Source organism: Frankia sp. KB5 (genome assembly GCF_002099325.1).
In the GTDB taxonomy this organism is placed as follows: domain Bacteria; phylum Actinomycetota; class Actinomycetes; order Frankiales; family Frankiaceae; genus Frankia; species Frankia casuarinae.
This window is the reverse complement of the sequence record NZ_MRUJ01000057.1, coordinates 1-48,569: the sequence shown is the minus strand read 5'-3', so window position 1 is coordinate 48,569 and position 48,569 is coordinate 1. Positions and strand designations below refer to the sequence as shown.

General features: G+C 70.6%; 36 protein-coding genes, 1 tRNA gene and 3 pseudogenes. 26 read left to right on the top strand and 14 right to left on the bottom strand.

The window, feature by feature from the left end; translation table 11 throughout:
- Window positions 1-94: 94 nt before the first annotated feature.
- Entirely contained in the window at window positions 95-1,294 is a 1,200-nt protein-coding gene (locus tag KBI5_RS06625) for a transcriptional regulator (protein ID WP_241882703.1), read from the bottom strand.
- A 762-nt stretch (window positions 1,295-2,056) separates the two neighbouring features.
- On the opposite strand from KBI5_RS06625, the gene KBI5_RS27670 reads away from it, so the two are divergent.
- The 10 genes and pseudogenes from KBI5_RS27670 to KBI5_RS06575 all read left to right on the top strand — a co-directional run bounded on the left by KBI5_RS27670 (window position 2,057) and on the right by KBI5_RS06575 (window position 11,081).
- Window positions 2,057-2,266, top strand: coding sequence for a DUF397 domain-containing protein (locus tag KBI5_RS27670; protein WP_085014584.1), 210 nt, complete (start codon window positions 2,057-2,059; stop codon window positions 2,264-2,266).
- Between the two features lie 175 nt (window positions 2,267-2,441).
- Window positions 2,442-3,449 carry a hypothetical protein gene (locus KBI5_RS06615; protein WP_085014583.1) on the top strand — a complete coding sequence of 336 codons (1,008 nt, stop codon included), beginning with the start codon at window positions 2,442-2,444 and terminating at the stop codon, window positions 3,447-3,449.
- On the top strand, window positions 3,446-4,396 hold the full coding sequence (locus KBI5_RS06610; RefSeq protein ID WP_085014581.1) for a glycosyltransferase family 2 protein: 951 nt from the start codon (window positions 3,446-3,448) through the stop codon (window positions 4,394-4,396). Before KBI5_RS06615 ends, KBI5_RS06610 begins: the two co-directional genes overlap by 4 nt.
- On the top strand, window positions 4,377-5,228 hold the full coding sequence (locus tag KBI5_RS06605; RefSeq protein WP_085014580.1) for a phosphotransferase: 852 nt from the start codon (window positions 4,377-4,379) through the stop codon (window positions 5,226-5,228). Before KBI5_RS06610 ends, KBI5_RS06605 begins: the two co-directional genes overlap by 20 nt.
- 7 nt (window positions 5,229-5,235) lie before the next feature.
- Entirely contained in the window at window positions 5,236-6,375 is a 1,140-nt protein-coding gene (locus KBI5_RS06600; protein WP_198537536.1) for a glycosyltransferase family 4 protein, read from the top strand.
- Between the two features lie 4 nt (window positions 6,376-6,379).
- Window positions 6,380-7,513, top strand: a complete 1,134-nt coding sequence (locus tag KBI5_RS06595; RefSeq protein WP_133056965.1) for a glycosyltransferase — start codon at window positions 6,380-6,382, stop codon at window positions 7,511-7,513.
- Window positions 7,510-8,163 carry a histidine phosphatase family protein gene (locus KBI5_RS06590; RefSeq protein ID WP_241882702.1) on the top strand — a complete coding sequence of 218 codons (654 nt, stop codon included), beginning with the start codon at window positions 7,510-7,512 and terminating at the stop codon, window positions 8,161-8,163. The genes KBI5_RS06595 and KBI5_RS06590 overlap by 4 nt, the downstream gene beginning before the upstream one ends.
- Window positions 8,164-8,374: 211 nt before the next feature.
- Window positions 8,375-8,803 carry a hypothetical protein gene (locus KBI5_RS06585; protein WP_241882701.1) on the top strand — a complete coding sequence of 143 codons (429 nt, stop codon included), beginning with the start codon at window positions 8,375-8,377 and terminating at the stop codon, window positions 8,801-8,803.
- Window positions 8,804-8,805: 2 nt separating this feature from the next.
- Window positions 8,806-9,377: pseudogene (locus tag KBI5_RS06580) on the top strand (GNAT family N-acetyltransferase).
- An 849-nt stretch (window positions 9,378-10,226) separates the two neighbouring features.
- Window positions 10,227-11,081: a replication-relaxation family protein gene (locus KBI5_RS06575; RefSeq protein WP_157902436.1), complete on the top strand. Its 855-nt coding sequence runs from the start codon at window positions 10,227-10,229 to the stop codon at window positions 11,079-11,081.
- A gap of 66 nt (window positions 11,082-11,147) precedes the next feature.
- Here KBI5_RS06575 and KBI5_RS06570 read toward each other — a convergent pair whose 3' ends face one another.
- The 5 genes from KBI5_RS06570 to KBI5_RS06545 form a co-directional block, all read right to left on the bottom strand.
- Complete coding sequence (locus KBI5_RS06570) at window positions 11,148-11,375, bottom strand: hypothetical protein (RefSeq protein WP_085014575.1); 228 nt, start codon at window positions 11,373-11,375, stop codon at window positions 11,148-11,150.
- Between the two features lie 104 nt (window positions 11,376-11,479).
- Window positions 11,480-12,058 (bottom strand): MarR family transcriptional regulator, encoded by a 579-nt coding sequence (locus KBI5_RS06565; RefSeq protein ID WP_085014574.1) that lies wholly within the window; start codon window positions 12,056-12,058, stop codon window positions 11,480-11,482.
- Window positions 12,059-12,715: 657 nt separating this feature from the next.
- Entirely contained in the window at window positions 12,716-12,913 is a 198-nt protein-coding gene (locus KBI5_RS27665; protein ID WP_241882700.1) for a hypothetical protein, read from the bottom strand.
- Window positions 12,914-12,950: 37 nt separating this feature from the next.
- Window positions 12,951-14,129, bottom strand: coding sequence for a hypothetical protein (locus KBI5_RS27660; RefSeq protein WP_241882699.1), 1,179 nt, complete (start codon window positions 14,127-14,129; stop codon window positions 12,951-12,953).
- 121 nt (window positions 14,130-14,250) lie between these two features.
- A tRNA-Arg gene (locus tag KBI5_RS06545) sits at window positions 14,251-14,323 on the bottom strand.
- A gap of 352 nt (window positions 14,324-14,675) precedes the next feature.
- Between KBI5_RS06545 and KBI5_RS06540 the strand changes: the two genes are divergently transcribed.
- Together KBI5_RS06540 and KBI5_RS06535 are read left to right on the top strand one after the other, a co-directional pair.
- Window positions 14,676-15,353, top strand: a complete 678-nt coding sequence (locus tag KBI5_RS06540; RefSeq protein ID WP_011435591.1) for a single-stranded DNA-binding protein — start codon at window positions 14,676-14,678, stop codon at window positions 15,351-15,353.
- 11 nt (window positions 15,354-15,364) lie between these two features.
- Entirely contained in the window at window positions 15,365-17,860 is a 2,496-nt protein-coding gene (locus KBI5_RS06535) for a glycosyltransferase family 39 protein (protein ID WP_347272471.1), read from the top strand.
- Here the strand turns inward: KBI5_RS06535 and KBI5_RS06530 are convergent.
- On the bottom strand, window positions 17,838-19,277 hold the full coding sequence (locus KBI5_RS06530; RefSeq protein WP_085014572.1) for a DUF1254 domain-containing protein: 1,440 nt from the start codon (window positions 19,275-19,277) through the stop codon (window positions 17,838-17,840). The two genes, KBI5_RS06535 and KBI5_RS06530, sit on opposite strands and share 23 nt — an antisense overlap.
- A 258-nt stretch (window positions 19,278-19,535) precedes the next feature.
- Here KBI5_RS06530 and ettA point away from each other — a divergent pair, with 258 nt between their 5' ends.
- Complete coding sequence (gene ettA, locus KBI5_RS06525; RefSeq protein WP_085014571.1) at window positions 19,536-21,218, top strand: energy-dependent translational throttle protein EttA; 1,683 nt, start codon at window positions 19,536-19,538, stop codon at window positions 21,216-21,218.
- 41 nt (window positions 21,219-21,259) lie between these two features.
- Here the strand turns inward: ettA and KBI5_RS06520 are convergent, their stop codons facing one another.
- Together KBI5_RS06520 and KBI5_RS06515 are read right to left on the bottom strand one after the other, a co-directional pair.
- Window positions 21,260-21,682, bottom strand: a complete 423-nt coding sequence (locus KBI5_RS06520) for a globin (RefSeq protein ID WP_011435595.1) — start codon at window positions 21,680-21,682, stop codon at window positions 21,260-21,262.
- A 33-nt stretch (window positions 21,683-21,715) separates the two neighbouring features.
- Window positions 21,716-23,620 (bottom strand): glycoside hydrolase family 13 protein, encoded by a 1,905-nt coding sequence (locus KBI5_RS06515; RefSeq protein WP_116289853.1) that lies wholly within the window; start codon window positions 23,618-23,620, stop codon window positions 21,716-21,718.
- Between the two features lie 397 nt (window positions 23,621-24,017).
- Between KBI5_RS06515 and KBI5_RS06510 the strand changes: the two genes are divergently transcribed.
- Window positions 24,018-26,141, top strand: coding sequence for a SpoIIE family protein phosphatase (locus KBI5_RS06510; protein WP_085014570.1), 2,124 nt, complete (start codon window positions 24,018-24,020; stop codon window positions 26,139-26,141).
- 62 nt (window positions 26,142-26,203) lie between these two features.
- On the opposite strand, the gene KBI5_RS06505 is transcribed toward KBI5_RS06510, so the two are convergent.
- Window positions 26,204-27,736, bottom strand: a complete 1,533-nt coding sequence (locus tag KBI5_RS06505) for an SDR family oxidoreductase (protein WP_085014569.1) — start codon at window positions 27,734-27,736, stop codon at window positions 26,204-26,206.
- Window positions 27,737-27,865: 129 nt separating this feature from the next.
- Complete coding sequence (locus KBI5_RS06500; RefSeq protein WP_011435599.1) at window positions 27,866-28,381, bottom strand: HNH endonuclease; 516 nt, start codon at window positions 28,379-28,381, stop codon at window positions 27,866-27,868.
- A 481-nt stretch (window positions 28,382-28,862) separates the two neighbouring features.
- Here KBI5_RS06500 and KBI5_RS06495 point away from each other — a divergent pair, with 481 nt between their 5' ends.
- The 6 genes from KBI5_RS06495 (at window position 28,863) to KBI5_RS06470 (ending at window position 35,922) form a co-directional block, all read left to right on the top strand.
- The gene (locus KBI5_RS06495; protein WP_241882705.1) at window positions 28,863-30,128 is read left to right on the top strand and encodes a mechanosensitive ion channel family protein; all 1,266 of its coding nucleotides are present in this window, start codon (window positions 28,863-28,865) and stop codon (window positions 30,126-30,128) included.
- Between the two features lie 136 nt (window positions 30,129-30,264).
- Window positions 30,265-30,984, top strand: coding sequence for a response regulator transcription factor (locus KBI5_RS06490; protein WP_085014567.1), 720 nt, complete (start codon window positions 30,265-30,267; stop codon window positions 30,982-30,984).
- Window positions 30,981-32,663: a HAMP domain-containing sensor histidine kinase gene (locus KBI5_RS06485; protein WP_023840452.1), complete on the top strand. Its 1,683-nt coding sequence runs from the start codon at window positions 30,981-30,983 to the stop codon at window positions 32,661-32,663. Before KBI5_RS06490 ends, KBI5_RS06485 begins: the two co-directional genes overlap by 4 nt.
- The gene (gene malQ / locus KBI5_RS06480; RefSeq protein ID WP_241882698.1) at window positions 32,660-35,047 is read left to right on the top strand and encodes a 4-alpha-glucanotransferase; all 2,388 of its coding nucleotides are present in this window, start codon (window positions 32,660-32,662) and stop codon (window positions 35,045-35,047) included. The genes KBI5_RS06485 and malQ overlap by 4 nt, the downstream gene beginning before the upstream one ends.
- Before the next feature lie 10 nt (window positions 35,048-35,057).
- The gene (locus KBI5_RS06475) at window positions 35,058-35,498 is read left to right on the top strand and encodes a hypothetical protein (RefSeq protein WP_241882697.1); all 441 of its coding nucleotides are present in this window, start codon (window positions 35,058-35,060) and stop codon (window positions 35,496-35,498) included.
- The gene (locus KBI5_RS06470; protein ID WP_011435605.1) at window positions 35,485-35,922 is read left to right on the top strand and encodes a DUF5130 family protein; all 438 of its coding nucleotides are present in this window, start codon (window positions 35,485-35,487) and stop codon (window positions 35,920-35,922) included. The genes KBI5_RS06475 and KBI5_RS06470 overlap by 14 nt, the downstream gene beginning before the upstream one ends.
- A gap of 77 nt (window positions 35,923-35,999) precedes the next feature.
- Here KBI5_RS06470 and pepN read toward each other — a convergent pair whose 3' ends face one another.
- Window positions 36,000-38,549 carry an aminopeptidase N gene (pepN, locus tag KBI5_RS06465; RefSeq protein ID WP_085014590.1) on the bottom strand — a complete coding sequence of 850 codons (2,550 nt, stop codon included), beginning with the start codon at window positions 38,547-38,549 and terminating at the stop codon, window positions 36,000-36,002.
- A 412-nt stretch (window positions 38,550-38,961) separates the two neighbouring features.
- On the opposite strand from pepN, the gene KBI5_RS06460 reads away from it, so the two are divergent.
- From KBI5_RS06460 to KBI5_RS06450, 3 genes and pseudogenes are all read left to right on the top strand, one after another.
- Window positions 38,962-40,095 (top strand): AI-2E family transporter, encoded by a 1,134-nt coding sequence (locus KBI5_RS06460; protein WP_241882696.1) that lies wholly within the window; start codon window positions 38,962-38,964, stop codon window positions 40,093-40,095.
- A 161-nt stretch (window positions 40,096-40,256) separates the two neighbouring features.
- A pseudogene (locus KBI5_RS28635) lies at window positions 40,257-40,340 on the top strand (disulfide bond formation protein DsbA); the annotation flags it as partial.
- Between the two features lie 19 nt (window positions 40,341-40,359).
- Complete coding sequence (locus tag KBI5_RS06450) at window positions 40,360-40,848, top strand: ribose-5-phosphate isomerase (RefSeq protein ID WP_011435608.1); 489 nt, start codon at window positions 40,360-40,362, stop codon at window positions 40,846-40,848.
- Here KBI5_RS06450 and KBI5_RS06445 read toward each other — a convergent pair.
- Window positions 40,791-41,276, bottom strand: coding sequence for a hypothetical protein (locus KBI5_RS06445; RefSeq protein WP_023840457.1), 486 nt, complete (start codon window positions 41,274-41,276; stop codon window positions 40,791-40,793). The two genes, KBI5_RS06450 and KBI5_RS06445, sit on opposite strands and share 58 nt — an antisense overlap.
- A 726-nt stretch (window positions 41,277-42,002) precedes the next feature.
- Here KBI5_RS06445 and KBI5_RS06440 point away from each other — a divergent pair.
- The 3 genes from KBI5_RS06440 (at window position 42,003) to KBI5_RS06430 (ending at window position 47,810) form a co-directional block, all read left to right on the top strand.
- Window positions 42,003-42,956, top strand: coding sequence for a dolichyl-phosphate beta-glucosyltransferase (locus KBI5_RS06440; protein WP_241882704.1), 954 nt, complete (start codon window positions 42,003-42,005; stop codon window positions 42,954-42,956).
- A gap of 185 nt (window positions 42,957-43,141) precedes the next feature.
- Complete coding sequence (locus KBI5_RS06435; RefSeq protein WP_085014562.1) at window positions 43,142-47,110, top strand: DUF3367 domain-containing protein; 3,969 nt, start codon at window positions 43,142-43,144, stop codon at window positions 47,108-47,110.
- A gap of 100 nt (window positions 47,111-47,210) precedes the next feature.
- Window positions 47,211-47,810 (top strand): RyR domain-containing protein, encoded by a 600-nt coding sequence (locus KBI5_RS06430; protein WP_232234888.1) that lies wholly within the window; start codon window positions 47,211-47,213, stop codon window positions 47,808-47,810.
- A gap of 123 nt (window positions 47,811-47,933) precedes the next feature.
- Here the strand turns inward: KBI5_RS06430 and KBI5_RS06425 are convergent.
- A pseudogene (locus KBI5_RS06425) lies at window positions 47,934-48,569 on the bottom strand (glycosyltransferase family 1 protein); the annotation flags it as partial.

Here is a 48,569-nt window from a genome sequence, read left to right as displayed (position 1 = left end):
TCGGCGTTCATCGCCGCATACGGTTCGATGTCCTCATCGCGCCATCCGCGGAGGATGAGCCGATCTGTGGTGACCATCGGAATTTCCGGGGCCTTCACTGCGTGATCACCAGACGTGGATGCTCGGCAAGCTGCGCCCGGAAATCCCGGACAGCGGGCAGCTGCGCGTAGCGGTCCAGCCGCCGATCCACATCGACGATCTTGGCCATGACGGAGAAGGTGGGGGTCACATCAACTGTGCTCAGGACCTGCTGCGTGAGAACGGCAGCCGCCTCGGGCTCGGGGTCGGGCCGGAGCAGCAGCGCCCAGGAGAGGTTGAGCGTGGCGTTTCCCCGGTCCTCGAACCCGCCGCCTGTCCGCTCGTAAGCCTCGACCGATGCGCGAGCCAGGGGCTCGGCCGCATCACCGTGCCCCAGGAGGGCGAGTGTTCGGGCAGTCGTCTGATCTGCGTTCGCGGGTCCGAACGGTGAGGCTCCCGGCATCGGTGGGCTGACGATGACGTGCTTGGTCATCAGGGCGAGTGCTGCTCGTGCTGATGCCTCGTCGCCGAGCGCGACTCGGGCTCGTACCTCGTTGGAGGCGAGGCGTGCGGCGACGTAGGGGTCGGCGCCGGAAGCGGCGAAGCCGCGGTGGGCGAGATCCGCCGCCGCCTTGTACTGGTGTGCGTAGAACGCAAGAGTGGAGAGCATCTCGAAGACTGAACCGGTCAGGACTGGATCGTCGATCTCCTGGGCATGCTCCGCCGCGAGGCGGATGAACCGCCGTGAGGCCGTGCTGTCCCCGGTATTGAACGCCAGTCGGCCTAGGTAGTAGGCGGAGTACCCAGCCACCCTGGTCAGCTGCGCCTGCGCTCGTGGTCGGGCGCCGGCCTCGAGTAGTGTCTCGGCGTTCTTCCACGTCTCCGAGATTTCAGGTGCGAGCTGGGCGTGCGGGGTCGTCGTGAACCGCGTGGCGTACCGGGCAAGCGCGTCGTCAAGTTCCTCGAGTGTCAGAGGGTCGACCTTGACGCCGGAGTGCCGGCGGTAGGCGTCGGCTGCCAGGAAGCCCGCTGCCGTGAACTCGAAGAAGGTCCGCCTGTTCGTTTCGTCCTCCTCCTGGTCAGACCTCATGTCTGGTAGGGAACGGTCGATGCTTTCGCGGGTCTTCTCGAGCTTCGCCGCTTTCCACAGGCGGGCCACCTCCCCGCCTGCGGCGAGAGCGGACTCGAGCTCCGCGATCACCGTGGCGGACGGTAGCGAGTTCCCATTCGCCGCGTCGCCGATCACCTGGCGGGGGACGCCCGTGCGTCTGGACAACTTGCTGTTATCAGTTCCCCGATCTGCGATGAGCTCGGTGAGGCGAGTCGCGAACGCCTCCCGCGCTCGTCTACGAGGATCCACGGCGCTGTCCTCCTGTCAAGCATTGACCTGTCATGGCCTTCTTCTTCATGCACGCAGAAGAAGCTTCAGTCTGTCCCGGCGCTGCTGCGGAGTGTGTCATGTCCCCTACGTGGCGGGAACACGCCGGTCACTTTCCCGGACCAGCAGAGGAGCGCACCGTGACCCTTCGCGCGGAAACGCTTGGCGGGTCCGTCGGCCGGATGCCTGCTGCTGGCCCTCAGCGTCATCCCGACCCGTCATCGCCCAGCGCTGTGCGGTGTCCTGTCGTCGGGCGGGACCAGGGGGCCGGGGTGGGGAGGGAGCCGGTCATCTCGGCCGTTGACGGTCCTTCCTCCCCGCCCCTCCCGGTCCGGGTTCCGCACACGAGCTGGCCGGCTAAGGCTGGGGGCGGGCGAGGTCGGGTCGTGCGTCCGGCCGGCGTCGCGGAGCCGGTCGACGCGCGGGCCTGGTCGATCGTCGTGCTCGACGCCGACGGTGACCCGGTTGAGACCGTCACCGGCTTCTCGTCGCTGGATGCGGCGGACGCCTACGCCGAACTCAGCCCGGACATCACCCGCTGGACGTCCGTCCCATCCCGCCCGGGGCCGCCCTCCCACCCCCTGGCGGCCCCCACGCTGCCTGCCTCGGTGCCGACAGGAGTCCGCCGGGGCAGGCAGCCCAGACCAGAAAGGACTGGCCGTGCCTTACCCGCACCTCGCTCTGGACACCGTGTCGACGTGGCGGCAGCCGTCCGTGCCCCATCCGACGGCGGTGGACGCGGTCGAAGTCGCCCGCGTCCCGCATCTGGTGCTTATCCGCTCGTCGCTGGGCCGTCCGATCGGGTTTACTCCGGGCGCGTGGAGTCGGTTCCGTGAGGCCGTGAAGGCCGGTGAGTTTGATGACCTCTGACAGCCCCGTCCGCAGCCGATATGGGGCTGTGGGGTCCTTCCGAGCATGCGTCTGGCCTTCGTCCGGGTGGTGGCTGTCGATACGAGGAGAGGTCTAATGCCACTGAGTTGGTCCCCCGCTTCGGTGCGGCCRGGGGTGTCGCCGTGCTTGCCTCGACCAAGATGAAGGTGGAAGCGTGAGCTGGGAGCGCCGGTGTGTCGCCGACCTTGGCCCTGTGCGGGTCGCGGTGGTTACCGACCACGACGGTTTGGTCGGCTACCTGCGAGACTTCTACCCGCTCGAGGAGGACATCGACCGGAACGGCGTCGTGGGGTGGACCGTCCATGCGAGGCTGACTGAACCGGAACCAGGGATGGCTTTGACGCCGTGGCGGGTCGGTTTCCGAGCCGATCGGGATAGCCGGCGGGCGGTGATCTGTTCGACCAACCCGCGCGATCTTGCGATCACGGTCCGGAAAGCGATCCGGGAAGTGCTGGTCGACTACTGCGAGGCTCGCCAGTACACGATGCTGCACGCCTCGGCCGTGGCCGACGACCAGCGGGTCGTCATCGTGGTCGGGCACAAGGGCAGCGGGAAGACCACCCTGGCGCTGGGCGCCGCGCTGAACGGCGGCTACCGGTATCTGTCCAACGACCATCTCATCCTCTACCGGACCCGGGACGGGCTGGTGGTGACGTCGTTGCCGACACCGATCCCGGTCAAGATCGGCACGTACTTCGATCACGCCGAGCGGCTTGGGCGGCCCTGGGAGAACGAGGGCGTCGACCTTGAGGAGTTCCGGCGGATGCCACGGCAGCAGCGCTACGGCCACGATGTTCGGTTGCTGTACACCTATCGCAGCCTCGGCCAGGTCAACCCGTTACACACACGACTCGATGGCCGTCAGGTCGTGGTGGTGCTGGCCAGCTACGCCCCCGAGGGCCAGCCGGTGAACGCTCCGGCGGCGGTGGCGGATCCGGTGGGGGTCCTGTGGCCGCACATCCGGTTCGACTGGGTCTTCGATCCCGCACTCAACACCCACCACCTGCCCCGCACCGAACGCGACCAGGACGCCTACGGCCGTGACGCGGCCGACCGGCTCGCCGAGCTCGCAGCTGGATCACTGGTGGTGCAGTGGAGTCATCACGGTGATCTCACACCCCTGTTGGCTGCCGTCGCTGACCAGCCGGGGGAGCAACGATGAGCCGGACGGGCCCGCTGGTGAGCGTGATCGTGCCGACCCTGAACCGGCCGGTCGAGCTCGGCCAGGCGCTCGCCAGCATCACCGCCCAGCAGGGCATCGACCTCGGCGAGCTGGAGGCCATCGTCATCAACGACGGCGGAATGTCCATCGATACGGTGATCACCGACGCCCGGGACCGTGGCCTGCCGGTGGTGTCGGTGACCCATCCACATCGGCTTGGGCTGCCCAGCGCCCGCAACACGGGACTTGACCACGCCCGCGGCCGGTACGTGGCATTCCTCGACGACGACGATGTGTTCCTGCCCCGGCACCTGCCCACCGCGCTGGCCGGCCTGGAAGCGGGCGCGGATGGGGTGACCACGATCTGCCTGGTAACTGATCATCGGATCGACCCGGGTTTGCCCGTGGGTGATGCGGTGGTGTGGGACGTCGGGTTCGATCCGCTGCTGTTGGAGGCGTGCAACCTGTTCCCCGTGCACACCGCCGTGCTGCGCCGGCCTGCCACGGCCCGGCTGGACCCGAGGCTGCCGGCGATCGAGGACTGGGACTTCTGGCTGCGTCTGACCCGGGAGCACGGCTACCGCTTCGTCCGTCTGCCGGAGCCGACCGTTATCTACCATCGGGTGCCGCAGACCGCCAGCATGATCAGTGCGGTCGCCGAGGGCGCGGCAGCGATGGCGGAGTTCAGCGCGCTGGTACGCCAGATCTGGTCGCGCTGGCCCGCGAGTACGGCCCGCTCGGCGCGGTTTCGCCTGTACAGCAGCATCATGTACTGGCAGGTTCTCGGAATTCTGGCTACCGGGCAGCCCCCAAATCCGCATTACTACCTGCACTCGATCGACGCGATCGAACGCGCCTGGCGCGACCCGGACATCGAAGCCGATCTGATCGACCGGCTGACCCAGACCGTGAGAGGAAAAGACGCCGATGACCAGCACGTCGCATGACCTGGCGACCGCCGATCTCGGTGGCGCCGTGCTCGGCGAGGCGCTGCGCGCGAGCGACAAGTCCCTGCTCGCGCTCGGCGACCGGCACGGCCTGCCAGTAGTGATCAAGGTGCTGCGTGCCGACGAGGAGTTCTGGCAGGCCAAGTTCACCCACGAAATCCGGCTCTACCAGGCATTCACCGAGAACCCACCGCCGGTACGAGTACCCAAGTTGGTGCACACCGATGGGCACAGCGTCCTGATCATCGAGCACATTTCTGGCCACCCGGTGGACACCGAGCGCTACCCTGAGCAGCCGCTGTCCGCGGTAACGCTGGACGCGGTGTTGGACACCGTCACCGCGTTCGCCCAGTGGACTCCGCCGCCCGGCATGCTGGCGCCGGTGTTCGACTACCCTGACCGCGTCGAGCGCTACCACCATGCTGGGTTCTTCGACGCAGACGACCGGGCCGCCCTGCACACCCTTCTCGATGCAGCTCCTGCGCCGGGGCAGGTAGGGCACGGTGATCCGCTGCCGGCCAACCTCCTGCTCACCGAGTCCGGCGGGTGTGTGCTGCTGGACTTCGAGTTCACCGGCCTGTTCCTGCCCGGCTTCGACCTGGCGATGCTGCACACCCTGCTCGCCGACACCCCCGGCGCGCAGGGCGCCGTCGATGCGCTGGTGGACGAAGCCGGGATCGAAGTGCCCTTCCTGATCAACCAGGCGATGGTGCTCTCCCGCGAACTGCGCATGCACACCGAACTCGACGCAGGCGAGTTCCGCGACAAGCGCTTGGCGCTGCTGCGCCCGCAGTGGGATGCCTTCCGTGCGCGGCTGCACGCCCGCCGATGATCCACTGATGCATATCGCGCTGGTACATCGTGACCTGCACGCCGTCACCCGCGGCGGGATCGGCACCCTCTACCGGGCGCTCGCCCCCAAGCTGCRCGACGCCGGCCACGACGTCTCCCTGATCACCCAGCACACCCCGCACCCCTTGGCTTTGAGGGGAATCCGGGTGTTCACACTGCCCCGCACCGACGACCTGGGCGCCCACCGGCACGCCGTGGAAAAAACGCTGCATGCTCTGAACCCGGACATCGTGGAGTCCTCTTCCTGGGAAGCCGAAACCCTGCACTACGTGCGTCGCCTCGCGGCGGAGCGGGCACCGGTCGTGGTCCGCGGGGACCTCTCCGCCGCCACCATGCGCGCGTTTCCCCACCTGATCGCCGCCGAACACGAGCTGGTCCACGCCGCCGACACGGTGCTCGCGGTCAGCGAATTCGCCGCCACCGACCTCGCCAGCGCCTACCGCATCCCGCAACCCACCGTCGTCGCCAACGGGGTCGACCGCGACCGCTTCCACCCAGGCCCCGTTCCATCCCTGAGCGGAGGCCGGCAGATCACGCTGGCCGCGGATGCGACCGCGGCGACCAGCCGTCCCTTAGCCAGCGCGGGGAATCGGCTGCCGCCGCCGTGGGGTGACCCGGGCGATGGACGGCACCGGTTGGTGTGGGTGGGTAAGACGACCCCGATGAAAGGGTGGGACCGCCTCGAACACCTCGCAGCCGAACTCGCCGACCTCGCACACATCACAGTGCTCCTCGGCCACGCCCCGGTTCTCTCACCGATCACGCTCTCCGGCGTCGAGGACACGGTGACGATCGTGCAAGACCTGCCCGAGCCGGATCTACCCGGGTTTTACCGGGCTGCGGACTACCTGCTGTCCACCTCACGGTGGGAAGGATTCGGCCTGGCCATCGCCGAAGCGTTGGCCTGCGGCACCCCGACCCTGCTGCCCGCCAGCCTGGGCACCGCTCCCGAACTCCTCACCGCTGGCGGCGGCCATACCTACCRCAGCACCGCCGACCYCCGCGCCATCCTCAGCAGCGGYCCCGCGCCGACAGGTGCACTACCCGCCCGGTTCGACTGGGGCACCGCGGCGACGGCCACACTGGACGTGTACCGCACACTGCACGAGTACACGGCGGTGATCTAGAGCCGTGCGTGTGCYGATCCTCGGCCCGAATCATGGGGGTGGCAGCCTGCCGCCCTACCTCGATGCCCTCGCCTTCGGCCTGCGCCACCACGGCATCACCGTCGACCGGCACGGCTCCACCCAGATCCCCTACGACTCCGACCGGCAACGCTTCTGGCCGCTGGACCGGGTGCTCACCGTCGCCCGCACCCTTGCTGACGAGGTTGACCTGGATGCCTATGACGTGGTGTCGCTGCATTTCGGCAACCTCGAATACGACCAGCTCGTCCCTGCGTTCTGGACCGGCCGTCCTCGGCCGCCGGCGGTCTACCACGTGCACACTCTGGCCCCGACACTGTTCAGCGATCACCTACCCGATCCGCACTGGCATGGCCTGGTGCGGGACGGACTTCGCAGCCTCGATGGATAYGTCTGCTTCGGGCAGTACGCACGCCACCGGCTCGCCCGGATGGTGGCCGGCGGCGTGCCGGCCGGGGTGGCGTGGCTGCCCACCACCATTCCGCCCGGCACCGAGGCCACCGCCCGAGCGGAGCTCGCCGCAGCCCTGGACGTCCGCTCCGATCTGCCGGTGATCAGCCTCTACGGGTACGCGGCGCCATGGAAAGACGCTGCCCTGCTGCACGCTGCGCTCCACCGGATGCGGACACCGGTACGGATCGTGCTCGCCGGAGACTTCTGGGACGACCCCGAACAGGCAGGCATCGATCTGAGCGGGTATGCCACCAGCCCGCGACGGGTCGGCGTCGGTGAACTTGTCGTGGTGCCCGGCTACCTCGGCCCCGCCGATCGCGCCGCGCTCGTGGACGCCAGCACGGCCGGGGTCTTCCCCTACCGGCCACACCCCAGTTTCCAAGGCAGCGGCGCCATCGCCGACTACCTCGCCCACGCCACCCCCGTGGTGGCCACCGACGTGGCGAACATGGCCGAACTCGCCGGAGAAGCCGGGCACATCGCGCCCACCGGCCACCCGGAGGACCTGGCCACCGCCCTGGACAACATCGCCGACGGCGCGTCCACAGCGAACCTCACCCGCAACGCCACGGCCCGCGCCGAGCAGTTCACCGCCGAAGCCCACGCCGCCCGCTGCCTGGCGATCTACCAGCACGTTCTCGACCAGGACAGGCGGACGACAGTATGAGCCTGACCCGGTTGATCCTGGCCCGGCACGGCCAGGCCCACTGCAACGTCCAAGGGATCGTCGGCGGCCCACGCGGCTGCACCGGCCTCACCGACCACGGCCGCCGCCAAGCCCAGCAACTGGCACGCCGGCTCTACACCGACCACATGCAAACACCGATCGCCGCCGCCTACACCACCCCGCTACGGCGAGCATGGGAAACCGCCGACGTCATCGCCGAGCACTTGGACCTGTCTGTCACCGCTGTCGACGACCTCCGCGAACCCGACTACGGCGACGCTGACGGCAAACTCTGGACCGATGTTGTCAGCGAGTTCGGGCGCATCCCCGCCCAGCACCCTGACCATCCGATCGCGCCCGGTGCCGAGACCTGGACCGCCTATCTCCAGCGGGCCACCGCGAGCCTGCGGAACATCCTCGCGCGACACACCGACGAAGCCGTGTTGATCGTCGGCCACGGTGAAACCGTCACCGCCGCCGCGCACCATTTCCTCAACCTCACCGCCGGATTCCGAGCCAGTATCGCGTTCGCCGTGCACTACGCCAGCATCACCCGCTGGGAACAACAACCTCTCGCCTGGACCCAACCCGGCACCGGATGGCGCTGGACCCTGCTCACCCACAACGACACTGCGCACTTGACCTCGTAACCACGGAACTCACCGAATAGGACTGTTTTCAAGATCGGTTCTGACCGCGCTGGCGTTCTATGGCCGCCGCTACCAGGAAGCAGCCGTCTCGGCGCGCAGGACCGCCGTCGTGGCGGACCACCCGTATACCCGGGCCCGGATCGCCAGCTACGAGGCGCGKGCCCTYGGCGCGCTCGGYGAYGTCGAGGGCASCCGGGCGGCGTTGAACYGGATGCGCRCGTCGGTCACGGACCTGCCGCTGCAGCCCGGGATCAGCCCGTTCGGCCCGGCCGCYGCCGAGATGATGTACGCCGGGGTSYTGACCCGGATCGGYGGTGGCGTCGARGCSGARCCGATMGCCCGWGCCGCGCTCGCCGCCTACGAAGGMGGCCAGGCGGKCGGGTTCGAGGACTACGGMCACGCGCTGCTCGCGCTCGCGGCCAGCCTCACCGCCCGGGAGGAGCCTGAGATCGACGAAGCCGCGGCCGTGACGGGGAAGGTCGTCGACATGCTGGACACCCGGCCCACTGCCTCGGTCTGCGACCGGGTCGCCGAGATCGCCACAGCGTTCACCGGCCACCCCACCGTCGAACCGGTACGGGACTTCTGGGACCGCTGGCAGGCACGCCCTCGCCTCGAACTCACCGTGGGCCAGGCGTGACCATGACCCTCCACTACGGAACCCCGACGGTCGTCACCATTCCGACCGTGCTCACCGAACGGCTGGTGCTGCGCGGCTGGAAGGCTGCCGACCTGGACCCGTACGCGGCGATGAACGCCGACCCGGAGACCATGCGCTACCTGGACGGCACGTTCGACCGGGCGGGCACCGAGCGGCTGGTCACCCATCTGATCGGCATGTGGGCGATCCGCGGGCACGGCATGTGGGCGGTCGAGGACCGGGGCAGTGGGGGGTTCCTCGGCCGGGCTGGCACCTACTTCGCGCAGGGCTGGCCGGGGGTGGAGGTCGCGGTGTCGATCCGCCGGGACCGGTGGGGCAGGGGCTGGGCACCGAAGCGATCACGGCGGCGCTCGACTTCGGGTTCGCCCACCTCGACGTCAACGAGCTGATCACCGCCACGCATCAGGAGAACGCGGGCATGAACATGATCGCCTGCAAGCTCGGGATGACCTTCCGTGAGATCGCTGACGTCGGCCCGTGGAAGGCGAACAACGTCCACGCGATCAGCCGGGCCGCCTGGACCGCCAACCGATCCGGCGAGACCGAAAGCTGACTTTCCCGCAGGACAGCTCGCCGCCGCCAAGGCGGTCGCGCCTGGCACGGACAGCGTCGTGGTGCCGGCCAAGGGCGCGATGCGCGGCGATGTTCATTTCCGTGAGTGAAACTGCGCCTTCATCCTGATTAGTGGTCGAAGTCCGATAGGTCGGCTATGTCCATCGGAGGGGGTTGCGGGCCTGCGACCTGCGGGAACGGTGCCGCTGAGTGTCGCTTCCCTGGCTTTGAGGGTCTGTGCCGGGGCGAATTGATGGGGCGTGGGTGGGCTTGTCCCGGGTGGCGGAATGGAGCTACGGTCGTGTCCGCCCCCTTGACCGCCGGACACCGACCCGCTACCGGGCGGCCGGTGCGGTGGGAGACGGGGCGGTGGTAGCAGCGAGGCGCTGGGACTCGTTTCCTCGGCGGTCCACCGGACTGGTGATGGAGCGAGAAACCCGGCGGGTGTCGCTGCGTGTCGGGTGGCCTGCGAGCCGCGCCCGGGAGCTGTTTCCCGGGAGCGGGGGACGCGGGTCCGCAGCCGGGTGCCACATGCGTGGCGTCGTGCCGGAAAGGAGGGACGACAGAGATGGCGTCCATTCTCCGTCCGCGGACCTTCCTGAAGGTCACCTTCTAGCCAATTACTCAGGTCGGCCAGTGCACCGCGGCAGCCCTCATGACGGGTCCGGGTGGCGGTCCGACTGGGTGACCGTGTCTGGGACCGGATGGCCGGCGCGTGCGTTGACGCAGGTGAGCGTGGCTGGGTGGGTTCGCGGCTGGATCCAGACTCGACCGTCCTGGAGCAGGTATTCCCACGACTTCGACGCGCGGGCGGGGCCGGCCGGTAGGGCCGCTGGCGCTCCTGCAGGGTTTGACCGACAGAGATCTCTACCTACTGGATGTGCTGGCGGCGCATCGTGTCCTGACCGCGGAGCAGGTGGCCGCGTTGCTGTATCCCTCGGTGGATCGGGCGCAGCGTCGGCTGCTGGCGTTGACGCGCCGAGGGGCGTTGGAGCGGTTCCGTGCACGGGTGTATCCCGGGTCGCAGGCGTGGCGGTACACGCTGAGTTATCCAGCGGTGCAGCTCCTCGCAGCGGCGCGGGCGGAGCAGCCGGTGTCCCRGTCGGCGCACACCGCCACCCTGCTCCGCTTGGCGCGCAGCAGCACCCTCGATCACCTCCTGGGTGTGAACGGACTGTTCACCAGCCTCGCCCAAGATGCGGCTGCCCGTCCGGTTACCCGGTTGGCGAGCTGGTACTCGGAATCCGCCGTTACCAAGGTGATCAGGTGGGATCATCGGGTCACGGCAGCGATCCGTCCGGATGGRTACGGCCGGTGGATCGAGGGCTCGCGGGAGACGACGTTCTTCGTCGAGTATGACCGGGGCACCGAGTCGCTGGAACGACTGGGCCGCAAGATCACCGACTACGCGACCTACTACCCCGGCATGACCGTGCTGTTCCACCTGCACTCCACGCTCCGTGAGACGCACTTCCACCACAAGCTCATCGGGGCTGGCCGGGAGGGGATCGCGACCACGACGGCCGAGCTCCTCGCCGCATCGGGAGAAGGAGCGAGCGGTCCGGTCTGGCTGACCGGCGCGACTGGCACTCGGCGGCGCCTACGACTGAGCGAACTGCCAGGCAGTGGATTCGCTCTGCCGGATGACGAGTGGAATGGCGGTACCGCTCCGATCCCGGCGCCGCACCTCCCGGAGGTCGCGTGAGTCTCACCTTTAAGGAGAGACGGCGGCCGGCTCTCCCGCTGGCCGCCGATGTGCTCTCACCGTGTCTCAATCGCGGCTCCCGAGGGGGGTGTGCTGGTCGACGGCGCGGTGCAGCGCCGCCGCCAGCACCCGGCCTTCCGTCGGAGTCAGATAGCAGGCGCTGACATCGCCGAGGGTGTTGTGCAGGCGCAGCAGAATCACCGGCCCGGTCGCGGTGCCGTCCTCGGGGCGGACCAGGAGTTCCGTCCCATCGAGATGGCCGGTCAGGACGCTGCTGCCCGCTCCGTAGTCCACCAGCCTCGGCGCGCGCTCCTGCCCCTGCGGCCGGTTCCCGACCGGGTCCGGATTTCGGCCGTCACCTGGTGGGAACGGGCCGGCGGGCCGCCGGTGGTCTCGCCTCATCGGAGGCGGACGCGGCGGGGACGGCCGGTCCCGTCCTGCTCGGCAACGCCGGTCGCGATCAGCAGATCGAACACGTTCGTCACCGCCCCCGCGGAACGGCCGATCACGCGAGCGATTTCCCCGGCAGACCAGGCCCGGGTCCGATCCCGGCCCAGACAGGCCACCACCAGCTCCCGCAGCCCACCCGGCGCCAGCCGGCTACCGGTCGAGGTCACCCGGCCCTGTGTCTTCCACACCGGCGCGCCGTCGTCCTCGGCACTGCTGCCCGGGGACGGCACATCCGTCCCCGCGCTGGACGGCACGGGCGGCGGCGGTGCCGCGCCGGCCGAACCCGGCTGGCCGGTGTGGCTCCACTGGTCCGGGTCCCGGCCGGCACCATGCCGCCGGCCGGGAACGCGCACGGCACGACCGCCGGCCTCCAGCACGGTCAACGCACGACTCACCGTCGTGCGCGCCAGCCCCGTCTTCTCCACCAGCTCCGCCACCGTCACCGACCCCTCCACGGCGGCAAGCGCTCCTGCCACCAGGCGCGAGGTACCAGACCCGTACCCGTCGTCGTTCAGGGAAACCGACACCAGAAACCCTCCGCATACTTCCGAACGGCGGCCCGACATGTGTCGGGCCGTCAGCAGGAGAACTCCAAACCGCCGCCCTTGCAAGCAAAAATCAAAAGAAAAATCCCGCTGCCCATTCCGGGCGTCGGAGGTCGAGAAGAGTTTTGCTGGAGATCTCTGGTGTCGGAGTGTGAGATCGAGCAGGAAGAGTCCGTGGTTCCTAGGCAGAGGAGAACAGGGCTATCGCGTCAACCGATGACCCGACCCCGCCAGACCCGAACACAACCCGGCCCGCAGCCGGACACCGCCCGGCCGCAGGCCGGCCGAAGAAACCTGTCAGGCGGAGAACCCCAGCCCTCCCGGCGATCGACATAGTTGTCGCAGCGCCGCACTTCATCCCGCTGACCGCCGAGGAACACGCCGCTGCTGTCGGCGCCCTCACGGATCTCCTTCGCGCCCATCGAAGCAGGCAACAGGAAACCCCGCGAGATGATGTCGAATGACGGCCATCCCGTCGTTGAATGCGAGCGATAATAAACAACGATGACCCGGTGGCTGCCATTATTGGCATGTCGCCGACCTGTCGATCGTTCACCTTCTGAGGGGACCTGACGTGACGTCCAGCCATCGAAAAGGCCGCATCTACCAGCCCGACCGCACGACCAAACGGGTGGCGATCTACCTGCGCATCTCCACCGACGAGAAGAACCAGCCGTTCTCCCTGGAAGCGCAGGAGACCAAGCTCCTGGCGTTCATCACCAGCCAGGACGGCTGGGAGCTGACCAGCAAGTACATCGACCAGGCGTCCGGCGCCACCACCGACCGCCCCCAGCTCCAACGCGCCCTCACCGCGGCACGCGCCGGGAAGTTCGACATCCTGCTCGTCTACCGCCTCGACCGCCTCACCCGCTCCCTACGCGGCCTCACCGAACTCCTCGAAAACCTCGACAAGGCCGGAGTCTCGTTCCGCTCCGCCACCGAACCCTTCGACACCGGCAACGCCACCGGACGCATGATCATCCAGATTCTCGGCGTCATCGCCGAATTCGAACGAGCCCTCATCATCGATCGGGTCATCAACGGCATGGAAGTCAAAGCCAGCCTCGGGCAATGGCAAGGCGGCTCCCGCCCCTACGGCTACCAGATCGACCCCAATACCGATCACCTGACGGTGGACCCCGTCGAAGCCCCCATCGTCCGCCGCATCTTCACCGAGTACGTCAACGACCGCCTCGGCAGCCAAGCCATCGCCCGCAAACTCACCGGCAACGGCCTGCGCACCAAAACCGGCCTTCCCTGGTCTCCCGCCGCGATCCTCACCATCCTGCGCAACCGCGTCTACCTCGGTTACATCAGCTTCCGTGATGTCGAGCACGCCGCACCACACCCCGTCATCATCGACCCGGACCTCTTCGAGCAAGCCCAGAAGATCCTGGCGGAACGCGCCGAATCCACCGCCACCAAACGCGCCTCCTCCGGCTCCGACTACCTGCTCACCGGAAAGATCCGCTGCGCCCACTGCGGCCGGCACTACATCGGCACCGCCGCCCGCGGAAACCTCTACCGATACCGTTACTACAGCTGCTGGACCCGCAACCGCTACGGCACCAGCATCTGCCCGGCCGAACGCCTGCCCGCTGAACAGGTCGACGCGGCCATTCTCAACGCCATGATCGAAACCTACGCCGGCAGCGGACTGGTCACCGAAGCCGCCGCCGCGCTCGCCGGCCGCATCGCCGACACCCGCGCTGCCCACCGCGACGAACTCGCCACCATCGACAGCGAGATCAGCAAGGCCGAGACCGCGATCGACCGCTACTTCAACGCCTTCGAAGCCGGCACCATGACCGACGCCCTCGCCGGTAGCCGTATCGAAAAACTCACCATCAAGATCAAGGAGCTGCAGGGTCGCCGGGCCGAACTCGTCGACCACCTCGCCGACGACGCCACCCAGCCCGTCCCGCCCACCGCCGCGGACCTGACCCGCCTGCACACCCAGATCGCCGACGCCATCCGCGACGGCGCGCCCGCTGCGCTGCGCCGTCTGACGGATGCCCTCGTCGCCGAGATTACCGTGACCAGCCGCAGCCACATCCAGCCCACGTTCCGCATCCCCACCCAGCCAGCCGCACCCACAGGCGGCAGCGACAGCGGGCAGGACGGAACGCAACTGTCCAGCGACGGTACGGAGGTTCGCGCAATACACGGATCGGTGCGCCCGGCAGGGATCGAACCTGCGACCTGGTGCTTAGAAGGCACTCGCTCTATCCACTGAGCTACGGGCGCGCTTGCAGGGGATGGGCCCACCGGGGAGCTACAACAGGGTAGCAAGGTTCGACCAGGCATCGAACACGCGGGGACGCGCCGTCTCCTGGGAAGGTCAAGCTCCTGGGAAGGCCGAGGTACGACGCTGAGGCGTCCGTGGCAGGTGGGCAGACGGGATGCGTCGCGGACCGGCGTGGGGTCCGAGCGTCGGCGTGCCGGTGCGCGTGGGTCCGTGGATGCGTGGCCTGTGGGCGAACCCTCGTTATCCACAGGCGACCAACCGAGGGTTTCCGAAGTCGCCGTGACGGCTCACTGTGGGAGAGGCCGTTCGCGGCCAGCCCGGCGGATCCGTCCCTGACCCGAGGAGCACGCCATGCTCGAGACGACCATCACGCTTGTCGGCAACCTGGTCGACGATCCGGATCATCGGATGACGGCCAACGGTGCGTCGATATGCACCTTCCGCCTCGCATCGACGCCCCGCCGGTTCGATCGTTCCGAGAGCCGCTGGGTCGACGGAACCACGCTGTTCCTGCGGGTCTCCTGCTGGCGCCAGCTCGCGGACAACGTCGCTGCCAGCCTCGTCCGGGGTGATCGCGCGCTCGTCTACGGCAGGCTGCGGCAGCGGTCGTTCGAGACGGGCGAAGGGGAACGGCGGGTTACCTACGAGATCGACGCGGATGCGGTCGGAACCGAGCTCACCTGGCATGCGGCTCGCTCGGAGCGACTTGCCCGTCGCCCGGGCTCCGCGGTGGTGGCGGCGGCCGCGACGGATGTTCCCAGTGATCCGTCCGCTCTGGTGGGATCCGCTCTGGTGGGATCCGAGCACGGCGCTCTGGCCGGCTTCCCGGTCGCCGGTGCGGATGCGGATGCGGATGCGGCCGGAGCGGCATCCGCCGCGACGGCCATGGCGTCGATGGCCGAGGGACCGCCGGAGGGTTCCGGGCGGCTCCAGGGCGCGGGTGCGGCGCCCGGCGAACCGCGCCCGTCCGCGGTGACGGTCGGCGATTCCCCCTGGCAGTCGTTTCCCTCCTCCCATGACCTGTCCTGACCGTCCAGCCGATGGTGGGGACCTGGAGGGCGAGTCGGACCGACCTGCGTCCGCTGCGGCCGAGGGCGCTGGGTACCGTGCCGTGGATGAGCAGCCGGCACGAGATGGGGCAGACGGGGCCTGTCTCCGTCGAACCCGGGACAGAGCCGCAGGCGCCCTTCGACGTCATCGATGCGCAGGTTGTCGTGAGTCCCGGCTTGGAGAGCGGCCTTGCGCACGGGACACCCGGATCGGTGGTCGTCGCCGCGCCCAGGGGTGACGCCGTGCCCAGGGGTAACACTGGGCTCGGGGGTAACACTGGGCTCGGGGGTGACGCCGAGCCCCGGAACGACACGCCGCGGTCCCGGCCGGACGGAGAACAACCGCCGGCCGGGCCGCCGGCCTCCGACGCCGCTCGCGGTCGGCGGACTCCCGTCCAGCGGCTGCGCGTTCGTCTCGCGAGCATCTCGGGGCCCGCTCGGTACGTGATGGTGCTCGCCGTTCTGAGCGCGGCGGTCGCCGTCGTCCTCCGGCACACCGTGTTCCCGTTCCTGTCGGTCAACAACGACGAGGGCATCTACCTCCTGCATGCCAGGACCCTCGCCGAGGGCCGCCTGTTCCCGCCCGCCCCGGACCCGGCACGGTCCTACCTGCCGTGGCTGGGAACCGTTGTCGGCGATCACTACGTGTTGAAGTACACGCCCTTCGTACCCGCGATCTTCGCAATCGGCATCGTGCTGACGGGAAGCATCGATCCGGCGCTTGCAATGATCGTCATGGCGGCGGTCGTCRTCACCTACCTGCTGGGCGTCGAGCTGTTCGGTAGCCGGCGGACCGCGGCGTTGGCGGCGACCCTGCTCGCCCTCTCCCCGCTGGTGATCCTGCAGAGCGCGATGGTGCTGAGCTACTTGCCGACCCTGGTGCTGCTGCAGGTGACCGTTCTGGGGGTGTTGCGGGGACGGCGCCGCCGACGGGCGGCACCGGTGGTCGTCGCGGGCCTCGCCCTCGGCGTGGCGGCGGCGGTGCGGCCGTATGACGTCGTCCTGCTCCTGGCTCCGCTCGCGATCTGGCTGCTCCTGACCTCCACGGGCGGGCGCTGCTGGCTGGGCCGGTGGCTGCTTTGCGGGCTCGCCGCGCCCGTGGCGCTTGTCCTGCTCAGCAACGCCGCTGCCACCGGTGACCCGTTGCGGCTGCCGTTCACGCTCCTTGAACCCGACGACAAGCTCGGCTTCGGGGTGCGCAAGCTGTATCCCGGCGACGGCAGGCACGACTTCGGCTTGCTCGAAGGGCTGCGGTCGGTCGGCGACCACCTGTGGCTGTTCGGCGGCTGGGCCTGCGGGGGAGTGGTGCTGGCCGGCTGCGCGATCGTCGTGGCGGCTCGGCGGCAGCTGTCCGCACCCGCCGCGCTCCTGGGTGCGGGTGGGCTGCTCTTCCTGGGCGGATACGTCGGCTTCTGGGGCGCGTGGAACGCGGCCGAGTTGTGGGGCGGCATCCGCTACGTCGGCCCTTTCTACCTGGTCCCGGTGCTCATCCCGCTCGTCCACCTCGGCGCGGAGGGCCTGGTCAGGGCCGGCGAAGCCGTCTTCGCCCGCGGGCGAAGACTCGGGCTCATCGCCGTCGCGGGGACCGGCGCCGCCATCCTGGCGCTCACGGCCGTCGTCCTGGTCGGGGCGGTGCGCGCCAACCTCACGCTCACCGGGCACGACCGTGACCTCAGCGCGATGCTGGACCGGCTGCCGGGCGATCCGCTCGTGTTCGTCGCGGCGAACCCGCCGTTTCTCGGGCATCCCACTCCGGTGACCGCGAACGGGCCGAAGCTCGAAGATCCTGTGCTGTTCGCCGTGTCGCGGGGGGTCGACGATCTCATCGTGGCCGCTGACCACGCGGACCGCCCGGCCTATCTGCTCCGCCTGGCATCGGCCTACGACCGCTCACCCGCCTCGCCCTCCACCGCGCGGGTCGAACGGCTGGCGGTCAGGAGCGGCAGGCGGGTGGCGGTGACCCTGAGAGTGGATGCCGCGCCCGCGGGCGCCCGTTCCGCCCGCGTCGTGCTCACCGAGGGTGTCCGCCGCCTGTCGATTCCGGTCCATCCGCGGATCCCCACCTCGATGATCCTCACCGTCGACGCGGACGGCCTCGATACCACCGATGTCATCAGTATCACCAGTATTGCCAACATCGCTGGCGGCATGGACAGCACCGGAATCGTGACTGACCGCAACGACTCCGGTCGGTCCCGGGTGCATTCCGGATCCCTCGGCCGTCCGTCGGCAAGCACCGTGCGGGACGGTCGGGGCACCTCCATCACCGTGGCCTACTACGCGACGAGCCCTTCCGGACGGGAACATTTCCTCGATCAGCAGGTGTTGCCCGTGCGGCTGGCCGCACGGGACGGTTCCCGGCCGGACGGTTCCCGGCCGGCTGCCGGCCCGCCGGTCACCGTGCTCGGATCCCTCGGGGAGGTCGATGAGGTCGGCGAGGGACGTCGGCCGCCGCTGCGCATCATCATCGATGATCGTCGAGGCTGACCTGCCCGCCCGGGTGACCTGCCTGCCCCGGCGYCCCGACGCCCCGGTGAACGGTCGTCCTGATGATCGGCTGGCCCGGTGATCGGTCGATGCGGCGGATGGGAGGGAGCACGTACGTTCCGTCGAGGACGTCGGCCCCCGGCTCGTAGATCCGTAGGACGGGCCGGAAATCGCCGACCGCCGCGGGCAGCCAGTTGTCAAGCGGCCCGCCGTCCTCCGGGGRATCACTCTGGAGCAGGATGCGCACCGAGCCGTCCGGACCGCGGCGCAGATCGCGGTCGCCGCTCCGCAGGGAATACCGGTGCAGGGGATTCTCGACGAGGTAGTACTCGGGCGCGTCGTACATCGTCAGCGACCAGAACGCGGCCTGCGGCGGCGRCACCAGCTCCAGCAGGTACCGGTGGGCCCCGCTCAGCTGGCGGCCGTCCGTGTCGATGGCACGGCTCGCCTGGATCTCCTCATAGCCGTGTGTCGCACCCCGCGGCAGTCGGGCGGCCATCGCCCGGGCGAGACGGGCCTGTGCCCGATCGCTTATCCGCCAGGCCGGATCGTCGATCGTGCCCGGTCCGAGTCGGTCCAGGTTGAAGTCGAGGGCATGCGGGGTGCTCACCCAGCCGTTCGTCAGCGCCCGGCCGGCGTGCGCCACCCGTTCGAGCTTGTCGCGGCCGGCGCGCAGCCCGGTGCGCAGGGACCAGGCGAGGCCCGGGTTGGGGTCGACGTACGGCGAAGGATCGTCGAGGATCCCGAGTGAGGTGAAGTGGCGGGCGTACTCGGCCTCGGCCCGCGACGGAGGATAGGCGCGCAGCCAGATGCGTAGCTCCTCCCAGAACCGGAGGTCGTCACAGACCCTCTTCGAGTGTTCCGGCGGTCCCTCCGCGCGGCGGGCCTCGGAATCCAGYGGGCTCAGGTCCAGTTCCTCCTGCAGCCGGGACACCGCCGCGATGTCCGCCGGGCCGTCGAAGCCGAACCGGTTGATCAGCGTCAGCAGCCGGGTCGGTGCCTCGATGCGGGCCAGCGACGCGGGCGCGCTGCCCGTCCAGCCCGGCGGGACGAGCAGATAGCGCCCACCTCGTCCGCCGGTGGTTCGCCGTCCCACGTAGGCGAAGTTGTTCCGCCAGGCGTCCATGAAGATCATAACGCTGTAACGATCCGGCGTGTCGGGGATCCGCAGGACCAGCGGACCCGGCGTGAGGTCGACCTCGGCCACCGAGCACAGGGCGTCGTTGTCGACGCTGACGAAGCAGGACAGTGGCGCGGGCGGTTCCGTCTCGTGAGCGAAGGCGTTGTACCCGGCGGGCCGGATTGGCCCGATTCCCTCAGCCGCCGTCCGTACGCTCAGCCGGACGTTGCTGACCAGGGGATATCCGAAGATGAACGCCTCGGCCGCCAGCCCGAGCCGATGGTCACTCGCGAGCATGCCGTCCTCCCCGTGCTCGTCATCTCCGTTTCAGTGGTCGCCTCCACGCCCCCACGTTTCAGTGGTCGCCCCCCACGCAGTGGTCGCCCCCCACAGTGGCCGCCTCCACAGTCCGTGCCCTTCTTTGTGGTGTGGTACCCACCGGATGCCGTCCGGGGGCCGGACGGCATCCGATGATCCGCCGGTCCCCGACGTCGGCCGACGGGCCACCGATCACCGCTGTGAGGAACGCGGGCGCGATGCCCTAGGGTTGATGGCATGGCGCAGTACGTCTTCCAGATGCGCAAAGCGCGCAAGGCCCATGGCGACAAGGTCATCCTCGATGATGTGACCCTGTCGTTCCTCCCCGGAGCCAAGATCGGGGTAGTCGGCCCGAACGGCGCGGGGAAGTCGTCCCTGCTCAAGATCATGGCCGGCCTCGATCAGCCGAGTAACGGCGAGGCGACCCTGAGCCCCGGCTACACGGTCGGCATGCTCGCCCAGGAACCCCCGCTGGACGAGACCAAGGACGTCCGCGGCAACGTCGAGGACGGCGTGCGCGAGATCCGCCGGGTGCTCGCCCGCTACGAGGAGATCAACGAGAAGATGTCCGCGCCCGACGCGGACTTCGACTCCCTCCTCGCCGAGCAGGCCGAGCTTATCGACAAGATCGAGGCCGCGAACGCCTGGGAGCTCGACAGCCAGCTCGACCAGGCCATGGACGCGCTGCGGCTGCCGCCCGGCGATGCCGACGTCACCCTGCTCTCCGGCGGTGAGCGCCGCCGGGTCGCGCTGTGCAAGCTCCTGCTTGAGGCTCCCGACCTACTCCTGCTCGACGAGCCGACCAACCACCTCGACGCCGAGAGCGTCGCCTGGCTGGAGCAGCACCTCGCCCGCTATGCGGGCGCCGTGCTGGCCGTCACCCACGACCGGTACTTCCTGGACAACGTCGCCGGCTGGATCCTCGAGCTCGACCGGGGCCGTGCCTTGCCCTACGAGGGCAACTACACCACCTACCTGGAGAACAAGGCGGCCCGGCTGAAGGTCGAAGGCCAGAAGGACGCCAAGCGGCGCCGGGTGCTCGCCCAGGAACTCGAGTGGGTCCGGTCCAACCCGAAGGCCCGCCAGACCAAGAGCAAGTCGCGTCTCGCCCGCTACGAGGAGCTGGCCGCCGAGGCGGACCGGGCGCGCCCGCGCGACTTCGAGGACATCCAGATCCCGCCCGGCCCCCGGCTCGGCAACCAGGTCATCGAGGCCAAGGGGCTCACCAAGGGCTTCGATGACCGGCTTCTCATCGACAACCTGTCGTTCACCCTGCCGCGCGGCGRCATCATCGGCGTGATCGGCCCCAACGGCATCGGTAAGACGACCCTGTTCAAGATGTTGACCGGCCAGGAGGCGCCGGACGCCGGAGAGCTCGTCATCGGCGACACCGTCGACATCGCCTATGTCGACCAGACCCGCTCGGGCCTGGACCCGAAGAAGAACGTCTGGCAGGTCGTCTCCGACGGCCTCGACCACATCGTCGTCGGCAAGGTCGACTTCCCGAGCCGGGCGTACGTGTCGTCATTCGGGTTCAAGGGGCCGGACCAGCAGAAGCCCGTCGGTGTGCTGTCCGGTGGGGAGCGTAACCGGCTGAACCTCGCGCTCACCCTCAAGCGTGGCGGCAACGTCCTGCTTCTCGACGAGCCCACCAACGACCTCGACGTGGAGACGCTGCGCTCCCTGGAGGACGCGCTGCTGGAGTTCGCCGGCTGCGCCGTGGTCATCTCCCACGACCGCTGGTTCCTCGACCGGGTCGCCACCCACATCCTGGCCTGGGAAGGAACCGACGAGGACCCGGCGCGCTGGTTCTGGTTCGAGGGGAACTTCGCCGACTACGAGACCAACAAGATCGACCGTCTCGGGCAGGAGGCGGCCCGCCCGCACCGCGTCACCCACCGCAAGCTCACCCGGGACTGAGGGCGCACCCGGGCCGGCCGGTGCCCGCGGGCACCGAGCGGTCAGTCGGGTCGGTTCTGCAGCGAATTCGCCGCCATCGACAGATAGTCCCAGAGCTGCCTGTCGAGATCGGGCGGCAGGTCCAGGGAGTCGACCGCGGCCCGCATGATCTTCAGCCAGGCGTCCCGCTGCGTCGGGCCGATCGCGAACGGGGCGTGCCGCCTCCGTAGCCGAGGATGCCCGCGCTGCTCCTGGTAGTCGGTCGGGCCACCCCAGTACTGGATGAGGAACATGCGCAGGCGCTCCTCAGCGCCGGTCAGATCCTCTTCCGGGTAGAGCGGGCGCAGTACCGGATCGTTCGCCACACCCTGGTAGAACCGGGCGACCAGCTTCCGGAACGTCGGTTCGCCGCCGGCGGCGTCGTAGAAGGAGCTGATCGGGAGAGTGCGCGGAGGAGACTGGTTCACCCGTCCATTCTGCGGCACGACGGTGCGGTCCGATCCGGGCGACGGGTGTTCTCAGCCGTCGCGGGGTGCGATCCACGCCGTCGTGTCGGGGGGCAGCGTCAGGGTCGCGCCGTCGTACCCCACCGGTCCGCTGGCGAGCACCAGCCGTCCGGGCAGCGGAATCGCCGCCTCCCCCTCGGTCGTCGTCACGCATGTCATACTGGCCGACCCCACCGAGGTGGGCGGGGTCGGGGGCACCGACGAGCCTGCCGGCGCGGGGCGGTCGAAGGCCAGGCATCCGGCCGGGGAGTCGTTCCGCCAGCGCAGGTCGTCGCCACGCAGGTGGGGGAGGGCGCGGCGCAGGGCGAGCGCGCTGCGCACAAGCAGCCAGGTCGACATCGGGTCGGCCGCCTGCGCGAGGACCGCGAGGTCCGCCCAGTCGGCGGGTTGCGGCAACCACGGGTCGGCGCCGGCCGAGGTGAATCCGTAGGGGGGCGCGTCCCCCGACCACGGCAGGGGGATCCGGGCGCCGTCCCGGCCCGGCGACGTCCCCCCGGACCGCGTCCAGATCGGGTCGCGACGGGCGGCAGGCGGCACCTCGGCCTGCGGCAGCGCCAGCTCGTCGCCCTGGTACAGCACCGCGGTGCCGGGCAGCGCGAGCAGCGTGAGCAGAGCGGCGCGCGCGCGGCGGGTCCCCGTGGGACCGCCGCCGTAACGGGTCGCCGGCCGCACCACGTCGTGGTTGGCGAGCACCCAGGTGCCCGGCGCGCCGACCGCCGTCAGCGCGGCGCGTTCGGCGTCGATGGCGGCCCGCCAGGCCGCCGCCGACCAGGGGATGCTCAGCAGGGAGAACGAGAACGTCAGGTGCAGCTCGTCCGGTCGCACGTAGCGGGCGAGCCGGGCCGGGTCGCGCACCCAGGTCTCCCCGATCAGGACCCTGGGACGCCCGTCGCGGGCGGTGTACTCGTCGGTGATCGCGCGCCACTCGCGGTAGATCTCGTGCACCCCGTCCTGGTCCCAGACCCGGGGCTCGTGCTCCTCGCGGAACCCGCTGTCCGGAGCCAACCGGGCGCCGGGCGGGTTGTCCCGTAGCTCGGTGTCCTTCACCAGCCCGTGGGTCACGTCGATCCGGAACCCGTCGACCCCTCGATCGAGCCAGAACCGCAGCGTCGCGGCATGGTCCGCGCGGACGGCGGGATGATCCCAGTTCCAGTCGGGCTGCTCGGCGTCGAACAGGTGCAGGTACCACTGGCCGTCCGCCACCCGCGTCCAGGCCGATCCACCGAACACCGATTCCCAGTTGTTCGGAGGCTGCTCGCCGCCGGGGCCTCGGCCGTCGCGGAAGATGTAGAGCCCCCGCTCGGGACTGCCCGGCGCGGACGCGAGCGCCGCCTGGAACGCCGGATGCGCCGAGCTCGAGTGGTTCGGCACGAGATCGATCAGCACGGCGAGCCCGGTCTCGGCGGCGTCGGCGAGCACGGCGTCGAGGTCCGCGAGGTCACCGAAGAGCGGATCCACGCCGCGATGGTCGGCGACGTCGTACCCGTGATCGGCCATGGGGGRCGAGTAGAAGGGCGTGATCCAGATCGCGTCGACGCCGAGTTCCGCCAGCACGGGCAGATGCCGCCGTAGCCCCTCCAGATCGCCGATCCCGTCGCCATCGGAATCGGYGAAACTGCGAAGGTACACCTCGTACAGGACGGCCCGGCGCCACCACGTCCCGTCCTGGCCGGGCGACCGCCCCCGGCCGTCGGCGCCATTCGGGCGATCCAGTTCCCCGGCGTCGCCGGCTCCCGCGCTGTTGTCCTTGCTGGCCTCGGCGCCCTCGTTCCCCTCGGTGTTCTCATTGCCCTCGCCCGCGTCGCTTCGGTGGCCGCGCTGGACACTAGATCGAGGGCAGAAATAAGATATTTTATCTCTCTTGGTAGATGAGGGTGCCTTTGTGGAGTGGCCCTCAACAGAATGATGTGTCCTCATCTGGCTCCTTCTGGCTTTTCTGGTCCTTTTAGGACAGATGCTCCCTGTTGTGCGCCTATCCAGGGACCGCTCCGCCGCGTCGGGACGGCGCGGCGGAGYGCGTGTTCCTCGGTCGGGCGATGCCTGTCCAGCATCAAACTCGGTCGGTGGGGGCGAAGGTAGGGCGATGGGGTGCTGGTTGCGGCTCGGGTCGACGTTCCCCCGATGCGTGATATCCGATATCCGAACTAGACTTCCGCAGATGGACCGGGTGACTGGCTGTTACGGAGCGGTACCGGGAATCGGATTCGGTCGGGGATGTGATGGTGTGCCCGTGACGTCGGAACCATCCACCGGGAGTTCGCCCCAAGCGCCCGGTATATCAGGGTTCGTCAGTGAGTCGCGGAGGTCCGATCAGGTGCGGCGGTCGGCGTCCGCAGGTCTGCGGGCCGCGCGGGAGGCCGTCCGCGCGCTGTGTCACGGTGCTCGGGGGGACCATGACGACGGATCGGGCGGCTCCGATCCGTCCTTCCTGGCCGATGCCGGTCTCGTCCTCGGCACCTCCCTCGACCCCGATCGGGTCGTCGATCTGATCGCCGGACTCGCCGTGCCCCGCCTCGGCACGGGCGCCCTGGTGTGGCTGCGCGAGGGTGACCAGGTCAGGCTCGGTGCCTCGGTCTTCCACGACCCGAAAGTCGGCAAGATTATGCGGGCGATTGTCGCCACGCGGCCGCCCCAGCTCGCGGACGAATTCCCGCCGGGCATCGTCATGCGTGAGGGCCAGACGTACTGTCTGCCGGACTTCGACGAGCTGCGCCCGGTGCCGCTGTTCCCGTACGAGCTCGCCTACCAGCAGTTCCGCCGGATCCAGAGCGGTCCAACCGTCACCGTCCCGTTGCCGGCGCACGGCCGGATCCTCGGCGCGATCACCGTCGGGCGCAGCACCGGCTTCTACTCCGGAGCGGAGGTGAACCTGCTGGAGGACTTCGCCCGGCGGGGGGCCGTCGCGCTGGAGAACGCACAACGCTTCCGCGAGGCACAGGAGTCCGCGCTGACCCTGCAACGGTCGCTCCTGCCGGCGCATCCCCCCGCACTCGACGGGGTCGAGATCGCGATGGAGTACCGGCCGGGGACGGCAGGCACGGAGGTGGGAGGCGATCTCTACGATGTCATACCGCTCGCCGGGGGACGGGTCGGGGTGGCCATCGGTGACGTGATGGGCCGCGGCCTGCATGCCGCGGCGGTGATGGGCCAGCTGCGGGCGGCGCTGCGCGCCTACGCCCTGGAGGATTGGAGCCCCGTCGAGGTGCTGACCCGGCTCGACCGGGTCGTCGGCCTGCTGCCCGGTCTCCAGCTCGCGACCTGTATGTACGCCGTCTATGACCGGAACACCGGCCGGGCGACGATCGCGAGTGCCGGCCATCTCGCGCCGTTGGTGATCCTTCCCGACGAGGACCCCGACTATCTGGTGCTCGACCCCGGGCTCCCGCTGGGAGTCTGCGAGGGGGCGATGTTCAGCGAGACGACCGTCGCGCTTCCACCCGGATCGGCGTTGGTGATGTTCACCGACGGCCTGGTGGAGTCGCGACGCCGACCGCTCGTGGACGGCCTGGACAATCTTCGACGCGGTCTTACCACACAGCGGGCCCGGGCTGCCGCGGTAGGCCTCGAGGCGGTCGAAGTCGCAGCGGGTGCCGACGTGGCGGCCGGAGGCGAGGGCGAGGGCATGAGCGCGGAACGGACCGAGAAGGCGGAACGGACCGAGAAGGCGGGGACGGATCGGCGGGCCCCCGGCCCGTCGCTCGGCCCACCCCCCGGKGTGCCGGAACGCCGCTCCTGGGCGGACCGGCGGCGCCGGGCGCGCAGGGTGAACTTCGCGGCGCGTAGCTGGTTCGGTCCGGACACCGTCAACGGCCCCGGCGAGGGCCCCGTCGAGGAGACCGCCCGCACGCTGCTCGAACGGTGCCTGATCGCCGCCGATCTCCCGGCCCGGACCGACGACGACACCGCCATGGTGGTGCTCACCACGCAGGCCGTGAACCCGCCATTGCTCGAACTCGCGTTGCCCGCGGTGGCCGCGTCGGCAGGCGAGGCCCGGACAGCGATGCGTTCGGTCCTCGCCGAATGCGGGATCACCTCCGTCGAGGACGCGACGCTGCTGGTCAGCGAGGTGGTGACGAACGCGGTGCTGCACGCCCGCAGTGATCTGGTACTGCGGGCGTCGATGGAACCCGGTCGGCTGCGGATCAGTGTCGAGGACCGGGAAGGCGCGCGTCTGCCCCGGCCCGGCGCGGCCGCGGAGAACAAACCCGAGCCCGAGTCGGGGTGGGGCCTGCTGCTGGTCGAGGCGCTGGCGCTGGCCTGGGGCGTGGAGATGACCCCCGGGGGCAAGCGTGTCTGGTTCGACATCGAGATACCCGACCAGGAGCCGGGTGCTGCCGGCCCGACGAGACCGATCGTTGGACCCGATCCGTCTCCCTCGGCGGGCCCGTCCCGGAAGCCTCCTCTCGACCCGCCGATCCAGGGCCGGTGCTGGGGATAGCATCCGGGGCCGGGCCACCTGACGGGCCGGGCCACCTGACGAGCCGGGCCAAGGCCGCGTGATCAGGCGGTGGCGACGGCGCGGGCGGCCCATTCGTCCTCGGCCTTGCGCACGATGTTGCGCAGCATTCCACCGAAGACGGCCGCGTGGAACGGGCTGACCGACCACCAGTAGAGCTGCCCGGGAAGTCCGCGGGGCAGGAAACTCGCGCGCTGCGAGTAGGTCGTGGTGCCCTCGGAGTCCACCATCGAGCGTAGTTCCAGCCATGCCTCGCCAGGCAGCTTCATCTCGGCACGCAGCCGGAGCAGGTGGCCCGGTTCGATCTCCTCGACCCGCCAGAAGTCCAGCGCCTCCCCGACGTGCACCCGCTGCGGATCACGCCGACCCCGGCGCAGACCGACGCCACCGAGGGCGGTGTCCAGCCAGCCGCGGGCGGACCAGGCCAGGGGCCACGAGTACCAGCCGTTGTCGCCCCCGATGCCCTCGATGACGTGCCACAGACAGRCCGGCGGCGCCGCCACGGCCATGCTGCGCTCGTCGACGTAGAGGGATCCCCCGGCCCACTGCGGGTCGGTCGGCAGGGGCTCGTTCGGGGGGTGCGTGGCACCGGCGCCGTCCCCGTCGTCCGATGCGCCTCCCGAACCCGGCCACACCGCCGTCGACCATCGGGTCTTCACCGAACGCGCCCGCACCCGGGCCAGCGCGAGGGCCACCGCGGCGTCGAAGGGCAGCAGTCCCTCGGCAGGATCGGGGATCCAGCGGGCGACCTGGTGGTCGTGGACCACCACCTCGTTGCGCAAGGAACGGATGAGCGGCCTCGCGATGCCGCCCGGCACCGGGGTGACGAGCCCGACCCACAGCGAGGACAGTTCGGGGGACAGGATCGGAACCGGGACGATGATCCGGCGCCGCAGCCCCTCGATGGCGGCGAAGCGCTGCATCATCTCCGCATAGGTCAGGATGTCCGGGCCGCCCACGTCGAAGGTGCCCTCGACCTCGTCGGGGACGTCCAGAGCGCCGATCAGATAGTGCAGCACGTCCCGGACGGCGATTGGCTGGATCCTGGTCCGCACCCAGCGCGGCGTCAGCATCACCGGCAGGCGCTCCGTCAGGTAGCGCAGCATCTCGAACGAGGCGCTGCCGCTGCCGATGACGACCGCCGCACGCAGCACGATCGTCGGAACCCCCGAGCCGAGCAGGATCCTCCCGACCTCCTGGCGGGAGCTCAGATGGGCGGACGTGCCACCCGTCGTCGCCGGGCCCAGCCCGCCGAGGTAGACGATCCTGCGGACATCGGCCGCCCGGGCCGCGGCGGCGAAGGCGTTCGCCGCCCGCCGGTCGACCGCGGAGAAGTCACCACCACTGTCGATCGAGTGGATGAGGTAGTAGGCGACCTCGATCCCGTCGAGTGCGGACCGCAACGACTCCGGATCCCGGGCGTCGGCGCGGACGACCTCCGCCCGGACGGCCCACGGGATGTCCCGCAGCCGGACGGGATCCCGGGTCATGACCCGGACGTGGTGGCCACGGTCGAGCAGGCGGGGAGCCAGCCGGCCGCCGATGTACCCGGTCGCCCCGGTGACGAGGATGCGCACGCTGGTTACCTGCCCCGGTAGGCCCCGCCGTACCCTGGCACCCGGCCGATCCGCCGTCGCCGTGCCGGGGAACGCCTCGAACAGGCGGGGAACGCCCCGGGCGGGCAGGGACGCCCCGGGCGGGCGCCGTCAGGCCGAGGCGGCCTCGGTCACGTCGGTACTCAGGTAGGCCGACCAGCGTGGATCCATCCGACGGGAGCCCAGAATGCGCCAAGCGGCTCCGCTCGGCGCCCGTGGCGCCGTGCGGAGCCGCCAGCCGAGATCAGCGACGGCCCGGTCGGCTTTCAGATGGTTGCAGCGGCCACAGGCCGCCACGACGTTCTCCCACGCATGCGGGCCCCCACGGGAGCGTGGAATGACATGATCCAGTGATGTTGCCGGAGCATTGCAGTACACGCAGCGATGATGGTCGCGGGCCAGCACACCCTTACGGGTTAGCGGGACCTGCGAGCGGTACGGCACCCGGACGAAACGCGCTAACCGGACCACGATCGGGACATCGATGGATGCCGTCGCGGACCGAAGAACCTGCCCGGCCGATTCGACCATGACGGCCTTGTCGGTCAGGACCAGCACCAGCGCGCGCCTTTGCGACACCACGCACAGAGGCTCGTACGTGGCATTGAGAACCAGCGCCTCTGCCACGCGCCGACCTCCTGCCCACCGAGGGCCCTTTGCGGGCCGTTCTGCCCAGCGTCTCCGGTGACAATGGATAGTCAACCTTCTTCCGCGGCAGAACGCGAGCCTGTTTGCATGGTCATCGCCTTTCGTGCCGTGGCGCTGCACATATCTCGTGGCCTTTGTCACATGTGGGCGACCATTCTGTGACCATATCAATACGGAAAGTGCTTTTTTGAGTGTAGTGGGAGACCTGGCCGGGTTGGGTTGGAGAGTGGTTGGGCCGGAGCGTGGCCGTCCGTCGACCGGATCGGGGCCCCCACCGCCGGGCCACCGGCATGGGTGAGACTGACCTGCGGCCGCCGCCCCGGCCGCCGCGAGCGCGGGAGGGCCGGTGACCTCGGCCGGCTCGGGGAACTCCGAATGATCGCAATCTACCGGAAGGACGATCGACGCCGTGACGCCCGCCCCGTCCCTGCTGGCTCAGCCTCTCATCCCGTCGCTGGGAATGCTGCTGTCCGCCTCGCCGTCACCCACCGGATCGCCGGGCCCGACGTCCGGGCTGACGACGCCCACCCCGCTGCCCTCGCCGAGCCCGTCGGTGACCTCCGACCCGCTGGTGTCCCTGGAGGGCGTCGCGACCGCGCTGCGGGACGCCTGCGGGACCGATCCGGGGCTGCTGTGTCGCACCGTCTACAACACGACCCACAGTAACTATCTCGCCTCCGGGGCTGAGGTGTTCCTCGGTACCCCGATCCGCATCGCGCTCATTTTAGTGATCGCGTTCGTGGTGCGGGCGCTGCTGCACCGCTTCATCCGGCGCACCACCGACATCGGACACGCCACCGAACGGACTGGTTCCGGCAGTTGGGGCGGGTTGTTCCGGAGTTCCCGGGCCGGCTCTCTGCTGGGCGCGTTCGGCGACCCGGCAGTGCTGATGGAAAGGCGCCGTCAGCGTGCGGCGACGGTCGGTTCGCTGCTGYGCAGCGTGACGTCCATCTTCATCTTCGGCCTGGCATTCCTCAGCATCCTGGGTGAGCTGGGCATCAATCTCGCCCCCATCGTCGCCAGCGCCGGTGTGCTGGGAGTCGCGGTCGGTTTCGGTGCGCAGAACCTCGTCCGGGACTTCCTGTCGGGGATGTTCATGCTGCTGGAGGACCAGTACGGGGTGGGAGACGTGATCGATCTCGGTCCGGTCTCCGGCGCCGTGGAGGCGGTCAGTCTCCGGACGACCAGACTGCGCGACGTCGAGGGCACCGTCTGGTACGTCCGGAACGGCGAGATCACCAGGGTCGGTAACAAGAGCCAGCAATGGGCACGGACCGTGCTCGACGTTCCGCTCGACTACGACACCGAGGTCGCCACCGCCAAACGGGTGCTGGCCCGGACGGCGAACGAGCTCTGGGCGGACGCGAAGTGGAGCAGCCTCATCCTCGCCGAGCCCGAGGTCTGGGGCATGGAGACCATGACCTCGGACGGTTACACCCTGCGTGTCGCCATCAAGACCCAGCCGCTCAAGCAGTGGGAGGTCGCGCGTGAGCTGCGTGAGCGGGTCCGGACCTCGCTTGGCGCGGCTGGCATCGAGCTCGGTTCCGTGCAACGCAGTGAGGTGACCATGGTCGACGACGACGAGGAGACCRCCGGGAGCCGTGAGGAGGACGACGCGGATCCGGATGCCGGGGTCGGCGGGGGTGACGCGGACGCTCAGGGGACGGATCTGCCGCGGGCACGGATCGACCCGCCCGCCCCCGGCCCGTCGCACCTGAGGGGTTGATCTGGTCGRCCTGGGCGTGCCGGTCGGTCTGTCCGGGCTTGYGGTGGCTGAAACCGTCCTGAGGATCGCGGTACGTCTTCCTGAGACCGGCCCCGCGCAGCACCATCACCGCGTCGGGTGAAGGCAGACTGGGGGCGTGCGGGTACTGGTGGTGGACGACGACGCGGCTGTCCGGGAGTCCCTGGAACGCTCACTGCGGTTCGAGGGGTACGAGGTGGCCACGGCGGTGGACGGGGCGGACGCGCTCGATGTCATCGGCCGCGAGCGGCCGGACATCGTCGTGCTGGACGTGATGATGCCCCGGGTGGACGGGCTGGAGACCTGCCGTCGGCYGCGGGCCCAGGGCGACGACGTCCCGGTGCTCATGCTGACCGCTCGGGACGGCTTGGCCGACCGGGTCAGCGGCTTGGACGTCGGTGCCGACGACTACCTGGTCAAACCGTTCGCCCTGGAGGAGCTGTTCGCCCGGTTGCGGGCACTGATCCGCCGGGCGGCGTTGGCCGCGCGGGTGCGGGCGGCCGGGTCCAGAGGGATCCCCGACTCGACGCTTCGCTACGGCGGGGTCTGTCTGGATCAGGTCAGCCGCCAGGTGACCCGCGGTGATCGGGAGCTGATTCTGACCAAGACCGAGTTCGAGCTGCTGGAGTTGTTTCTCGCTCATCCGCGTCAGGTGCTCTCCCGCTCCATGATCATGGAGCGGGTTTGGGGGTATGACTTCGGCCCGACGTCGAACTCGCTGGAGGTCTTCGTGAGCTACCTGCGCCGCAAGCTCGAGGCGAACGGCGAGCCCAGGCTGTTGCACACCGTGCGCGGAGTTGGCTACGTGCTGCGTGAGCCGTCGGGGGACCGGGCGTGAGCAGTGCCCCCGACCAGGGGGCCGCGCCCTCGCCGTGGTGGCCGCAGCCGGCAGCGGGGCATGCGGCGGTGGGGCAGCCGGTAGCGGGTCGTCCGGCGGTGGGGCAGCCGGTAGCGGGGCATGCGGCGGTGAACGGGCGCGCCGGCCGGTTGGACGGGTTCGCGCGGCGGGTCCACCCGGGACGTCACCCCAGGATCCGGTTTTCCTCCCCGCTCGGTCAGCTGACGTTGCGGGCCCGGCTCGCCCTGCTCGTCGGGATGGCGGTGGCTGCCGCCGTGACGGTCGTCGCCGGGGTGTCGCTGGGGGCGACCAGCATCGTGCTGAACCAGGCCATCGACGACCAGCTCGTAGAGCAGGCTGAGGCGTCGGCGCGCACCATCCAGACCAGCCCGCTGGGGCTGGAACTGCAGGCGTTCAGCTTCGGGCTGGAGGGCCAGTTCCTCGACGCCGCCGGCAATCCGCTGGAGAACGCCGTCTCGTCCTGGAACAGCGTGCGGATCCCGGTCGACTCCGCCGACGCCGAGGTGGCCCGGCGGGAGCGGGCCCAGAACCTGCGCACGATCGCCGTTGACGGGCAGTCCTACCGGCTTGTCACGGTTCCGCTGCAACGTCCCGCGTCCGGCGGTGCATTGCAGCTCGCCCGGCCGACCACCGACGTCGACCGGACCCTGCGCGACCTCGCGCTGGTGCTGCTTGTCGTCGGGATCGTCGGGGTGGTCGGCTCGGTGCTCGCCGGACAGATCGTGGCACGTGCCGCGCTCAAACCCGTTGACGCCGCGGCCGCGGCCGCCGAGGAGGTCGCTCGTACCCAGAATTTGTCGGCGCTCATCCCGGTGACCGGATCCGACGAGATCACCCGGCTGGCGGAGAGCCTCAACAGCATGCTGCGCGCGCTGGAGGCATCTCGGGCCCGCCAGCGCCAGCTCGTCGACGATGCCAGCCACGAGCTGCGCACCCCGTTGACGAGCCTGCGTACGAACATCGAACTGTTGCTGCGCGCCGAGGCGAACCCGCATCGCGCGCTGCCCGCGGCCGACCATGAGGCACTGCTACGCGACGTGGACGCGCAGATGCGCGAACTGTCCGGCCTCGTCAGCGAACTGGTTGAGCTCGCCCGGGACGAGGCGCCCACCGAGGAGGTGGAACGGCTCGATCTCGCGGAGATCGTGCGAGCCGCGGCCGAACGGGCCCGGCGCCGCGCCACCGGCAAGAGCATCAGCATCGAGCTCGACGCGACTCCCTCGACGGTCGACGGGCGGGCGAACATGCTCGAACGGGCGATCACCAACCTGCTCGACAACGCCGTGAAGTTCTCGCCGCCCGCCTCCGTCGTCCGGGTCGGCTCCCGGGACGGCGAGGTAACCGTCGCGGATGACGGACCGGGCATCGCGCCGGAGGACCGCGTGCAGGTGTTCGACCGCTTCTACCGGGCCACCTCCGCGCGGGGCCTGCCCGGATCCGGGCTCGGCCTCGCGATCGTCGCGGATGCCGTGCACACCCACCGGGGTACCGTCACCGCGGAGAGTTCCCCGAGTGGCGGGGCGTTGCTGCGGATGCGGCTGCCGGTCGTTGACGACCCCGGTCCGCTGGGCCCGGCCACCACACCGGGTCCGGCGCCGAACCCGCCGGACGGCGCTGCTTCGCCTCCGGACCGCGCGGGCGAGAATCCCAGGCCGTGACTTCCGACTGCCCCGCCGTGCCCACCGCATCCGCGTCTGCGTCCTCCGCGTCCCCCGCGTCCCCCGCCGGTCCCACCGCCCCGGCGGGACCGCAGCCCGCTGGGACGCCGGTGGTGGACCCCACCATCGACCCGGTCCTCGCCGAACTCGCCGCAGTGTCCGGCGTGGCGACGTCCTACCTCGGGGCCGACGGTGTCCCGGTACAGGTCGCGCCGGACACCGTCCGGGCCGTCCTGCGGCTGGCGGGGGTCGATCCGACGGATCCCGCCGCAGCGCTCGCGGCGGCGCTGGAGCGGCCTTGGCGACGCCGGGTGCCGGCCTGCGCCGTCGTCGTCGCCGCAGCACCGCGCCCGGTGGTCGTTCACACGCCCGTGGAGATCATTCCACACGCTGAGCTGGAGCTCGGCACCGGCGGCCGAATCGTCCTCGATCCCCCTGGCGCCCCCCTGGCCGAGCGGGTGCTCGACGGCGTGCCCTGGGTCGCCCGGCCGATAGGGCTCCCGGCGGGTCTGCCCTTGGGGGACCACGTGCTGCACATCGACGCCGGAACCGAGCGGCATCGCTGCCAGGTCGTTGCCGTGCCGGCCGCGGTGCCCGGCCCCGCCGCCCTCGCCCCGCCGGCCCGCGCCTGGGGCTGGATGATCCAGCTCTACGCGCTCACCTCGACGTCGTCCTGGGGGATGGGGGACTATGGCGATCTCGCGACGCTCGCCGACTGGTCGGGCCGGGCGGGTGCCGACGTGCTGCTGGTGAATCCGCTGCATGCGGGTGCGCCGACCCTGCCCGTCGCGGCGTCCCCCTACTCGCCCGCAAGCCGCCGTTTCGTCTCCCCGCTCTACCTGCGACCGGAGCGGACGCCCGAGTACGCCCGGGCCGATCCCGCCACCCGGGCTGCCGTTGACAAGCTCGCCCGCGGCGCCCGTCGCGACGGGCGGCGGGACGGTCTGCTCGATCGGGACGCGGTGTGGCGGGCGAAGCTGGCCGCGCTGGAACTGCTCTTCGAGGTCTTCCGGCGTGGCGGCGAGCAGGTGGCATCCGCCGGGTCCGCCGCTTCCGAGCCCGCCGCCGAGCCGGCCGGGTCCGACCTGATCGATTTCGCGACCTGGAGCGCGCTCGCCGAGCGGTACGGCCCGGACTGGCGGACCTGGCCGGCGCGTCTCGCTCATCCGGGCGCGCCCGCCGTCGCCGAGGCGAGGGCGCAGCTGGCCGACCGTGTCGCCTTCCACGTGTGGCTCCAGCAGCGCTGCGACCAGCAGCTCGCCGCGGCGCAGGCCGCCGCCCGGGCCGCCGGGATGGCCGCCGGGATCGTGCACGACCTGGCCGTCGGCGTCGATCCGGGCGGTGCGGACGCCTGGGCGCTGCAGGACGTTCTCGCCGTCGGCGCGAGCGTGGGGGCCCCACCGGACACCTTCAACCAGCAGGGCCAGGACTGGGGGCTGCCGCCGTGGCGGCCGGACGCCCTGGCCGAGGCCGGGTACGCGCCGTTGCGTCAGATGGTCGCCTCGGTGCTGCGCCGCGGCGGCGGGCTGCGGGTCGACCACATCCTCGGCCTGTTCCGGCTGTGGTGGATTCCGGCTGGGGCGGGCGCCGCTCACGGGACATACGTGCGTTACGACGCCGAGGCGATGCTCGGCCTGCTCGCGTTGGAGGCCGCCCGTGCCGGCGCCGTCGTCGTCGGGGAGGATCTGGGTACCGTCGAGGCATCGGTGGCGACGACGCTCGCCCGCATGAACGTGCTGGGTTCGACGGTGCTGTGGTTCGAGCAGGACGCCGAGGGCCGCCCGTTGCCGCCGACGGCGTACCGGGCGGCGACGATGGCCAGCCTCACCACGCACGACCTGCCCACCGCCGCCGGCTACCTCGAGGGCGAGCACGTGCGCACCCGCGCCCGGTTGGGGCTGCTCGGGCGTTCGGAGGAGGCCGAGGCGGCCGGCTGGCGAGCCRAGYGGGACGCGTTGGTCGAGCTGGTGCGATCCGAGGGGCTGGTGGATCCGGCGGGCGCGGCGGCGGGCCTCGGCGGACGGGGGAACCCCGGCGGGCGCGGCCGGMCGGAGTTCGACCCCGCCGTTCGGCAGGAGATCGTTTTCGCGCTGCACCGGCTGCTGGTGCGGTCTTCGTGCCGCATCGTGCTCGGGTCGCCGGGTGACGCGCTGGGCGACCGGCATCAGCCGAACCTGCCGGGCACGACCGACGCCTATCCGAACTGGCGGCTCCCGGTGACCGACTCCGCCGGTCGGCCGGTTACGGTGGAACGTCTGCTGACCGATCCGGACGTGCGCCGGCTTGGCGAGTTCCTCGCCCAGGTCCGGGTTGCCCAGGTCCGGGGCGTGTCGTCCACCGGTGCGGCATCCCCAGACGAGGACCGTAACCCCATTTCCCGGTAATCTTCGCTGCGTGACTCGACGTCGACCGCGCCAGACCCGATGGCTGCCGTTCGCCGGCACCTCCCGCCCGTGGCCGGGGGCACACCCCGCGCCGGGGTCGCGATCCAGGATCGYGCCGCGCCGGGTTCTCACCGTTGTCGGCCTCGCGCTGTTCGCGGTGCCGGTGTTCGCGGTGAGCGCCTCGGCCGGGGAGATCGGAACCCCCTACAACCCCGATCCGCTCACGGCCGTGCAGTCATGGGCGATCTACGGCGGCACCATCGTCGGTGGGTTCGTCATCGCGATCCTGCTGGCCGCGTGGTCGAGCCGCAAGAGCGGGCCGGTGCGCTACCGCCCGGGGCAGCCCTGGGAGCACGACGAGATCTGGATCGGCTCCAAGCCGGAGGAGATCGAGGGCGAGCAGACGAAGACCGCCCTTCCCGGCGCGGGTGGTGCCAGTGGCAACTGGTGAGCCGTTCACCCACGAGCAGCTCGACCGGCTGAACCGGGCCCGGGAGCTTGCCGAGACGCGTACCGGCATCCACGTCAGCATCCGGATCGGCGCGGTGCGCGGCGACGTCCGGCTCGCCGCCGAGCGGATCCTCGCGAACCTCGTCAACGACGCGGGGCGGGATGCCGCCGTGCTGATCCTCGTCTCGCCCGGGCAGCGGTTCGTACGGATCGCCACGACCCCGGCCGCCAGGAAGCGGATCAGCGACTCGGCCACCGGGCTCGCCGCGTTGACGATGGCCTCCAGCTTCGCGCTGGGCGATCTGGTCGGCGGCCTGATCACCGGCATCCGCCAGCTCGCGGACGCGGCAGGTGGCGCGGGCGGCGCAGCCGCCGGGACCCTCCCCCCGACGCAGCCTTCGTTGGCGGTCAGCCCGACGCCCTGACCCCGCTGATCCCGGAGGAGCCGGCCCGGCCGGCTCCTCCCGGCCCGGCCGGCTCCGACCGGCCTGATGCGGGTACGCTACGCCGCCGCCTCGATGTCCTTCTTGCGTGCGGCCAGCGCCCGGACGAGCCCGTCGCGGCCTTCCAGCAGGGCCCGCCGCAGGGGCGGGACCGGGTTGTGCTCGGCCAGGTAGGCGTCGACCTTCGCCACCGTCTCCGGTTCGATCACCGACGCCGGGAACAGCATCTGGGTGATGGTGGAGGCCATGTCGAAGCTGCGGGTCTCCCAGATCCCAGCGATCTCGTCGAAGAAACGGTCCACGTAGGGCCGGGTCAGCTCGAGCTGGTCGGAGATCCAGAAACCGCCCATCGTCGCGGCGGCCAAGTGGTTCGACAGGGTGTCCGAGTCCATGACCGCCGACCAGGCTGCGGCCTTCGTCGCCGCGGTCGGCCGTGCCGCCCGCGCGGTCGCAGCTCGCTTCTCGCCGGTGGCGGTGCGGTCGCGGGCGAGCTCCGTGTCGATCTCGGCGTCGGCGTAAACGCCCCGGGCGACGAGTTGGGTCAGCAGGGTCCAGCGCAGCTCGGTGTCGAGCACGAGCCCCTCGATGACGTCGGTGCCCTCGAACAGCGCCCGGATCCGCGCCACCTGGTCGGCCTCCTCGGCCTGGGCGAAGGAGGTGGTGTAGACGAGCTGCAGGTCGCTGCCGGGGGCCGCGGCGCGCGCCAGCTCCTCGGCGCGTTCCGTCAGCGCGCGCAGCGCGGGCTTCCGGTTTGCCGGGTCGCCGTAGGTGTCGATCGTCAGGTCCGCCTTGGCCAGCAGCGACTGCACCACGCCGATGTCGTCCTCAGCGGTCACCCCGGACAGCACGAGCCGGACGTAGTCCCGGGCGGCGAGTTCGGCGTCGCGGGTCATGTCCCAGGCCGCCGCCCAGCACAGCGTCCGGGGCAGTGACTGGGAGATGGCGCCGATCGCCTCGACGAGCGTGGCCAGCGACCGCTCGTCGAGGCGCACCTTCGCGTACGTGAGGTCGTCGTCGTTGAGCAGGATCAGATCCGGCTGGCGGGCACCGACGAGCTTGGCGACCTCGGTGAGCTTGCCCGTCACGTCGAGCTCGACCCGTTCCCGCCGGACCAGCGCGCCGGTGGCGTCCCGATCGTAAAGGCCGATCGCGAGCCGGTGCGGGCGCAGCGTGCGCGAGGCGGTCGGCGGCGCCGACGCCGGCTCCTGCACCACGTCGAACGAGGTGAACAGGCCCGAGGAGTCGGTGAAGAAGCGCGGCCGCAGGGTGTTCGCGCCGGTGGTCTCCAGCCAGTCCGCGGACCAGGCGGTAAGGTTCCGCCCGCTGGCGTTCTCCAACTCGTCGAGCAGGTCGCGCAGCGACGTGTTCGCGTACTCGTAGCGGCGGAAGTACGCCCGCAGCCCGGCGAGGAACTCCTCTTGGCCGACCCAGGCCACGAGCTGCTTGAGCACCGAGGCGCCCTTGGCGTAGGTGATGCCGTCGAAGTTCGTCCGTACCGCGTCCATGTCCGGGGCGTCGGCGACGATCGGGTGCGTGGAGGAGAGCTGGTCCTGGCGGTAGGCCCAGCCCTTCTCCGCGTTGGCGAAGGTCGTCCAGCCGTTGGTGAAGCGGGTCGCGTTCACCTGGGCGAGGACCGACATGTAGGTGGCGAACGACTCGTTCAGCCACAGGTCGTCCCACCAGCGCATGGTGACCAGGTCACCGAACCACATGTGCGCCATCTCGTGCAGGATCGTCTCGGCGCGCCGCTCGCGGCGGGCCTCGGTCACCTTCGCCCGGAAGACATACTCCTCCAGGAAGGTCACGCAGCCGGCGTTCTCCATCGCCCCGGCGTTGAACTCGGGCACGAACAACTGGTCGTACTTGCCGAACGGGTACCGGTAGTCGAACACCCGGTGGTAGAAGTCGAACCCGGCTTTGGTGATCTCGAAGAGCTCGGCGGGGTCGAGGAACTCGGCCAGCGATCGGCGGCAGTAGAGGCCCAGGTCGATGCCGTCGTGGTGGTCGCGGACCTCGTGGTACGGGCCGGCGACGAGCGCGGTGATGTACGTCGACATCACCGGGGTGGTCAGGAAGCGGATGGTGCGCACCCCGATCGCGGCCTCCGCCACCGCGGCGACCGCGCTGTTGGAGATCGCCTTCCAGTCCGCCGGGACGGTGACCGTGAGGGTGAACGTCGCCTTGAGGTCGGGCTGGTCGAAGCAGGCGTACATCCGGTGCGCGTCGTACGTCTCGAACTGGGTGTAGAGGTAAACGGCCTCGTCCACCGGGTCGACGAAGCGGTGCAGGCCTTCACCGGTGCGGGAGTAGACGCCGTCCGCCACCACCGTGAGCCGGTTCGACTCCGCGAGGTTATCGAGCCGGATCCGCTCGCCGTCGAACACCGCGGCGGGGTCGAGCGGCGCTCCGTTGAGAACGACCTCGTCGACCTTCGCGGCGGCGAGCTCGATGAACGTCGACGCCCCAGGCTCGACGCAGGTGAAGATGACCGCGGTTGACGTGCGGAAGGTCTCGTGGCCGGTCGTCAGGTCGAGTTCGACGTCATAGGAGGCAACGTTGAGCAGGCGGGCGCRCTCGCGCGCCTCGTCGCGGGTGAGGTTGTTGGGCACCCGGTTCCTTTCGGACGGCACGGACTTGCAGGACTGCACACGGTCATCACCGTGTTCCCAGTCTCCCACGCCGATGAGGGGAACGGTCGCCGCCGGGGGACGTGGTGGTCGGGGACGTGGTGGTCGGGCCGTCGGCCGTGGTACCGGTGCCGGAGATGGTGGATTGTGGTGATTGGCGCGGGGTGCCCGCTCTCGCTGGTCGCCGATGCGGCACGATGGCGACATCTTCCGCGTGACCAGCCTGCGGGAGGATCGGGATGTCCGCGCGGTCGCGGGAAGGCAGGAAGAGGGCAGGACAGGAAGGGAGCCGCCGGTGAGACGGGTGGCGGGGCTCGGTCGCGTCCCCGGGCGCCCTCACCGGGCTCGCCGGGCCTCAGCCGTTCCGGCCGGCGGTGGGTCGTCCACCGCGCCGATGCCCACCGCGCCGATGCCCGAGGCGGCGGCATCCGAGCCACCAGGCGGGCCGCGGGCCGCCGGCGGGGGGGAGTCCCCGGCTCGGCGGGCCGACTATCACATCCCGGTCGCGCTGCGGGTCTCGGCGGGCTGGTCGTGGCGTCTGATCGTCACGGGCGCGGCCATCTACATCCTGCTGATGGTCGTGGGACGGGTCCGGATCGTGGTGATTCCGCTCATCGCCGGGCTGCTCATCGCCGCTCTCATCCATCCGCTCGCGCACCGGCTGCAGCGGCTCGGTATKAACCGGCTGGGCGCTGCCTTCACCGCGTTGTTCGTGTTCTTCGCGGTGTTCGTGGGTGCCGGGGTGGCGGTGGGCTTCAACGCAGCGAACGAGATCCCCACGGTCAGCGATCAGGTCAGCGAGGGCGTCGAGCAGATCCGCGGCTATCTGAGAAACGGTCCGCTCCACCTGTCACAGAGCCAGATCGACAATCTGGTCGACGACATCCGCAAGAGCCTGGCGAACAACCGGGGGCGCCTGGTCTCCGGGGTGATCTCCGGCGCCTCGGTGGCCGCCGAGGTGCTCACCGGCCTGCTCGTCACCCTGTTCTCGACCTTCTTCTTCCTGTACGACGGGGATCGTATCTGGAACTGGATCGTCACCCGCTTCCCGGACGGAGCGGAGGAGCGGGTGCGTGGCGCCGGTCGGGAGGCGTGGAACACGTTGACCGGCTACATTCGTGGGACGGTCTTTGTCGCGGCGGTCGACGCGATCGGTATCACCATCGGCCTGGTCGGCGTGGGTGTCCCGCTCGTCGCGCCGCTGGCCCTGCTGACGTTCTTCGGCGGGTTCGTCCCGATTGTCGGGGCGACGGTGGCCGGCGCCGCGGCGGTACTGGTGACCCTGGTCTCGAATGGCGTGCCGGATGCGTTGATCATTCTGGGTGTCGTGTTGGCCGTGCAGCAGGTCGAGGGGCACCTGTTGCAGCCGCTGGTCATGCGGCGGGCGGTGCGGTTGCATCCGCTCGCGATTGTCATCGYGCTGTCGGCCGGTGGCGTGTTGGCCGGCATCCCCGGTGCCATCGCCGCCGTTCCGTTCGCTGCCATGGTGAACAGGGTCGCCGGTTATCTCGCCGTGAGCGGGAAGTGACCACCACCCCGACGGGTTGATCCCGGTCGAACGGTGCCGTCGACCGAGGAGACCACATGAGCGCCGAAACTCTCGACACCCCCGCGGCCACGTTCGTACCCACACCCACACCCACACCCACGTCCGTACCCTTGCCCRCGGACGCGACCGAAGCGGTCTTCTGGGACGGAGTTCTGCTCGTCGCTGCTACCCCCGGCTTCCACGAGCTCAAACGGACCTGGGACCAGGACCCGATCCTCACGTGATCGGGCATGATGACACATCATGCGTGTCCATCTGGGATCTGACCATGCGGGCTTCCACCTGAAGGAGGCGCTCGCCGAGCGTCTGGTGGAGCTGGGCCACGCGCCCGTCGACCATGGTCCTGTCGAGTACGACCCCGACGATGACTACCCTCCGTTCGTCCTCGCCGCCGCCGCCGCCACCGCTGTCGAACCGGGCAGCATGGGCATCGTCATCGGGGGATCGGGCAACGGGGAGGCCATCGCGGCGAACAAGGTCGCCGGGGTGCGCGCGGCCCTGGCATGGAGCGAGCAGACGGCGACGCTGGCCCGCCAGCACAACGATGCCAACGTGCTGAGCCTCGGCGCGCGCATGTACACCGTCACGGCGGCCCTGACGTTCGCCGAGGTCTTCCTCACCACGCCGTTCAGCGGGGAGCAACGACACGTGCGGCGGCTTCGGATGCTCTCGGCCTACGAGCGGACCGGGGACGTACCGTCGGTGCCCGGGTCGGCCTCGTCGGCTTCCTGAGACCTGTTCTTCGAGGACCCGGTCTCGGCAGGGCCGCTCTCATGCGGTCCGGCGGATCCGCGGTCGGAGCGTCGGCGGGTCCTGCGGGCACCCCGGCCGCGGCGGTCGGTCGTGGCGCTCTCGGCTCCGGCGCTGCTGGCTTCGGCACGACCGGCTCCGGCGCTGCTGGGGCCGCCGCGGCGGACCGGGTCGGTGGGGCTGGTCGACGGGGTCGCCGGTGCGGGGCGTGATCCGCGATGCAGTACCACCGATCGCTCGGCCTCGGCGAGGTCGGCGTCGGTGGGCCGGGCGGCGTCGCGGGCCCGCATCGCCGTTCTCGGGGGCAGCTTGCTGCGACCCGCATCGATGAGACCGCGCAGCTGCGCGTCCGCCTCGCCCGCCCCGGCCGCATGCGACCGGGCCCGACCTGCGCGCTCGGGTCGTGGCATGGCTCCTCCATCCGCCCTGGCCGGAACCCTTGGTGGATCATCCCAGAAGCGGGCCGCTCGGGGAGGCCTCGTGACGCGGGTGGACGTCGGAAATCCGCCGGTGCGCGGTTATCCCCCGCGACAGGTTGATCTCCATCCTTCCATTTCCGAAGGTCTCCGGAAGTTCACCGTCCCGGGTGCTACCGGCGGGTCGCCCGACAGCGACAGCCCGACCGTTTCCGGTCCGGTCCGGTCGACGCCGGGCCCCGGAATCGTCGTGGCGTCGCCGATCCACGGTTCGCAAATCCGTACCCGGTGTCGGCGGTTGGTCCCCCGCCGGCCCGCCTGCCGCGTTTTTCTGCTCCGCAGCGTGCACGCCCGCGGGCGCCGGGTCGCCGCACCGCGACCTGGCCGACCGTCCGATCCAGGATGATCCGAGGCGCTCCGGGGGATCGGCCACCCCCTGTCCGAGYTGTTCTGCCTCATCCGTATGCTACACATCGCCAGATGAACGTCTGATAGTCCAACGTACGCTCAATAGATGTCCACCTGTACTCAAGAGATGCCCATTGTGTCACATTGCCAGTAAATGAAACAAAAGGAAACTCTAGCATGCATACTTTGCCGCGTTTCGGTAGAACGCCTAAAACTGTTTGCTGATCTCGATCGGCCGTCACCAACCGCTGCGCCTCGGTGGCTTCAGTCATCGGCTCCGTCGTCGCGGCCTAGGAGTGAGTCTTGGACCGCGTGCCTGTGAGCGTTGTCATCCCCGCCTACAACGAGGCGATGCGCCTGCCCGGCTCGCTACCCCCGCTGATCTCGGTCATGCACAGGATCCCCGGTGCCGAGGTGATTGTGGTTGAYGACGGCAGTACGGACGGCACCGCTGCGATCGCCGAGGAGTTGCTCGCGGATCTGCCCGGTGGTCGGGTCCTGCGGCTGCCGTGGAACTCGGGCAAGGGCGCCGCGGTCCGCATGGGGGTGTCGGCCGCGCACGGTGAGTCGATCGCCTTCCTGGACGCCGACGGCGCCTCCGACGTCAATGATCTTCCTCTGCTCCTCGCCGCGCTGGAGCACGCCGAAGTGGCGCTCGGATCGCGCCGGGTTGGGGCGGGTGCGGTCCGCAGCAGTGGCCGGCGGGTCGGCAGCTGGGCCTTCAACCAGATCATCCGGTCCCTGACCAGCCTGGACGTCGCCGACACCCAATGCGGGTTCAAGGCTTTCCGCGGCCCCGAGGCCAAGCTGCTGTTCAGCCTTGCGCGCTCCTCCGGATTTGGCTTCGACGTGGAGGTGCTCTCGATCGCCCGGTCGATCGGCTACCGGATCGCCGAGGTCCCGGTCCGATGGGCGGAGATACCCGGTGGCACGTTCCGGGTGACCCGGCACACCCCCGCGATGCTCGTCGACGTGATGCGCGCCCGGCGGTACCTGAACCGCTCCGCTCCCGRCCTCGTAGTGACGCGTCCCACGGTGCAGTCGCCCGCCGCCGCGGCAGCGCCGGTTCGTCCGGGCGACGGGGCGTCCCCCGCCGCGCAGGTCCGAGTCCCGCCTTCTGCCGTGAGCGTCCCGGCCCCCGCGGAACCGGTGACCGCCGGGCCGCCGCCCGCCGTCCTCACGGCGGCCGTGGGGGGCGTCGAGAAGCCCCTGCGCCTGCCCGCGGACCTGGGTGGTGTGACTCCGCTGCCTCGGAAGGCTGTATGAAGGTCCGGCGAACCGGACCCCATCCTTATCCTTTGGAGTAAGCGATCCCTTCCCCCGCCGCCGGCACCCCCACGACGGCGCAGGGCCTCGGCGCGCCGTCACCCGCCCCGGCCGTCGCAGCCCCGGCCGTCGCCGCGTCGCCGCGTCGCCGCGACACGCGGACGTCACGGCGGCCCCTGTTCGGCATGGCCGCCGGCTTTATGGTGCTCTTTCTGCTCCAGGCCCCCGGCAACCTGACCGCCGACACCAAGCTGGACGTCCCCCTTGACCCGTGGGGCTTCATGGGKCGGGCCACCCACCTGTGGAACTCCCTCGCCGAGTTCGGCTACCTGCCCAACCAGTACGTCGGCTACCTGTTCCCGATGGGACCGTTCTTCGGTGCCGGTGACCTGCTCGGGATACCCGCCTGGGTCACCCAGCGGCTGTGGATCGCGCTGCTCCTCACCGTCTCCGCCTGGGGGGTCGTGCGGCTGGCCGAGGCCCTGCGGCTCGGCGTACCGCGCACCCGGGTGCTGGCCGGACTCGCCTACACCCTGTCCCCGATGTTCCTCGGCAAGATCGGGGCGACTTCCGTGGCGCTCGCGGGCGCCGCCATGCTCCCGTGGATCACCCTGCCGCTCATCCTCGCGCTGCGTCCGGACGGCGCCTTCGGCGCCGACACCGGTACGGCCGCCACCACCAGTACCACGGCCGTCGATGATGTCGATGCCRCTGACGATCCCGCCCTGGACCCGGGCCGGCGGCTGTCCCCGCGACGGGCGGCTGCCCTGTCCGGACTCGCCATCCTGGGCACCGGCGGAATCAACGCGACGGTCACGCTGTGCGTCCTGCTCTGTCCGGCGGCGGTCCTTGTGTTCGCCGGCGGCACCCGCCGGGCCTGGGCGCTGYGGGCCTGGTGGGTCGTCGCCGTCATCCTCGCCTCGGCCTGGTGGCTGCTGGCGCTGATGGTGCAGGGCCGCTACGGGCTGAACTTCCTCGCGTTCACCGAGACCGCCCAGACGACCACGGCGACGACGTCGGTGGCGGAAGCCCTGCGCGGCGCGACGGACTGGCTGGCGTATGTCCAGTTACCCAGGCCCTGGCTGCCGGCCGCCACCGAGTACGTGTCCCGGCCGGTGCCTATCATCGGATCGGCAGCCGTGGCGGCGATCGGGCTGTGGGGGCTGTCCCGGGCCGATCTGCCCGCCCGCCGGTTCCTGCTGGTGACGTTGGCCGCCGGCACGGTCTCGGTGGCTGCGGCCTATCCGGGGCATCCGGGCAGCCCGCTGGCGGGCGTGGTGCGGGACCTGCTCGGTGACCAGCTGGGCTTTCTGCGCAACGTCTACAAGTTCCAGCCGGTGGTGCGCCTGCCGATAGCCCTGGGGATCGCGCACGCCCTGACGGTCCGACCTGTCAGTCTCACCGCCCGTGTGCGGAGATGGACGACCCGCGGGGCTTCCCGCCGGCACGGCAGGACCGCGGACATGATCGTGACCGTCGCGGTGAACGTCCCCGTCGTGCTGACCGTGGCCGCGCTGGTCTGCGGCATGACGCCAGCGCTCGCCGGCAGGGCGCTGCAGCCCCGGCCGTTCGCCCGGGTGCCCGACTACTGGGTGGCCGCCGCGGACTGGCTGGCCGCCCATCCCCAGGACGGCCGGGCACTGGTGCTGCCCGGCTCGCCGTTCGCCGAGTACGAGTGGGGCCGGCCGCTCGACGAGCCGCTGCAGTGGCTGGCCCGCACGCCGTGGGGGGTCCGCGGCCTGATCCCGCTCGGTGGCACGGGCGTGACCCGGCTGATGGACGGCATCGAGCACCAGCTCGCCACCGGGTCCGCCGCGGGCCTCGCCCCGGCGCTGGCCCGGGCCGGGATCGGCCAGATCCTGYTCCGCAACGACCTGGAACAGAAGAACTGGGACGTCCCCCCGTCCACCGACGAGCTCCACCGGGCGTTGCGTTCCTCCGGTCTCACCCTGACCGCCGCGTTTGGCCCGCAGGTGCCGGCGCGCGCCTCGGCGAAGGAGAGGCTCGTCCCGGAGCTGCGTAACCCGACCGCGCGGGTACCCGCGCTGGAGGTCTGGACCGTCCCGGGCGGCGCGAAGCTTGTCGGCTCCTACCCGGCGGACACCGCCGTCGTCGTCTCCGGCGGCCCCGAGGCGACGGTGCAGCTCGCCGGGCAGGGCCTGCTGAGCAGCGACCGGGCCGCCGTGCTCGCCGCGGACCTCGCCGCGGATCGCACCGATCCGTCCGCCGCCGTGGCGTCTTCGACGAGCCCGGCGGCGATCAAGGTTGCGCCGGGGGAGGTGATCGGCCCGACGACCGCCTGGGTCGACACGGACACCCTGACCCGGCGCGACAGCACCTTCGGACTCGTCCACGACGCCGCTTCGTACCTCCTCGGGCCCACCGGCACCGCGGTCGGCAAGACGGGGGAGCCCCACCAGTGGGCCGAGGCCGACGTCGCCGGCCACCAGACGGTCGCGGGCTACGTCGGCGGCATGTCCGTCACCGCGTCCTCCTACGGCTACGACCTACTCGCCGCGCCGGACCTCGCGCCACCGGCGGCCGTCGACGGCTTCGCCGCGACCGCGTGGACGGCACAGCGCACGAAGGGCACGACGTCGGCCGGGCAGTGGATCCAGCTCGATGCCGGCCGGCGGATGACCGTGCCCTACCTCGACGTGCGGCTGCTGTCCGAGGGTTCGTGGCGGCCGGCCGTCGAGGCGCTGCGGGTGTCCAGCGAGGCGGGCTCGGTGGTCACCGAGGTGCGTCCGGTGGAGGACATCCAGCGCCTCGCCGTCCCAGCGGGGCCGAGCCGCTGGTACCGCATCACGTTCGCGCGGGTCGGCCAGGAGACCGACGACACCCTCGGCGCCGGTATTCGGGAGATCACCATCCCCGGGGTCACCTTCCGCCACTACGCGCAGCTCCCCACCGACGTGGCCCGGCGCTTCGCCGCGCCGGACGGGGGGCTGGTCGCCTTCTCGATGGCCCGGGAGCGGGTCGACCCGGCGCAGCCGTTCGGCGGCTCGGAGGAGCTGGCGCTGTCCCGGCGCTTCGAGGTGCCCCGGGACATGACCTTCACGATGAGCGGCTCGGCGAGCTTCATCCCCCCGCCGCGGGGGACACCCCCAGCGGGTGACACTCCGTTGCTGGTCGACTGCGGCCAGGGCCCCACCCTGGTCGTCGACGGGACCCGTTACCCCCTGCGGATCTCCGGCCGGGACAGCGACGTCACCTCGGTGCGGCCGGTGCGGGTGTCGCTGTGCACCGACGGCGGCACGCTGCGGCTCTCGGCGGGGCCGCACCTGCTCGGCGTCGACCAGGGAGCGACCTCCATCCTCGTCGACGCGATCGCGCTGGTCGGATCGGGCGCCCAGGTGAGCGCGGCCACGCCGCGGGCGACGACGGTGCACGAGTGGACAGCGGAGCACCGGACGGTCCAGATCGGCGCCGGTGACCGCGCCTTCCTCGCCGTCCGGGAGAACGCCAACTCCTCGTGGACGGCGAAGCTGAACGGCGTGGCGTTGACCCCGCTGCGCCTCGACGGCTGGCAGCAGGGCTGGATCGTCCCGGCCGGCACCGGCGGCACGATCGTCATCGACAACGCGCCCGGTGCGGAATACCGCCGCAACCTCGTGGTGGGGCTGTTGCTGGTCGTGGTGCTGGTCGTGCTCGCCGTGCTGCCCGCCCGGTTCCGGCTACGGCCACGATCCGACGAGAACGGCTATCCGGCGCTGCTGAGGCCGCGCCGGCTGGGCCGGCTGGGCCGGGCGACGGTGTCCCCGCCGGTGGCCGGTGCGGGGTGGACGGTGCTCGCCATGCTGGCGGTGGCGCTGGTGGCGGGCCCGGTGGCGCTGGCCGTACCGGTGTTCGTCCTGGTCGGTCGGCGCTGGCCCGCGGCGGGGGGCCGCTGCGCCGCGGTCGCCATGATTGGCGCGGGAATCGGGGTGGCGGCGCAGCCCGGCAGCCAGCCCGGATCCGGGCAGGGGGCGTTCGGGCCGCTGGTCCAGGTGTTCGGCGCCTTGGCCTTGGYGGCGGTGCTGGCCGCGTTGGCCGGGCGGGCCTGGGACCGTCCCGCCGGCTCGGGCGCCGGCGCCCACTTCGGCGCCCGAGCCGGGTCCGATGTCGGGCATAGGACTCGCAATCCCTATACCGACAGCAAGGGACTCGGTTAGCGTTTTCGTGGCGCCGATTGTTCGGACGTCGTCCACCGTCTGTTCCTGAGGGAGACATCCGGTCATGATCACAGCCAGGCGTGCCGTGCGTGGAGTCCGCGTGGATGCTCTACGGCCGATCGGGGCCTCGCGCCCGGCCTGGGCCGATGCGGTGGGCGGGGATGGCGGCGTCGGCGGCACGCCGTCGGTCCTGGGCGACGGGGAGTTGGTGGAGCAGCTGGCGCGGGCGATCCACGACCGCTATCTGGAGCATGAGCTCGGTAAACGGCACGCGGCTGGATCGAGGCCCGGACTGCGGCCCTGGGCGGAGCTCTCCGAGGCGCTGCGGGAAGCCAACCGTGATCAGGCGGTTCATTACGAGACGGTGCTGCGTAACCGTGGCTGGGTGTGCACACCGGCCGAGCAGGACGTCGATCCGGCTGTCGATCCGTTTTCGCTGTCCGCCGCCGAGGTCGAGGAGCTCGCCCGGGCCGAGCACGACCGGTGGCGGCAGCACAAGGAGCGGCAGGGTTACTCCTACGGTCCGGTGCGCGAGGACCTCGGCCCGGACAAGCGTCACCCGTCGATGGTGGACTGGGAGGAGCTGACCGAAGAGGACCGTGATCGGGACCGCGACGCGATCCGGAACATGCCGGCCGTTCTGGCCCGGGCCGATCTGTGCATCACCCGGCGACCCGCGGCCGAGGCGGCTATCCGGTGAGCGGCTGACGGCCGCGACGATCGTCGGCGCATTGCCGCTGTCCGCCGATGACCCCGAAGACCTCCGCAGCCTGAGCGCACCGGTCACCTTATTTTCGTGTCAGCCCCCTGGGTACCGTCCCGATCAACGGTCACCTGGTTTTCCCGCTAGCTCCGTGGAAAGCATGTTCGAGGCTGCTCGTCGCGCTCCGGCCTTCGCCTGATCGCCCCGGTTGTCGGTCGGGATCGGACCGGGACCCGGATCCGGGGGAGATGCCGCCAGGTCACGGCTGGCCGCGAACAGCAGGTCCTCGCCGGTCGCCGGGCGTAGCCGCAGGTCGGCGAGCGCGCCGACCCCGACTCCGGCCCGGGTCAGGGCGGTGCGTGCGGCGGCGGGGCCGGCGCCGTAGAGGAGCGCGATCATCTCCGGGCCGGTCGGATCCGGCCGGTACACCAGGTCCGTGCGGCGCAACGCCGGGCGGGAGGTGCCGACCGGCAGGGTGAAACGGGCGTGCGTGAGGTCATCGTCCCGGCGCCGGCGCTCCAGGCCCCGATCCGGTCCCCGACCCCGCTGCGGCGCGCGGCCTTGTTCTCCTGCTTCGGCCCGCTTCGCCGCCGGGTCGGCCAGTCGGTCGATCTCGGCGGTGACCACCCGGGCCAGCAGTTCGGCGCTGGCGTCCCAGGTGAACCCGGCCGCCCAGGCGCGGGCCGCCGCGCGCAGCTCGGCCGCCGCGGGCGGCTCGGCCAGTAGCCTTAGCGCCGCGTCGAGGGTCTTCTCCAG

What these genes read in the sequence shown, in the direction of transcription:
- KBI5_RS06610 (WP_085014581.1), top strand. Translation starts at nt 3,446, where the DNA reads ATGAGCCGGACGGGCCCGCTGGTGAGCGTGATCGTGCCGACCCTGAAC.
- KBI5_RS06605 (WP_085014580.1), top strand. Translation starts at nt 4,377, where the DNA reads ATGACCAGCACGTCGCATGACCTGGCGACCGCCGATCTCGGTGGCGCC.
- KBI5_RS06590 (WP_241882702.1), top strand. Translation starts at nt 7,510, where the DNA reads ATGAGCCTGACCCGGTTGATCCTGGCCCGGCACGGCCAGGCCCACTGC.
- KBI5_RS27665 (WP_241882700.1), bottom strand. Translation starts at nt 12,913, where the DNA reads ATGTCGAACTTCCCGGCGCGTGCCGCGGTGAGGGCGCGTTGGAGCTGG.
- KBI5_RS06540 (WP_011435591.1), top strand. Translation starts at nt 14,676, where the DNA reads ATGCTCGAGACGACCATCACGCTTGTCGGCAACCTGGTCGACGATCCG.
- KBI5_RS06450 (WP_011435608.1), top strand. Translation starts at nt 40,360, where the DNA reads ATGCGTGTCCATCTGGGATCTGACCATGCGGGCTTCCACCTGAAGGAG.
- KBI5_RS06445 (WP_023840457.1), bottom strand. Translation starts at nt 41,276, where the DNA reads ATGCCACGACCCGAGCGCGCAGGTCGGGCCCGGTCGCATGCGGCCGGG.